This is a genomic window from Oceanimonas pelagia (assembly GCF_030849025.1).
GTDB classification, from domain to species: domain Bacteria; phylum Pseudomonadota; class Gammaproteobacteria; order Enterobacterales; family Aeromonadaceae; genus Oceanimonas; species Oceanimonas pelagia.
The window spans coordinates 1,648,923-1,705,455 of record NZ_CP118224.1 but is presented as its reverse complement, the minus strand read 5'-3'; the positions used below and the strand labels follow the sequence as shown (position 1 = coordinate 1,705,455).

The following is a 56,533-nucleotide window of genomic DNA, read 5'->3' as shown; positions in this document are numbered from 1 at the left end:
TACGACGCCTTGAGCCACGGCTTCTTCGTAGTAGCAGGCGAGGTCGGTAAAGTGCTCTTCACTTACAAAACGTACCGGCAGCCCGGCGGCCAGCCGCCGATTCAGGCCGGCAAGGGACGGCCAGTCGGGCTCATCAAATGCCACCAGACCTGCAAGCTGGCCCAGAATGGCGTTGCGCGTGGTAAAATCGGGATCCCAGTTCATCGGTTGTCCGTCAGCATCAAAGCCGCCAAGCATACTCCCGGCGCCATGCAATGTTCAGCAAAATTTTGTTGTTTGCCCCATTTTCAGGGCTGTTCGGACCCGAGTAGAATGCACGCGACCATGGCTGACGCACGGGGAGTGCCGATGAAACGTGTTTTTAGGGTAATGTTACTGACTTTGGTACTGCTGCCTGCATTTGCTGCCCAGGCGGCCAAAGGGGAAAATGTGAAAATTGATGATAAATGGCTGTTGGGCCGGGTGGAGTGGTTATGGTTGCCGGCGCTGAGCGACAGCGTCAAGGCGCGCATTGATTCAGGGGCCAAGACCTCGTCGATGTCGGCCACCGACATTGAGGAATTTGAACGGGACGGTGAAGCCTGGATCCGGTTTCGCTTTCTTCACGACCGTCATTCATCTCGTCTGGAAGCCCCCCTCAGCCGCTATGTGAAAATTCGTCAGGCCAACAGCAAGAAAGCGGATCGCCGTCCGGTTGTGCTGCTGCCGGTGCAGGTGGGCGATCTGGAAAAGCAGGTGGAGTTTACTCTCAAGGATCGGACCCGCATGCTGTATCCGGTGCTGCTGGGCCGGGAGTTCATGAACGACGATGTGTTGATCGATCCGTCCCGCCGCTTTGTGCAGCCCAGGTTCGCGCCCGCAGCACCGTAAAAAAAGGGGCGGAGTCTTTTCAAAATGACTCCGCCCCTTTTTACTGAGAGGCAGCCCATGGGCTGCCTCCTGCTTTACTGCCTGGCCTTCATGGCCCGGCGAATGCACAGGGCGGCTCCGCCCCAGGTGATGCCGAGTCCTATCAGCATCATGATAATGGCGCCGGTCGTCATGCTTTCACCTCCTGTTTGCTGTTGGCGTTGATGACAATGGCCACCACCAGCATCACCGCAATCATGCCCCAGCCGATAAACAGAATTTCATTATCGCTGTAGCCACCGTAGTTTTCCCTGAAGGCGCCGACGATGTTGTTGAACAGGATCACCGCCAGCATGGCGATGGACACGAACTTGATGCACAGCTGCCACCAGATGCCGATGCTGAATTCCGACAGCGCATTGGCCCGTTGCTGATAATCGGACAGCTTGCACAGCCAGCCCACCAGGAACAGCTCCAGCAGGCAGGAGCCCAGCAGCGCCATGTTGTTGATGAAGTGATCCACCAGATCCAGCAGCAGCAGACCGCCTTCGGTAATGAACAGCAGGCTCACCACAAAGCCGGTGCCACAGAAGAGGGTGGCGGTTTTCTGCCGGCTCCAGCCGGTTTTGCCCATCAGGCCGGTGGTGACCGCCTCGGCAATGGAGATGTGCGAGCTGATGCCGGCAAAGACCAGTGCCAGGAAGAACATGGGGCCCATGATGCCGGGGGCGGGCAGCAGGTTAATGGCGGTGGGCAGGGTGACAAAGGCCAGGCCCACGCCCGAGCTCACCACCTCGGTCAGCGCCTTGTCCTGGATCTCGGCCATGTAACCCAGGGCGCCGAAGATCATGATGCCGGCCAGCATGGAAAAGCCGCAGTTCATCAGCACCGTCATAAAGGCGTTGTTGTTGATGTCGGACTTTTCCGGCAGGTAGCTGGCGTAAGACAGCATGATGGCAAAGCCCACACTGAGGGTGAAGAAGATCTGGCCATAGGCGGCGGACCATACCTTGAGATCCCAGATCTTGCTGAAGTCGGGGGCAAACATCCAGTTGATGCCGTTCAGGGCACCGGGCAGGAACAGAATGCGGCCGATCAGTATCAGCACCAGCAGGAACAGCAGCGGCATCAGCACCTTGTTGATTTTTTCAATACCGCCCTTTACGCCCCGGTAGGTGGCAAAGAAGCTGGCGGCCCAGGCCAGTACCAGTGGCAGTAGCAAGTGGGTCTGAATGCCGCCCAGGCTGGACGGCGAGTTGTCGCCCAGGCCGAGAAACTCGCCAAAGAAGAAGCCGTTGCTGTCTTCGCCCCAGCTCTGATCCAGGGCAAACCAGGCATAGGAAATGGCCCAGGCGATGACCACCACGTAATAAAAGGCGATCACCGCGCAGATCATCACCTGGAACCAGCCCAGCCATTCAAAGCGGGCATTCAGCTGGCGCAGGGTGCCGGGAGCGCCGGCGCGGTACTTCTGACCCAGGGTAAACTCCAGGATCATGAAGGGAATGCCGGCGGTCAGCATGGCAAACAGGTAGGGAATGAAGAAGGCGCCACCGCCGTTCTCGTAAGCCATGTAGGGGAAGCGCCAGATGTTACCCAGGCCGACGGCGGAGCCGACCGCGGCCAGAATAAAGCCGGTGCGAGAACCCCATTGTTCTCGTTTCATAACGAAGCCTCATCAATCAGAAAATATAACTACAGGATAGTTTTGCCGGCGGCAGGGTAGGGGGAGGCGGGGGCAAAATCAACGCGCCGATCTGCTGTCTCGAAGGATTTATGCCTTATATATTCGCGGTTTATGAGTAAGGTTTGGAATGATCAACAACATCGTGTTGTTAATTTGGTGTGATCTTCTTTGTTATTGCCGGTGAGCCAGCGAAATCGTGTTTTTTGCATTTTGATAAAAACCATTAAGCCGCGCACAATCCGGCAGGAGACAAGGCTGTTTGATGATTATGCAGTATTTGTAGGCGCCTTAGCGCATAATCAAAGCATAAATGCACAGTGTTGGCATAAAAATTCACAAAATACCCGTAAGCATTCAATGATCAGTTTTTCTTATGGGTTAAGCTGCGTTGGTGGTGTTAGTCGATTGAAAAGTGATGGTTAAATACGTGTTTTCTGACAGTTTGTGCGTAATCTGCCATTAGTTTTTTTTATTTTACTGCACAAGAAAAGTCAATTGAGCACGGGCAAGGCGGCCCCTATGCTGTGCGCGCATTCATCATTCAGGAGGCGCACCATGACCACGCATTGTTCTTCCCGTCCGGCCACCCTGGCCCGCGGCACCACCCAGCGTTCCACCGGCCTGCTGGCCACCCTTGGCCTCTGGCTGCACCGCAGCCGCTCCCGTCGTGAGCTGGCCGAACTGCCCCCCTATTTGCTGAAGGATATTGGCCTGAACGAAGCCGACCGTTTTCAGGAGGTCAGCAAGCCGTTCTGGCAACAATAATCGCAGGGAATGCGCCTCACAAAAAAGCCGCTGTCAGTCAGCGGCTTTTTTTGATCTCAGCCGGTCAGGCCAAACCAGGCGGTGAGCAGGGCGATGCAGCCCAGGTTGATGACGAAGCCCGCCTTCATCATCTGCCGCTGGGGCACAAACCCCGAGCCGAACACAATGGCGTTGGGCGGGGTGGCTACCGGCAGCATAAAGGCACAGGATGCCGACACCGCGATCAGCGCCGCCACCGCCACCGGTGACAGCCCCAGGCCCTCGGCCACCGCGGTGAACACCGGGATCAGCAGGGCAGCGCTGGCGGTATTGGAGGCCAGCTCGGTGAGAAACACCACGAAGGCGGTAATGGCCAGCAAAATCAGCCAGGGGCCGGCACTGGCCAGGCCTTCCGCCAGGTGGCTGGCCAGAAACAGGCTGGTGCCGGTTTCCTTGAGAATGTGGCTTAACGTGAGACCGCCGCCAAACAGCAGCAGCACGCCCCAGTCGGCCTGATGCTCTATGTCCTTCCAGCCGGCCACCCGGGTCATGCCGATGAGAATAATGGCCAGCAGCGCCACCAGGGTGTCAAAGGCCGGCAGCCGGCCCAGCGCCGCCGAAATGGGGGCCGAGAAGATCCACAGGCACACGGTGAGCAGAAAAATGCCCAGGGTGATCAGGCGGCCGGAGTTCCAGCTCAGGCTGTCGTCGGCGATCTCCACCTGCTCGTTCAGCTGGGGGCGAAACAGCAGCCACAGCACCGCGATGGCCACCGGTAGCAGCAACAGGGCAACGGGCAGGCCAATGGCCATCCAGTCGGTAAAGCCCATGCCGGTTTCGGCGGCGGCAATGGCGTTGGGCGGACTGCCCACCAGGGTGGCGATGCCGCCGATGTTGGCGCTGTAGGCCACGCCCAGCAGCACAAACACATAGGTGGAGGCGTGCCGCTCGGCATCCAGGCAGCGCAGCAGGCCCAGGGCCAGAGGCAGCATCATGGCGGCGGTGGCGGTGTTGCTTATCCACATGGAAAGAAACGCCGAGGTGGCAAACAGCAGCAGCACGGCGGCCAGCAGCCGGCCCCGGGCCAGCTGCAGAATGCGCCCGGCCACCAGCCGGTCCAGCCCCTGACAGCGCATGGCGGCGGCCAGGGCAAAGCCGCCCAGGAACAAAAAGATAATGGGGTTGGCAAAGTTGCCGAGGGCGGCGCCGGTATCGAGCACGCCCAGCAGCACCGCCAGCAGGGGCACCAGCAGGGCAGTAATGGTAATATGCACCGCTTCCGTGAGCCAGAGGGCGGCAATCACCAGCAGCAGTGCCAGCCCCTTATTCACCCCGGGCTCGAACGGCAGGGTAAACATCAGCGCCGGCAGCGCCAGCAAACAAAGCACTAACACGCCCGTACGGGCTCCCGGCAGGGCCGGCTGCGAAACATGGTCGAACATGATTTTCCTGTTATGTTGTTGTTTTGGTTTTGAATTGTCAGAATTCGAGCGAACTATACCACCATGAGGCGAATACAAGAGATGATGGCGCCCGCAAAACCCGATGCCCGTAGTCAAAAACGCCGCTGGCTGTGGTTGCCATTGCTGGCGGCGGCGCTGGCGCTGCTGTTCGGCCATGGCCACGGGCTCTATCGCCAGTATGAGGACGGACGTCAGCTGTTGCGTCATGCCGAGCCCATCGTCGACGAGCTCTACCATATTCACCGCCAGGTGATGATGCCCGACGCCGAAGGGGCGGTGTTGCTGGATGACAAGGTGCGCCGGCTGAGCCTGCTGTTGTCGCGCTTTCAGCAACAGGTCAGCCAGTCGAACATGGCCAGGCTGGCCACCCTCACCGGGGATCAGCACCCCGACGACTACCTTGAAACCCTGCAGCAGTTGCAGGAGGCCGAGCTGCACGCCCGCCACAGCCTGGCGGTGTTTGCCGACGCGGTGGGCCGGGTGCCGGCGGCCGAGGCCGGCCCGGGCCTGCAGCAACTGCTGCAGCACAGCCGGCTGTATCTGTACACCACCAATCCGCTGTTTGTGCGCGGGCTGGAGCGGGAAGCGGGTGCCCTGCGCCAGCGCACGGCTTCCACGCCACGGCTGAAGGAAGCCCTTTACGCCCAGGGCATTTACACCGCCAACCTGCGCCAGCTGATTCGTCTGCGCCACCGTTTTGCCGATACCAATATCGCCGACTTTTATGACTGGATTGCCGGCTGGCGCCAGCATACCGAGCACAGCCGGGATCGCCTGCTGGCACTGGCGCTGATGCTGGTGCTGGGGCTGCTGTGCGCCGGCGGGGGCCTGCTTTACCTCAACAACCGAAAATGGCGCCAGGCCAGCCGCAGCGCCCGTGCCCTGGCCCAGGCCAAGACCGATTTTCTGGCCAACATGAGCCATGAAATCCGCACCCCCATGAACGCCATCATCGGCTTTGTGTCGCTGTTGCAGCAAACCGCCCTCGACGCCCGCCAGAGTGACTATCTGTCCAAGATCCAGCTGTCTTCCGACAACCTGTTGCTGCTGATCAACGACATTCTCGATCTGACCAAGGTGGAAGCCGGCAAGCTGGAGCTGGAAGACATTGCCTTTGATCTGAACGAGCAGCTGGAGCGGCTGGCGGGGCTGTTTGCCGACATGTCGGAGCAGAAACAGCTGGAGGTCATTATCAACAAGGCACCGAACGTGCCCGACCGGCTGCAGGGCGATCCCCTGCGCCTGGGGCAGGTGCTGACCAACCTGGTCAGCAACGCCCTCAAGTTCACCGAGCGGGGCGAGGTGGTGGTCAGCATTTCGGTTACCGACGAGGCCGAGCCCCGGCTGTGTGTTGCCGTGCGCGACACCGGCATCGGCATTGTGCCCGAGCAGCAGGAGCAGCTGTTTCAGTCCTTTACCCAGGTGGATGCCAGCACCACCCGCAAATATGGCGGCAGCGGCCTGGGGCTCAGTATTTGCCGGCACCTGGTGGAGCTGATGGGCGGCAGCATTCAGGTGCACAGCGTGCCGGGGCGGGGCTCCACCTTCCGCGTGACCCTGCCGCTGCGCCCGGCCCGCGACGACAAGCCCGACTTTGCCCCGGTGTTTGAGCCGGGGCTGAAAGTGCTGGTGGTGGAGGACAACCCCCAGGCGCTGGAGGTGATGAGCGGCATGCTCAGGCGCGCCGGTTTTGTGGTGTATACCGCCATGAACATTGAGGCCGCCCGGGGGCTGCTGCAACACCGGGGCAGCGAGCTGGCGGCCGTGCTGATCGACTGTTGCCTGGGGCGGGAAAACGGCCTTGAGCTGGCCCGCTTCATTCGCCAGCAGCCTCACCTTGAAGCCCTGCCCGTGGTGGTGGTCAGCGCCTTTGGCCGGGATCGTCCGGCGGCGCAGATGCGGGCGCTGGGCCTTGAAGAATATGTGTCCAAGCCGGTGACCTGGATCCGGCTGTCGGCCTGTCTGGCGCGCCTGCTTAATCCGGCGCCGGCTCCCGCCACACCGGCCCCGGCCGACACCGATACCGAGCATTACCGCCGGCGGCTGTGCGGCCGCCAGGTGCTGCTGGCGGAAGATAACCGGCTCAACCAGCAACTGATTATCGAATATCTGGCCCGGGTGGGGGTCTCCGTGATCCTGGCCGACAACGGCCGTCAGGCGGTGGAGCTGGTGTCCCGCCAGGCCTTTGACGCCATTCTGATGGACCTGCAGATGCCCATTCTCGATGGCCTTGAAGCCACCCGCCAGATCCGCCGGCTGCAGCGTCATCACGATGTGCCCATCATCGCCCTCACCGCCAGTGCCATGCGCAGCGATCGGGAAAGCAGCTATGGCTCGGGCATGAATGCCTATGTGTCCAAGCCGGTCAACCGCAATGATCTTTACCAGGCGCTGGCGGAGCAATGTGGCCGGCCCGGCACCGCGCTGGCACAGGCCGGCAGCGTGCCGGCGCCAGCGCCCTTGGCACCGCCACAGGCCGCCGGGCTGCCCGCCTGCCGTGATCAGTTGTGGCTGCTGCAGGCGGCCCAGGCCGAGGGCAACTGGGGCGAGGCCGCCGGCCTGCTGGCCGAGCTGGCGCACTGTGCCCGGGCCGACGGGGAAATGGTCCTGGCCGAGCAGGCCGAGCAGGCCCGGCACTGGCCCGAGCGGCAGCAGGCGCTGCCTCATGCCCGGCTGGCGGAGTTGCAGGGCGCCCTCGACAAGGCCCTGGAACGCCATGACGCAGGCTGACTTTTCCGGTTTGTGATGCTCATCACAGCTTGATGTTGATTGGTATTAAATTCTGATTTTTGTTTTTTTATTGAAACTTTATTCTTATGCTTAAACCCGCGGCAGATTAACCTCTAGTCCCTTTCCGTTACTGCCCGTCACCGGCCTTTTTTACAGGCTGGTGACGGGTTTTTCTGTGTTTAATTCATCTGGATTTTTTGAATATTTTGGACGATATTCTCGCCCAAAAGGCATTCTCATAGGTGAGCGTTATGAAAGTTTTGGTTCTGGGTAGTGGTGTTGTCGGCGTGACCAGCGCCTGGTATCTGGCCCAACAGGGGCATGAAGTGGTGGTGCTGGATCGCCAGCCCGATGCGGCGGAAGAAACCAGCTTTGCCAACGCCGGTCAGCTGTCCTTTGGGATGTCGTCGCCCTGGGCCGCCCCCGGTATTCCGGTAAAGGCGATGAAGTGGATGTTTCAGGCCCACGCCCCGCTGAAGGTTCGTCCCGGCACCAATCCGGCGCAGTGGAAGTTTATGCTGTCCATGCTGGCCAACTGTAACGAAAAGTCCTACAGCATCAACAAGTCGCGCATGGTGCGGGTGTCCGAGTACAGCCGTCAGTGCATCAACGCCCTGCAGGACGAGCTGAACCTGCCCTTTGAAGGTCGCCGCAAGGGCCTGTTGCAGGTATTCCGCACCGAGAAGCAGGTGGCCGATGCCGCCAAGGACATCAAGGTGCTGCAGGAGTTTGGCGTGAAGCACACCATGCTCAATGTGGCCGAGTGTATCGCCCGCGAGCCGGCCCTGGCGCGAGTGCAGGACAAGCTGGTGGGCGGACTGCACTTTCCCGATGATCAGACCGGCGACTGCAACCTGTTCACCAAGGCGCTGGCGAGAAAGTGCCAGGAAAAGGGCGTGGTGTTCAAGTTCAACACCGAGATCAAGGCGCTGGTGCGCGACGGCGACGAAATTCGTGGCGTGCAGACCGATCACGGTCTGGAAACCGCCGATCAGGTGCTGGTGTGCATGGGCAGCTATTCGCCCTTCCTGCTGACCCCGCTCGGCATCAGCCTGCCCATTTACCCGGTGAAGGGCTACTCTCTGACCATTGAAGTGAACAAGGACGAAGACGCGCCCCAGTCCACCGTGATGGACGAGACCTACAAGGTGGCCATTACCCGTTTTGAAAACCGTATTCGTGCCGCCGGCACCGCGGAGCTGGCCGATTTCAACAAGGATCTGCCTGCCGCCCGCCGCGAGACCATTGCCCACTCGGTGAGCAGCCTGTTCCCGAAGGGGGGCAAGATGGAAGAGGCCGAGTTCTGGACCGGTTTCCGCCCCATGACCCCGGACGGCACCCCCATCATCGGTGGCACCCGCTACAAGAACCTGTGGCTGAACACCGGCCACGGCACCCTGGGCTGGACCATGGGCGCGGGCTCCGGTGCCCTGATTGCCGACCTGATCTCCGGCAAGCAGCCGGACATCGACAGCGACGGCCTGGCTTTCAGCCGCTACGGTTAAGCAAGATGCCGGGCCAGGCCCGGCATGTTCCGTCTGGACACCGTACGCCAAAAGACGCACTATGCCGTCTTTTGGCGTTTTCGTTTTATGCTGCTTACCCTGCTCAATATCGTGTTGCCGGTGTTTGCCGTGGTGGCGGTCGGTTATGTGTTTGGCCGGCGCCAGCGCAACCCCGACATGGGCTTTGTCAACCTGGCCAATGTGGCGGTGTTCTGCCCGGCGCTGGTGTTCTCCGCCCTGATCCACAACCCCGTTTCCCTGGCCGACAGCTGGCCGCTGATCCTGGCCGGCGCCCTGTGCATTATCCTGCCGGGGCTGCTGCTTGCCCTGTTCCGCTTTCACGGCCTGGAACGGCGCACCCTGGTGCTGGCGGGCATGTTCCGCAACACCGGCAACATCGGTATTCCGCTGATGATGCTGGCTTACGGCGAAGACCAGCTTGGTGCCATCATTGTGCTGTTTGTGTTGTCCAACCTGCTGCACTTTTCCCTGGGACTGTTTATTCTCTCCCGCGAGGCGGGGCGCTGGCAGTGGCTGAAAAATCCCATCGTGTGGGCGGCGGTGGCCGGGGTGCTGCTGGCGGAGCACAAGTCTGTGCTGCCCGACTTTGTCTATACCAGCGCCGATCTGCTGGGACAGATGGCGGTGCCGCTGATGCTGTTTGCCCTGGGCGTGCGGTTGTCGGTGGGCGAGGTGGGCAATCTGGGGCTGGCGTTGCGGGTGAACCTGGCTTATCTGCTGGCGGGGGCGGTGGCCTTTGCCCTGGTGGCGGGGTGGCTGCCGCTCCGGCCCGAATGGCTGCAATTGCTCGCCTTGTCGGTGATGCTGCCGCCGGCGGTGCTCAATTACCTGCTGTGTGAACAATACCGCTGCCAGCCCGACAAAATGGCCAGCATCGTACTGCTTGGCAATGTCATGGCAGTGGTCATTATTCCCGTGGTGGTTTACATTACATTGAGTTTCTTTTGAATCCTTTTCTTGTGTCGATGCGGTGCCCGCCGCGCCGGCTACGTTTGTTTCATTAATGTTAATGACCTGTTAATACCAAAGTCTAAGTTTCAACCGCCCCGCTTCGCGCTACTGTTATTTTCGAACCGTATTCGGCTATTCAAGGAGAGAAAGAATGGCGTTCGAAAGTCAGGAAAAACAAAAGGCGTACTGGAAAGAAAACCTGCGGCTGATGGGCATCTTGCTGGCCATCTGGTTCACGGTTTCCTACCTGTTTGGCATTGTGCTGGTGGATGTGCTCAATGCCTTCACCATTGGTGGCGCCAAGCTGGGTTTCTGGTTTTCCCAGCAAGGATCCATTTATGTGTTTGTGGTGCTCATTTTCGTCTATGTGTGGCGAATGAATGTGCTCGACAAGAAATACAACGTAGACGAAGCGTAAAAGGGGCGGGAAATGGATATTCAAACCTGGACATTTATTCTGGTGGGGCTCAGCTTCGCACTTTATATCGGCATTGCCATCTGGGCTCGGGCCGCCAGCACCGGTGAGTTTTATGTGGCCGGCGGTGGTGTGCATCCGGTGGCCAACGGCATGGCCACGGCGGCCGACTGGATGTCGGCGGCCTCCTTTATTTCCATGGCCGGCATCATCTCGTTTGCCGGCTATGACGGTGGCGTTTACCTGATGGGCTGGACCGGCGGTTATGTGCTGCTGGCACTGTGTCTGGCGCCTTACCTGCGCAAGTTCGGCAAGTTCACCGTGCCCGACTTTATCGGCGATCGCTACTATTCCCAGACCGCCCGCATGGTGGCGGTGTTCTGTGCCATCTTCGTGTCCTTCACCTATGTGGCGGGCCAGATGCGCGGCGTGGGCGTGGTGTTCTCCCGCTTTCTGGAAGTGGACATCAACCTGGGTGTGATCATCGGCATGTGCATCGTGTTCTTCTACGCGGTCATGGGCGGCATGAAGGGCATTACCTACACTCAGGTGGCCCAGTATTGCGTGCTGATCTTCGCCTTCCTGGTGCCGGCCATCTTTGTTTCCCTGCTGGTAACCGGCACCCCTGTGCCCCAGCTGGGCTTTATCGGTGAGACCTCCGACGGCGTTTACCTGCTCGACAAGCTCGACGGCCTGTCCCGGGAGCTGGGCTTTACCGAATATACCTCGGGCAAGAAGTCCGGTATTGACGTGTTCTTCATTACCGCCGCGCTCATGGTGGGTACCGCCGGCCTGCCTCACGTGATCATTCGCTTCTTCACCGTGCCCAAGGTGCGAGACGCCCGCATTTCCGCCGGCTGGGCGCTGCTGTTCATCTCCTTCCTGTATACCACCGCGCCCGCCGTGGCCGCCTTTGCCCGCGCCAACATGATCGACGGCCTTAACGGTGCCGACGGCCAGGGCGTGATCGCCGAACAGGCCCCGGCCTGGGTGGCAAACTGGGAGAAAACCGGCCTGGTACAGTGGGAAGACAAGAACGGTGACGGCCGCATGTTCTATGCCGGTGACGAGCGCAACGAAATGACCATCAGCCCCGACATCATCGTGCTGGCCAGTCCCGAGATCGGTCGTTTGCCCAACTGGGTGGTGGCCCTGCTGGCGGCCGGTGGCCTGGCGGCGGCGCTGTCGACCGCGGCCGGCCTGCTGCTGGTGATCTCCACCTCCATTGCCCATGACCTGCTCAAGAAGGGCCTCAAGCCCGACATGACCGACAAGCAGGAGCTGCTGGCTGCGCGTATCGCCGCCGCGGTGGCGGTATTCGGGGCCGGTTATCTCGGCATCAACCCGCCGGGCTTTGTGGCCCAGGTGGTGGCCTTCGCCTTTGGTCTGGCGGCGGCGTCCTTCTTCCCGGCCATTGTGCTCGGCATTTTCTACAAGAAAATGAACAAGGAAGGCGCTATTGCCGGTATGGTGAGCGGCATTGTGTTTACCGCCGCCTACATCATTTACTTCAAGTTCATTAATCCGGCGGCCAGTGTTCCCGAAAACTGGTGGTTTGGTATTTCGCCGGAAGGCATCGGTACCCTGGGTATGCTGGTAAACCTGGCGGTATCGCTGGTGGTGGCCAAACTGACCACGGAAACCCCGCAGGAAGTGCAGGAGCTGGTGGAAAGCATTCGCTTTCCCAAGGGCGCCGGCGAAGCACACAGCCATTGATCCACATCAATGAAAATAACAGGGACGCATCAGCGTCCCTTTTTTATTTCTGCTTTATGCAAGCCCATGTTCATTAACCGGTTTTAACTGTTTATACTGGCTTTTTCTTTTTTCACCGAAGAAAGGGCCTGAATGTTCAAATGGTTCAAGTCTGCCCGCAGCACCACGGCGGTGGGGGTTTACCTTGCCCAGGGGGCGCTTTACGGGGTGGAGGAACAATACCCGCAGCAGGTGGTGGAGCGCCCCCTGGCCGGCGGTGAGCAGCCGGCCGCCGCCCTGGCCGCCCTGATAGAAGCGCAGCAGTGGCAGGGCCGGCGCTTGCGTCTGGCGCTGGGGCGGCCGTTTTATCGCCAGGTGCAGCTCGACAAGCCGGCCATGCCCGATGACGAGCTGGCCCAGGCCCTGCCCTGGTGCATGCGTGAGCTGGTAGACGAGCCGGTGGAGCAACTGCTGTTTGACTATATCGACTTGCCCGCCGGGCCCCAGGGCACTGAGCGCATTGCCGTGTATTACAGCCGTCGCGCCCAGCTGGCGGAGCTGGTCAGGGCTGTCTCGCCCCTGTGCGAGATCGAGACCATGGGCGTGGACGAGCTGGCCATGTGCAACCTGCTGGCGCCGGAGCAGCGTGGCCTGGTGCTGCACAAGGTGCCCGGTCAGGAGCTGACCATGACCTTTGTTCATCAGCGTCAGTGGCATTTTTCCCGTACCATTCGCGGTTTCCAGGCTCTGGATGACGACACCATGGCGGTGGATCAGTTCGTGTTCGACAACCTGCTGCTGGAGCTGCAGCGCAGCATCGACTACGCCACCGGCCAGCTCAAGCTGAACGCCCCCAATCAGTGGTTTCTGGCCCTGCCGGCCCGGGTTACCCCGGCGGTGCAGACCGCCATCGGCCAGGTGTTTGATATTCAGCCCGACTCCCTCAGCAACGAGCACCTGTCGCCGGTGAGCCTGCCGGCCCTGGGCATGTTGCGGGAGGATAGCCTGTGAAAACCCGTATCGAGTTTTATCAGGCCACCCTCAGGCCGGTGCGGGATCTGCCCACCCTGGGCCACTTTGGCCTGGGGCTGCTGGCGCTGGTGCTGCTGTGGAGCACGGCCTTTGGCTGGCAGAGCTATGTCAACCACCGGCTGAGCACGGCCAACCGCAGCCTGGAGCAGCAACTGACCGCTGCTCGGGGGAATGTGGCGCAACTGCAGCAAAGCCTGGCCCTGCTTAATCAGCGCCAGGACGACGGCGAACGGCAGCGCCTTGAGCGGGACATTCGCACCCGCCGGCAGTTGCTGGGGCTGCTGAGTCAGGACGAGCTGGTGTCTTATGCCGATACCCTGGAAGATCTGGCCCGGGTGCCCTGGAGCAGAGTGTCGTTGACCGGCGTGCAGCTGCAGGGGCGGGCCATGACCCTCACCGGCGAGGCCAGCGATGCCGCCGCCGTGCCGGCCTGGATACTGGGCTTTGACGGGCAGGACAGCCTGGCCCGGCGCGAGTTCGGCAAGCTGAATATTCATCGTCGTGATCCCGGCGGTTTGACCTTCAGCCTGCACAGCGACGGAGTAACCCAATGAAGCAGCGCCTTGCCTTGCTGAACGAGCGTTTTATGGCCCGTCCCAAGCGTGAGCGCTGGCTGCTGGTGGCGGCCGGCTGGGCGCTGGCGGTCTGGCTGGGGCTGACCCTGTTTGAACAGACGGTGCAGGCCAGCGCCACCGCGCTTCAGGCCGAGCAACAGCGGTTGCAACGGGAGCTGGACGGACAAGAGGGACTGGTAGAGGAGATTAACCGGCGCATTGCCGAGCTCAAGGCCAATGATCAGGGCCCGCGCATTGCCCGGCTGAACCGTCAGCTCAGCCGGCTGAATGAGAACGTGGATCAACGCATGCGCACCCTGGTGGGGCCGGAGCAAATGGCCGGTTTGCTGCTGTCGGTGCTGGATCAGGGCAGTGGCCTCACCCTGCAGGGGCTTGTCAATCTGCCCGCCGAGCCCATGGCCCAGGGCCAGGACGGCGACCAGCGACTGTATCGTCACGGCCTGGCGCTGGAGCTGTCCGGCAGTTATCTGCAACTGCTGGATTACGTAAAGCGGCTGGAAAGTCTGCACGGGCGCATTTTCTGGCAAAGCCTGAGTTTTGAACTGGAGCAATATCCCACCGGTCATATTCGGCTGGAGTTTTTTACCATCAGTCAACACAAGGAGCTGATCCGTGGTTAATGCCAGTGCCCTGGTTTTTACCCTGCTGAGTGCCGCCGGCAGTCTGCAGGATCCTACCCGGCCCCTTGCCGGCCTGAGCCAGCCGGCAACCGGCATGGGAGAGCAGCGTATTGAAGCCGCTGCCGGGCCCCGGCTGCAGGCCATTTTCAGCGGCGGCCGGCCCAGCGCCATTCTCGACGGTCGTCGCTACGTGCAGGGCGACACCATCGGCGGCTATCGCCTGGTGCACATCGGCACCGGGCGGGTAGTGCTGGAAGGGCAGGGCAAACGCCTGGAGCTGAGCCTGTTTCCCACTTTTGACAACACGGATATTCAATGAAACGGATGATACGACCCCTTACCCTGGCCTTTATCTGCGCCGGCCTGGCGGCCTGCGTGCATGCCCCCGACGGCACCCTGCCCAAGGACGCCCTCGACGAGGCGCTGCGGGCCCGTCCCGACGTGGTGCCGGCGGCGGTGGAGCAGGAGCTGCTGAGCTCGGGTCGGCCACTTGCGGCCAGCCAGGCCGCGCCGCTGCGTCGTTTCGATATTTCCGCCCGGGACGTGGACGCCCGGGAATTTTTTGCCGCCCTGGGCAGCCAGCACCAGGTGAGCATTGCGGTGCATCCGGAGGTGGCCGGCACCATTACCCTCAACCTGCGCCGGGTGACCCTGCCGGAGATCCTTGACGCCATTTCCGGCCTTTACGGCTACGGCATTGAGCGCCGCGGCGGCGTGTATCAGGTGTTTCCCAACGGCGTGCGCACCCGCACCTTTAACGTCAATTACCTGATGCTGTCCCGTAACGGTCAGTCTCAGACCGCCATCAGTGGCAGCAGCCTGGCCAGCGGCGAAGACGGCGGCGGCCAGACCAGCGCCACCCGCATCAACACCGAGTCGAGCAACGATTTCTGGGCCGATCTGGAAAGCGCCCTCGGCCGGCTGATTGGCGACGAGGAAGGCCGGGTGGTGGTAACCAACCCCCAGGCCGGGCTGGTGACGGTGCGCGCCGCCCCCGACGAGCTGGCGCTGGTGGACGACTTTCTCACTCGGGCCGAGCGTCAGCTCAAGCGTCAGGTGATCCTGGAAGCGCGCATTGTGGAAGTGGAGCTGAACGACGGCTACGAGCAGGGCATTGAGTGGAATAACCTGAGCGCCAACAGCCGCAAGGGGCAACTGGCCACCGGCCAGAGCTACCCCTACGGCGGCTTTTTAAGCCCGCTGTCGGAGTTGCTGGGGGGCGGGGCCGTGTTTACCTACACCGACGGCAACTTCGATGCGGTGATCAACCTGCTGCAGACCCAGGGTGAGGTCAATACCCTGTCCAATCCCAGGGTGACCACCAGCAATAACCAGAAGGCGGTGATCAAGGTGGGCACCGACGAGTATTTTGTTACCGATTTTTCACTGACCACCACCAATACCAGCGGGGTGTCGGAAACCACGCCCGACATTGAGCTGAGCCCGTTTTTTTCCGGTATTTCCCTGGATGTAACGCCCCAGATTGCCGACGACAACCGGGTATTGCTGCATATTCATCCGGCGGTGAGCCAGGTGGAAGACAGCAGCAAAAGCATCGATTTTGGCAGTGGTGAGCTGCGCCTGCCGCTGGCCAGAAGCACGGTGCGGGAATCGGACACCGTAGTGGAAGCCGCGTCTGGCGAGGTGATTATTATCGGTGGCCTGATGCAGGAGAAACAAACCCAGCAGGAAACCGCCGTGCCGCTGATAAGCCAGATCCCGGTGCTGGGTAACCTGTTCAAGAACCGTAACCTGGCCACCCAGAAGAGCGAGCTGGTGATTATGCTGCGCCCGGTGGTGGTGGCGGCCAACACCTGGCAAACCGAGCTGCAACGCTCGCGGGATTTGCTGGAAAAATGGTATCCGCCATCGTCACTCGATGAACTGCACAGCGGAGTCAGATAATGAAAAAGGTCAGTGGCCTGCTATGGCTGGTGTTGCTGGGAGCACCGGCCGTGGCTCAGGAAGAGCAGCCCGACTGGCAGGATCCGGTCTGGGCCGAGATCATGGCCACTCCGCCGGCGGCCAGCGAGCTGGCCATCAGCGAAGTCACGCCCAGCCGGGCCGAGCGGCTGGCGGAAGGCCAGAAGGCGTCCGAGCTGGCCCTGGCCGCCGGCGACTGGGCCGGCGCCGAGCAACGCCTGCTGAGCCTGCTGGCCGAGTACCCCGACGCCCATTCGGTGCGGTTGAAGCTGGCTTCTCTGCAATATGGCCGGGGCGCCCTGGCCCAGGCCAGGGCGCTGCTGCAGCAGGGACTGGCGCTGGCGCCCGCGCAGGCCGAGCTGCGGCTGACTCTGGCACGCATTCTGGCCAGCGAACGCCGCCATGCCGCGGCCTGGAAGGTACTGGACGGCGCCACGCCGTCATTGGCCGAGCATCTGGATTATTACGGTCTCAAGGCCGAAGCCGGCCGGCGCAGCAACCAGTGTGAGGCGGCCATCGCCCTTTATCACCGGCTGCTGGCCGTGCAGGACAGCGGCCCCTGGTGGCTGGGCCTGGGGCTGTGCCAGCGCCGCCTGGGGCAGGACTTTACCGCTGCCTTTGAGCAGGCCCGGGCCAGTGTGGATCTGGGCGTGGCCTCGCTGCAATTTGTAAACCAGCAACTGGAGCAACATGGCACAACGCAAACTCACTAAACGCCTGGGCGAGCTGCTGATTGATCATGGCGTAATCACTGAAGCCCAGCTGGACACAGTGCTGCAGCGCCAGCGCCAGGAAGGGGGCCGCCTGGGCGCCGTGCTGGTGCAGATGGGCATGCTCACCGAGCTGGAGCTGCTGGGCTTTGTGGCCGAGCAGCTGGTGATCCCGCTGCTGGATCTCAACAAGACCGAGATCAAGCCCCAGGCGGTGAAGCTGCTGTCGGAAGTCTATGCCCGGCGTTACCGGGCGCTGGTGATCGACGCTGACGACACCCAGGCCACAGTAGTGCTGGCCGATCCCGCCGATCTTGACACTCAGGATGCCATCAGCAACCTGCTGGCTCCCCGCGAGGTGCACCTGGCGGTGGCCCCCCACAGCCAGATGCTGGCCTTGTATGATCAGCTTTACCGGCGTACCGACGACATTGCCAACCTGGCCGGCCAGCTTTCGGAGGAGCATGCTCCCAGCCGCAGCGTGATAGAAACCGCCGGCCTGGAAGACAGCGATGCCACCGTGGCCCGGCTGCTCAACTCCCTGTTTGAAGACGCCCTGCAGGTGGGCGCCTCGGATATTCATATTGAGCCCGATCACAAGGTGATTCGCCTGCGCATGCGGGTGGACGGCCTGTTGCAGGAAACCGAGCTCAAGGAAGTGGCCATTGCCCCGGCGCTGGTGTCGCGGTTAAAGCTCATGGCCGGGCTGGACATCTCCGAGCGGCGCCTGCCCCAGGACGGCCGCTTTGAACTCACCATCAGGAATAACCCGGTGGACGTGCGCATGGCCACCATGCCGGTGCAATATGGCGAGGCGGTGGTGCTGCGGCTGCTGGATCAGTCCGGCGGCACCCGCACCCTGGCCCAGGCGGGCATGCCCGCGGAGCTGCTGGCGGCGTTCCGGCGCAAACTGGCCAGCCCCAACGGCATTATTCTGGTGACCGGTCCCACCGGCAGCGGTAAAACCACCACCCTTTACGGCGCCCTGTCCGAGCTCAATACCCCCGACCGCAAAATCATTACCGCCGAGGATCCGGTGGAATATCGTCTTCCCCGGGTGAACCAGGTGCAGGTGAACAGCAAGGTGGGGCTGACCTTTGCCCGCATTCTGCGCACCAGCCTGCGTCAGGATCCCGACGTGTTGCTGATCGGTGAAATGCGTGATCAGGAAACCGCCGAAATCGCCATGCGCGGCGCCCTTACCGGCCACCTGGTGCTGTCTACCCTGCATACCAACGACGCGCCCAGCTCGGCGGTACGGCTGATGGACATGGGGGTGCCCGGCTACCTGGTGGCCAGCACCCTGAAAGCCGTGCTGGCTCAGCGGCTGGTGCGCAAAATCTGCGAATACTGCAAGGTGCCCCACCAGCCCGACGAGGGTGAGCGCCAGTTTCTGATGCACCTGAATCCGCAGGCGGAGCATGGCCGTTTTTACCGGGGCGAAGGCTGCGCCAGCTGCAACCACACCGGCTACAAGGGGCGGATTGGTGTGTTTGAATGGCTGGAAGTGAACCAGGCCATGGCCGATGCGTTACGCCGCCAGCAGATTGAAGCCTTTGAGGCCGAGGTGGCACGGCAGCCCGGCTTTGCGACCCTGGCCCAGGCGGCCCTGGAACAGGCGTTGCAGGGCACCATTGCGGTATCGGAAGTGCTGCGTCTGTCCGAGTGGGTGGAGTGATGGCCTTTTATCAGTACAAGGCCCGGGACCGCCAGGGCCAGCTCAGCGAAGGCCGCATGGAGGCGCCGAGCCGGGAAAGCGCGGCTGCCAGCCTGGCCCAGGCCGGGCTTATTCCGGTGGAAATGAAGGAAACCCGCTCCGGCACCAAAACCTGGCTCACGCTGCGTCAGTTTTTAAAGGGTGGCATCAGGCCCGAGGCGCTGCTGATTTTAAGCCGCCAGTTTGCCTCGCTTACCCGGGCGGGCATTCCCATTCTGCGCATTGTGGAAGGGCTGCGGGACACCACGGACGTGCGGGTGCTGAAGGAAGCCCTCGACGAGGTGGCTCAGTCCCTGAATCAGGGCCAGACCCTGGCCAACGCCCTGGCGGCTCACCCGCATTTGTTCAACAGCCTGTTTGTGTCGCTGGTGGAAGTGGGCGAAAGCACCGGCCAGCTGGAACAGGCCTTTTTACAGCTGGCTCATTACTACCAGCTGGAGCTGGATACCCGCCGGCGCATCAAGGCTGCCATTCGCTATCCCATGTTTGTGACCATCGCCATGGTGGCGGCCATGACCATTATCAATCTCTATGTGATCCCGGCCTTCAGCGGCATTTTTGCCAAACTGGGCGCAGACTTGCCGTTAACCACCCGTTTTCTGATTGGCAGCTCCTACTTTTTCACCCATTACTTCGGCCTGGTGGTGGCCGGGGTGCTGGCCCTTGCCGGCGGCTTTATGTGGTATGTGCGCACGCCAACGGGCCGGCTGCGCTGGCACCATGCCCTGCTGCGCATTCCCATTGTGGGGCCGCTTATCAAGCGCATTCTGCTGGCGCGTTTTTGCCGCAGCTTCGCCATGATGCTTTCCGCCGGCGTGCCCATCACCCGGGTACTGCGTCTGGCCGGCAGCGCCACCGACAACGCCTTCCTCACCAGGGCCATTCACCGTATGGAGGAAGGACTCACCTCCGGCGACAGCCTGTCGGCGGTGGCCGAGCACATCGGTGTGTTTACCCCTTTGATTTTGCAGATGTTCCGGGTAGGCGAAGAAACCGGCCGGGTGGATGAAATGGTGATGGAAGCGGGCCGCTTTTACGAAGAAGAAGTGGACTACGACATTGCCAACCTGTCTTCCCGCATCGAGCCCATACTGATCACCGCCATCGCCGCCATGGTGCTGGTGCTGGCGCTGGGCATTTTCACTCCCATGTGGGACATGGTAAACATTGTAAAAGGCGGTTAATGTGCATTCCGGCATGCATGACCGGTTTTTATACAAAAAGGGCTGGAATGAAACCTGCCGGAACGGTAAGATTTGACCCGGTAGTTTATTGAATTTGTTGAGTAAAATGCTCAACTTTTCACAACAGGCTGGTAACGTAAAAAACAAGGGATCAAGATGAAAAGAGCAGCGGGTTTTACCCTGATCGAACTGGTTATTGTAATTGTTATTCTCGGCATTCTGGGCGCCGTGGCTGCGCCGCGTTTTTTGAACCTGCAGGGTGATGCGTATAGCGCAAACTTGAAAGCCTTAAAGAGCTCCATGGAGACAGCTTCGACACTGGCAAACTCTAAAGCGATAATACAAGGGTTGGATAATCAAGGTCGAGACGCAGATGCTGATGATGCACCTGTGGAATTAAAATATAACGATGCAGGTGAAGAGGTAACAGTAAGCATTGTGTACGGTTACCCTACAGCAGAAGAAGATACTGGTATAAAGTCACTTTTGGACTTTGATGCTACTTACAATACGAATGTTACTGATGACGGTGTTTTCGAAATTTATCCAGCTAACCGTGCTGAAAATTGTAAAGTTACTTACACTGAGCCTGATAGTTTCGGTAAGCGGCCCACTATCGCTATAGTAGATGATAAGTGTTAAGAGACCAAAGGCGGCTTCGGCCGCCTTTTTTAACGCCTTAATCTTATGAAGCGGCATAACGGCTTTACTCTGATTGAACTGGTCGCCGTGCTGGTGCTGGTGGGTATTCTCGCCGCCGTGGCCATTCCTCGCCTGCCGGTGGGCAGCGACTTTGACGGTTCGTTGCAGGCCCGCAACCTGGCGGGCTTGTTGCGGCTGGCCCAGCTCAGGGCGATGAACGATCCACAGGCGCTGCAAGGCGGCACCGGCACAGACCGCTGTGGCGTCATTGCGGTGACCCCCGAAGGTGTGACCATTTCCAGTGATTGCCGCAGTACGAGCCTGCTGGCAGATATGAACAGCCCGGATCCCAACCTCTGGCTGGGAGTCAACCAGCCGGTGTCTTCAAATCAAACCCTGCCTTTTACCCTGCAGTTTGGCGAAGCGGCCGGCGACCCTGATTATCTCAGTGAGTCCAGCCGTTTGGGGCGTCCTTTCGTGAACAGTGGTGCGGGGGAGCAGCCACTGGACAATACCCTGCAAATTACCCTTGGCGGGCAAACCGTATTGATAGAACCCGAGGGCTATATTCATGTTGCGCCGTAACGCTGGGCTCAGCCTGCTGGAATACGTGGTGGGGCTGGCGATACTGGCCATCGTGCTGGTGGGGGCGGGCTTGTTCTTTTTGAGTCAGCCGCGCCAGCTGGATCCGGTATTTCAGTTTCGCGCCGTGGCGCTGGCGGAAGCCCTGGCCGAACAGGTGCTGGCGGTAAAATACGATGCTGCCAATAATCCACGGTTACAAATTCGTTGTGATATTGATGAGGATACCGGTTGTGTAAATAGCGCGACAGCAGAGGAACACAGTGGTCTTAATTCCTTTAAACATGTCGATGATTTCAACCTCTGGTGTGATGAAAATGCTATTGATGGTGATGAGCTGGCCAATGAAGAAAATCTGAAACTGGCCAGCCCTCAGCTCTATCGTCGCTATCGGGTGGCAACCTGCGTTACATCCGAAGACGATAGTGCCGGCACATCCTTTAAAAAGGTTGTGATCACCATAGCAGATCAAAACGGCTCCGATCTTTCCTTTACCCTGCACAGGTACAACATTCGATGAAGGCGCGTGGTTTTACCCTGCTGGAGCTGGTGATCGTCATGGTGCTGATTGGCATCAGCGCCGTATTCGGCACCCGCTTTGTGGCGCAAATGGCCGAGAGCTATATGGGCAGCGCCGAACGTGCCCAGGCCCTCGCCGGCGCCCGCTTTGCCATGGAGCGCCTGCGCCGTGAACTGGCCGTTGCCTATGGCCCCAGCGTGTATATAAAGGATGGTTGTCTTGCCTTTGTACCGGCCCTGGCCGCCGGCACTTATCTGGGGCTCCCGGATTCGGTAAAAACCGGCACGGCGACGTTTGTCATACCGCTTAGTTTGCAGGGAGAGAAGATAGAGAACGCCTTTATGGCCATTCGACCGGACAGCGGCAGCATTTGGAGTGAATACCCCGACGAGCAGCCTGAGGACGTTTACCCTTTTACCGATCAGGATCCTGCACCCACCAGCATCGGCTTTCACGATGCCTTGGGTTCAGTTCATTTCAGTCGTGCCGGCTATGGTCAGCGCTATACCCTGCTCAAGGGTGAGCAGGTGCGTTACTGTCAGCGTAATAATGACCTTTACCGTGAAGTAAAAAGTCCCGGCGAAGAGTGGGGAAAAGCCAGTCTGATGTTGACGGAGATCACAGGAGACACGGTATTTCTGGGCTACGATGAGTCCGATCAATTGATTCGAATGGAGCTTACAGTGACCACGCGAGACGGCGACCTGGTGTTACCCGGCCAGTTGCAGGTGACTTATGCGCCTTAGCCCTTTACAGACCGGCAGCATGTTGCTGAGTGTTATTTTTATTATGCTGATCCTCTCCGGCCTGATGGCCGCCACGGTCACTCTCTCGGGCCAGAGCAGCCGGCAGCTGGTGTATGAAGTCCAGGCCCTGAAGGCCCGGCTGGCCGCTGAAGCCGTGCTGGAGCGCAAGGTATACGACCTGCTCGGCTCCTTCGGCAACTCTGCCGCCGTTTCCACCACCATTGCCGGCTGTGAAGGAAAAGCAAGCGGTTCGGTGCCCACAATCAATGACGGTGTTACACAGGTTCGCGTCATTGCGACCGGCACCTGTACCGGCAGCGGTCTGACCGTGGTCCGCAATATTGGAGTTGAGGTGATTGAATGATTAACCGTAATTGGATTTTTCTGATAGCTCTGATTCCCCTTTTATCATATGCAGGAAAGAAAGGAGAGGTGGATCATTATCGTCTTGATTATAATCCTGATGAAGAGGTGATGACTTTACTTTCCTGTGAGGATGAAAGTTGTACTAATTTATATAAAAGTAATAAAACTAAAGTGAAGATAACAAAAGATAATAATAATGAAGGGAATGAAATCTACTTCAAAAACGTGAGTAATGGTAAAGATAGTGAAGCTTACAATGCTAATGAGGGAACATGTTATCCGTTAAGGCTTAGTTTAAAAGGTAAAAGCACTACGCCTCAACCTAGTAGAGAGCCTGGCCTTAAGTGTTATATCAAGGGTGTGTTAAATCCAAGTTGTAAGTTCTGCTCTGATGGTGATTCTGAAGATGATGATAGGCCAGAAGATATTTCTGTAGACATGGATTTGGTTGGTTATGTTGGTTTTAGCTCTGAAGAAGCGGGTATTCGCATAGATAATGAAGAAATAAATGGACTCTCTCTGATAATAGAGAACGTTAAAGGGGAGGATGATAATAAAAATGTCGAGCTGCGAGATCAGTCTGGTAAGCTGTTGAAAAAAGGTGATAAGTTCACCTTTCCCAATACGCTTTACTATAATCGTGTAGGCGAAATAGAGTTTGATCTGAAAGAGATTGATGGTGAGGGGCAAAAGGTTCATATCAAGCTTGACCTAATATATGTGCCTTATAAATTGGCATGGGTAACAGAGCCTGCTGAAGTATTTTGTTACGATGCTAACGGTTTTGAATATAATATTCATGAAAATACATGCCCTGTCATCGGTAAAGCAGGTGAAAAGTTATCACTCAAGCTACAGGCTTATGATGCCGATGGTATAGCAATAAAAAATCAGAATGTTGATGATCTTGAGATTGAGATTGACTGTAAAGAAGATGATGAGCCGGGCTGTATAAAAATACGTGAGTTGAATGCAGGTTTAAATCTGATTAGAGAGTTTGAACAAACGGAAATTAAATTTGATGACCAAGGTGTTGTTGTTTTTAAAACCGATAGTGAAGATGAGGGTGAAGGATATATAAAGAATGTGGCTTTGATTGAGGCTTATGTATCCCCAACCTGTGCTGATGATCCAGATGATGATTGCGCATTGTTGATTAATGGTGATACCGCCATTCTGGGCCGCACCGTACCTGCCTCTCTTGAAGTAATTGAAACCCATAGCGGTGATATAGATGGTGATGTAGTTTACGCAGGCAAGCCCGGTGTAGAGTTCCTGACCAAACCATCTTTTACCCTGGTGGGGCTGGATGTTAATGGTAAAGAACTGCCCAGTTACAGCGGTGAGTTTGCCGGTGGCCTGAAAGGCAACACTTCGCTTGAATTGAGTGACGATCTTGATGTGGGCGTAGTGGTCCCGACTTTTGCCGAGAATGAAGCCGGCAAGCATGTTATCAGCTTTGATACCAGCAAGATCAAGTTCAACAAGATCACGCCGTTCCCGGAAACGGATCTCGATCTGCCAGTTAATCTCACCATCACCAATCACGATGAAACTCGGGGTACAGCGGCACAAACCACGCTGGGTAACACGCAGGATCCCGAAGACAAGGACACCCTGCGCTTTGGCTTTATCACCCTGATGGACACCGAGATAAAAGTGGGAGAGGCGGGCACCATGGCCAGCACGCTGCACTACTATGGCGATGATCTGAACTCCCTGAAGGAAGACGGTGATACTGACTACAGTTTGTCGGACGGCGACCTTCCGAAGGGGAGTTTGCCAGACGGCACCAGTTTCCCGGGCTTGTCTGTGAAGTCTGGTAATAAAAAGGTGATTGATGTTGCTCCTTATAGCAGCGAACAAAAAAACATCGAAGTGACTATTGAGAACTTGCCCGCCTGGCTGAAGCCCGCCGATCAGGAGAAGGCTGGTGAGCTGACCAACCCGTCCGCCATGCTGGACATACTCAGCAACCCCAGGTTGCGGGCCAGCGATCGTACCTTTAACCGGCGCGAGGTCACACGTTAACGATAAGGTTTGCAACTTCACGGGTGTGAGGGTGCAAAATTGTGACAATAATGTTTCAGTTTTTGTTTACAAAAAATTATCATACAACGACATAAACAATAACAATCAAACGGTAAGGATACCCACAGTGCGCGAAGAACAGTCTACGTCAGTGGTGGTGCCAGGCATGGATGCCTTTACGCTGGAGCACAACCTCAAGTTCAAGCGGCAGTTGTTGCAGCATGTGTTCGACAACGCCCTGGAATCCATCATCGTTACCAATGCCAACGGCATCATCGAGCGGGTCAACCCGGCCTTTACTCAAATCACCGGCTACAGCGCCGAGGAGGTACTGGGCAAAACTCCGCGGTTAATGCAGTCGGCCCGGCACGATCCCGACTTTTACCGGCAAATGTGGCAGCAATTGCTGCAACATGGCAGCTGGAGCGGTCAGGTATGGAATCGTCGTAAATCCGGTGAGGTGTACCTGCAGTGGCTCAGCATCAACAGCCTTACCAATGCACGGGGCGAAGTCACCCACAGGGTGGCCATTGGCCACGATCTCAGCGGCCAGCGCAGCCTTGAGCAGGACCGCACACCCTTTACCTTCAAGGATCCGCTCACCCAGCTGGGCAATCGCCAGTTGCTGGCTACCCGGCTCGAGCAGGCCCTGGCCGAGGCTCAGCGTAACAAGATTCGCGTGGGCCTGATGGTGCTTGATATCGGCCGTCTCAAGCCGGTTAACGAACAGCTTGGCATGACCTGGGGCGACGATGTGCTGCGCCAGCAGGCGCGCACGTTGCAGGCGGCGGTGGACGAGGCCGACACCCTGGTGCGGCTGCAGGGGGATGTCTTCGCGGTGCTGCGCCACAGCAAGGCGGAAGACGCCACCATGGCGCAACTGGCCGACAAGCTGCTGAATTTGCTGGCCCAGCCCATGGTGCTGGCGGATAAAAACATCGTTTGCCTGCAACCCAGCATCGGCATTGCCGTGTATCCGCGGGATGCACGAGAGCCCGAAAATCTGCTGCAGGCGGCGGAATATGCTCACGCCATGGCCAAGCGGGAAGGGCGCAACCGCTTTCAGTTTGTGGATCAGCGCCAGCACGAGCTGCACCATCGCGAGCTGATTATTGAGCACAGCCTCAGCCACATGCTCAGCACCGGTGAGGCCCAGGGCATCAGCCTGCATTATCAGCCCCAGGTGTGCTCCAGTGACGAAACCATTGTGGGGCTGGAGGCCCTGCTGCGCTGGACCCATCCCCGTCTGGGGAGACTGTCGCCGGTGGAGTTTATTCCGGTGGCCGAGCAAAGTGGCCTGTCGGTGCGGCTGGATCGCTGGGTCATTGAGCAGGTGTGTGCCCAGGTGTCTGCCTGGCAAAGACGGGGGCTGGCGCCGCCGGTGGTCTCGGTGAATCTGGGAGCGCAGCAGTTCAGTCAGCCCGACTTCGGTGACTGGCTGATGAGCACCGTCAGCGCCTACGGTCTGCGCCCCCGGCAACTGCGGCTGGAAGTGACCGAGTCCACCATGATGGAGCAGATAGAGGCCGGTGTGAACATGCTGCAACAGCTGCGGGAGTGCGGTTTTGCGCTGTCGCTGGACGATTTTGGCACCGGTTATTCGGCTTTGTCGTGCCTGCATCGCTTTCCGCTGGACGAGCTCAAGATCGACCGCAGTTTCATGGTGGAAGCCTGTGAGCATGAACGGGCGCAGATCCTGCTGTGCACCATCATGGCGCTGGCCCGGCAGCTGTCTCTCAGCCTGGTGGTGGAAGGGGTGGAGCAGGCGGAGCAGCTGGCTTTGCTGAAAGACTTTGGTCCGCTCAGGGTGCAGGGCTATTACTACTACAAACCCATGCCGGTAGATGAGATCTGGCCCCTGCTGGATCTGGCCGCCGGCAGACCGGAAGGCGAAGTGCTGAATTAATAGGCTGGCGGCGGTTACCCTGCTTCTGTGCCGGCGAGGGGAAGGAGCGTTGTGCCCCGGCCCCCCGTCTTTAGCGGGGGACACGGCTCACGTTCAACGTCGTCGCCATATATTCCTTCACTTGCTGCCGCTGCTCGGGGGTGAGCCGCAGCCCCAGTTTGCTGCGCCGCCACAGCACGTCGTCGGCACTGCGGGCCCATTCTTCCTGCATCAGATATTCGAGCTCGGCAGCATAAAGGCCGGCGCCCAGGTGTTCACCCATGTTTTCGAGCGTGCCGGCTTCCTGCAAAAAGCGCCGGCAGCGGGTGCCATAGCTGCGCACATAACGGCGAGCAAGGGGCTCGGGCAACCAGGGATATTCCTCAGCGAGCTCGGCCGCCAGCCCGGCCTGGGTACCGAAATCGCCGCCGGGCAGCACCAGCTGCCGGGTCCAGGGGCCGCTGGCGTGGGGCAGGTACCTGGTCAGGCGGTTCACGGCGTCTTCCGCCAGGGCACGAAAGGTGGTGATCTTGCCGCCAAATACCGACAACAGCGGTGCCTGGCCGGTGGAGGTGTTCAGCCATAGCCGGTAGTCGCGGGAGGCGCGCTGGGCCCGGCCATGGCCTTCGGCCATCAGCGGGCGTACTCCGGCATAACGGTAAACCACCTCGGCCGGGCTGATCTGCCGGCGAAAATGGGCGTTAACCACGGCACACAGATAATCCACTTCCTCGGCGCTGGCGCCGGCCTTTGCGGGCTCGCCGTGATAATCCACATCCGTGGTGCCAATCAGGGAATAATCCTGCTCATAGGGCAGCACGAACACGATGCGGCCATCCCGGTGTTGCAGAATATAGGCTTCGTTTCCGCCGTGCAGTCGCGGCACCACCACATGGCTGCCCTTGACCAGCCGCAGGCTGGCCGGTGCCGCTGCCGGCAGCACGGTGTCAAACAATGAACTGGCCCAGGGACCGGTGGCGTTCACCAGTGTTCGGGCCCAGCGGGTTTGAATGCCGCCGTCTTTGTGTTCCAGTTGTACCTTCCACAGGCCCCGCTCGCGGCTTGCCCGCGTGCAACGGAAGCGGGGCAGAATAACGGCGCCGCGCTCTTTGGCCGCCAGGGCACACAGCACCACTAGGCGGGCGTCATCCACCCAGGCATCGGAATACTCAAAGGCCCGAGTAAAGCGGCTTTGCAGCGGGCCGTGGTCGTTCAGCCGCAGGCTTTCTGAGCCTGGCAGCCGGTCCCGGCGGGCCAGGTGATCATACAGCCACAGTCCCAGCCGGATCATCCAGGCGGGACGCAGCTGTGGCTGGTGGGGCAGGCGAAAGCGCAGTGGCCAGATGATGTGCGGCGCGGCCTGCAGCAGAATCTCCCGCTCGGCCAGGGCTTCGTGCACCAGCCGGAATTCCAGCTGCTCCAGGTAGCGCAGGCCGCCGTGAATGAGCTTGCTGCTGGCCGACGAGGTGGCCGAGGCCAGATCGTGCATGTCGCACAGCGTAACCGACAGCCCACGTCCGGCGGCGTCGAGGGCGATGCCGGTGCCGTTGATGCCGCCGCCGATCACCAGCACATCCACCGGCTCGGTCATGAGGGCTCCACCCAGTGCCGGGCACGGGCCACCGCTTTTTGCCAGCCCCGGTAATGCTGCTCGCGCTCCCGGTTGTTCATGTGCGGGGTGAACTCCCGGTCTGTCATCACGCAGCGGGCCAGCTCGTCGGTGTTCTGCCACAGCCCGGTGGCCAGCCCCGCCAGAAAGGCCGCCCCCAGGGCGGTGGTTTCAAGCAGCGCCGGCCGTATCACCCGGCCGTGGCTAATGTCGGCCTGAAACTGCATTAAAAAGTCGTTGGCGGCGGCGCCGCCGTCCACCTTGAGTGCCGCCAGTCTGAGGCCCGCATCCTGCTGCATGGCGTCGAGCAGATCCCGGCTCTGAAAGGCAATGGCCTCCAGCGCCGCGCGCACGATGTGGTTTTTATTGGTCCCCCTTGTCAGCCCCACCAGGGTGCCCCGGGCGTAGGGATCCCAGTAGGGGGCGCCCAGGCCGGTAAAGGCGGGCACCAGATAGACGCCGTGGGTATCTCTAACCTGGCGGGCGCAGGCTTCGCTGTCGGCGGCGCGGGCAATCAGCCCCAGCTCGTCTCTGAGCCACTGAATAACGGCACCGCCCATGAACACGGATCCTTCCAGCGCATAGTTCACGCCGCCATCGGCGCCCACCGCCAGGGTGGTGAGCAGGCCATGGCTCGACTCCACCTTCTGCCGGCCGGTGTTCATCAACATAAAGCAGCCGGTGCCATAGGTGTTTTTCACCATGCCCTTGTGAAAGCACAGCTGGCCGAACAGCGCCGCCTGCTGGTCCCCGGCCATGCCGGCAATGGGCACCGGCACTCCCAGGTTGGTATGGCCATACCGGGCGCAGGACGGCTTCACCTCGGGCAGCATGGCGGCGGGAATATCGAGTTCTTTCAGCAGCAGTGAATCCCACTCCAGGCTGTTGATGTTGAACAACAGGGTGCGCGAGGCATTGGTGTAATCGGTTACATGCACCCGGCCCTCGGTCAGTTTCCACACCAGCCAGGTGTCCATGGTGCCAAACAGCAGCTCCCCGGCCTCGGCCTGCGCCCTGGCGCCGGGCACGTTGTCCAGCAGCCAGCGCAGTTTGGTGCCCGAGAAATAGGCGTCGGGCACCAGGCCGGTGCGGGAGCGGATTTCTGCTTCCAGGCCCTGGGTTTTCAGCTGCTCGCACAGGGGGGCGGTGCGCCGGCACTGCCACACAATGGCGTGATGAATGGGCAGACCGGTGTGTTTGTTCCACACCACTGTGGTTTCCCGCTGGTTGGTAATGCCAATGCCGCTGATCTGTTCGGGGCGCACGCCGCTTTTGGCCAGCACCTCGGTGAGGGTGGCGCGCTGGGTGGCCCAGATTTCGGTGGCGTCGTGCTCCACCCAGCCGGGCTGGGGGTAATGCTGGGTTAATTCCCGCTGGGCCATGGCCACCACTTGCGCCTGGCGGTCGAACAAAATGCTGCGCGACGAGGTAGTGCCTTGATCCAGCGCCAGCACATAGGGTTTGGAGGTGTTCATCAATCCGGCTCCTCATGATTGAGCAACGCCCGGCAGGCGGCGGGCAGCAGCGGCCGCCACGGCGTGCGCGGGCCGGGGGCAAGGGCGCCGCTTTTATCGTTAATCCAGCTGGCCAGCTCCCGGCCGCAGCCGGTGCCGGGCGCAACCGCCTGCTGCGGCTCACAGCGGGCGTGCTCCGGGGGGCAGTGCAGGCGCACATGAAAATGCCCGGAATGGCCAAACCAGGGCCGCAACCGGCCCAGCCAGGGGGCGTGGCCATAGGTGCGGCACATGGCCTGTTTGATCAGAGGGTGCACAAAAATGCGGCTCACGCGTTCGTCCTGGGCCGCCAGGGCAATGAGCTGGCGCTGGTCGTCGCCAAAATGACGATTAAGGATATAGAGCCGGTGATCCACCATATCCAGCTCTTCGTCCGGCGTGCCGTCCCGGCCCGGGCGCAGCCAGATATCGGCATCGAGTCCGGTCTGGTGACTGCGGTGGCCATGGGCAAAGGGGCCGCCGTGGCGTCTGGCCATGTCGGCCACCAGCATGGGCGGCAGGCCGGCCTGTCGGGCTCTTTGCCCGAGGTGTTGTAAATAGTCGACCAGCTCGGGCTGGCCGTAATGGCGCCGGCGCTCCGGGCGCACCACCCGGTAGCCGGGCCCGGACAAGGGCAGGGCCTGCGCCCCGGTCTGGCAGCCGGCGGCGTAACCGCCAACGGCTTCACCACGTGCGGCAAGGGGTAAGGCCGCGGCCAGCACAACCAGCATGAAAACGGGATTGACCATGAGAGACGCCTGTTTATAGCCCATATGGCACCATTATTTATGCCCAGACGGTTTTTTGCTAGGGTAGCGGTTTTTGACATGCCCGGAACACCATAATGACCATGCAGCGCCTGACCGTGCCACAGCTTTTGCAGCAGCCCCTTGAGTATGTGCTGCAACCGCCCGCCTTTCGTTTTTATGCCACGCAGGGGGCGGTGCTGCTGGCCAGCCTCACGGCGGTGATCTGGTCGCTGCTCGATGGTCGCCAGGGTTTTGAGCTGATGCACTATGTGGGGCTGGTGTTTGGCGGTGTGCTGCTGCTGGTCAGCCTGTGGCCGGCCAGCTGGAGCCGGCAGCGCTTGATCAACCTGGCGTTCGACGCCGACCGGCTGTATCTGGTGAACGGTCACAGCAGGCAGGCGGTGAGCCTGCCGCGGGAGCGGGTAAAGGCGGTGAACAAGGGCAAGCTGCCGGGCCACGACGGTGCCATTATCGCCTTTACCCTGGATCTTGAGCTGAGTGAGCAGGAGCTGGCCCAGGTACACCAGACCCTGGCAACCCAGGCCGAGGAGCGCTTTGCCCTGGGCGAAAACCGCTACCGCTTCGGCTTTGTGGCCAACTGGCAGCCCCGGCGCAAGCTGCTGGCGGCCGTTGGGGTGCTGGCGCCGGCGGTGGCGCCGGTGGTGCTCACGGACGAAGGGGAAGACGACGACCGGGACGACTGAGCCTATACTTCGAGGGCTGTTTTGCATCCAGGAGCCCCGATCATGTCCAGGCCGAATTCTCCCCGCATTCCTTCCGCCGCCTTTGGTCTGTACGACCGTTACGCCCACGGCCAGATAGACAGGCGCCAGTTCATGAGCGGGCTGGCCCGGCTGGCGGTGGGCGGTCTGACCGCCACCGCCCTGTTTGAGGCCCTGATGCCCGATTATGCCCAGGCCCAGCAGGTGTCCTTTACCGATCCGGCCATTCGCGCCCGTTATCTCGTTTTTGACTCCCCCGACGGCCACGGCCAGGGGCGCGGTTACCGGGTTGAGCCCACCGGCGAGGTGCTGGGTCGGGTGCTGGTGGTGCACGAAAACCGCGGCCTGAACCCCTATATCGAGGACGTGGCCCGGCGCCTGGCCAAGGCCGGCTTCGTGGCCTTTGCCCCCGACGCCCTGGCATCGCTGGGCGGTTACCCGGGCAACGACGACGATGGCCGGGCCCTGCAGCAGCAACTGGAGACCGACAACATCCTGGCCGATTTCACCGCCGCCGCCCGCCTGCTGGATCAGCCGGGGCAGGGCATTGGGGTGATTGGCTTTTGCTTCGGCGGCTTTGTTGCCAATACCCTGGCCGCCCGCCTGCCGGAGTCGGTGCGTGCCGCCGTGCCCTTCTACGGCCTGCCGCCGGATCTGTCCCGGGTGTCCGATATCAAGGGGGCGCTGCTCATTCAGCTGGCGGAGCAGGATGAACGGGTCAACAGCGCCTGGCCCGCTTACCGGGAGGCGTTGCAGGCCGGCGGCATCGAGTTTGAAATGCACCAGTATGCCGGCACGCAGCACGGCTTTCACAATGACTCCACCCCCCGTTACCACCCCGAGGCGGCGGAGCTGGCCTGGTCGCGTACCCTGGCGTTCCTGCGCACCCGGCTGACCGCCTGACCGAAAAACGGTGCTGCACTGGTGTGCCCTTCAGACCGCTGACCCAGCTTCGCTTTTCTGTGGTCACGAAGGCGGGGAGGAGAGCCGGTGCGGTATGTATCTTGCTCCGCCTGTGCTGGGGGGCTCAGGTACGAAACACCGCCACCACCCGTTGCAGGTTTTGCGCCTGCTCGGCAATGTCCTGGCTGGCGCGGGAATTTTCGCGCACCGACTGCACCGTGCTGTCGGTAATGTCCCGAATCACCACCACGTTGCGGCCAATTTCGTTGGCCACGCTGCTCTGTTGTTCGATGGCGGCGGCGATCTGGGTGGCCATGTCCGAGATTTCGGTCACTTCCCGCGTAATCTCGTTCAGCACGGTTTCCGCCTGCTGGGCCTGCTGACTGCTTTCCAGCCCTTCTTCCCGGCTTTGGTAGATGATCTGCACCATGGCGTCGGTCTTGCCCTGCAGCGAGCCGATGATGGTGGCAATTTCCTGGGTGGCTTCCTGAGTACGGGCGGCCAGGGCCCGCACCTCATCGGCCACCACGGCAAACCCCCGGCCCTGCTCGCCGGCCCGGGCCGCCTCGATGGCAGCATTGAGCGCCAGCAGGTTGGTCTGATCGGCAATATCCCGAATCACCTGCAGGACGTTGCCAATGGTTTCGCTCTGACGCGACAGCTCTTCAATGCTGCCTACCGAGTCTTCAAGCTGGCCGGCCAGGCGGCGAATGCGGCTGATGGTGCCCTGCACCTGCTGCTGGCCCTCGGCGGCACTGCTGTTGGCCTGGCCCGCCTTGAGGGCGGTGTTGTCGGTATTGCGGGCAATGTCGTCTATGGTGCTGACCATTTCGGTGACGGCGGTGGCGACCTGCTCGGTCTCCTGGTGCTGGCGTTCTATGTCGGTGGTGGTGGCGGCCGCGTTGGCCGACAGCAGCGAGGTGGTCTGGTTCATGGTGTGTACCGCCAGATTAACCTGCTGGATCACCTCGCGAAACCCGCTGAGCAGGGTGTTGAGGGCGGTGGCCACGTCGGCCAGTTCATCCCGGCTGCCGGTGTCGAGGCGCAGCCCCAGATCCCGGCTGTGATGAATGCGCAGTACCGCGTCGCGGATCTGTTCGATAGGACGAAAAATGGAACGGCCAATCAGCACGGCCACGGTGGTGCTGGTGAGCAGCATCAGTAGAAACACCAGCAGTGCGGTATGCCGGGCCCGCTCAATATAGGCCTGCAACTGCTGTTCGATGTCGGCCAGGGTGCTGTCCAGCAGGCTTTCGGTACCCTGAATGGTCTGGCGCATGGCCAGCTGCAGCCCCTGCTCGTTGTTCAGGCCCAACCGTTGCAGGCCCTCGGCATAGGCCAGAAAGCGCTGCCGGTAGCTGGCCGCCTCGGTGTGCGGCAGGCCCAGGACATCAAGCTGGGTCAGCAGTTGCTGGTGCAGAGCGTTGAACTTGTCCACGTAACGGGCGTCGTGGCGCAGCATAAAGTCCTTTTCGGCCCGGCGCAGCTGCAGCAGGGTTACCAGGATGGGGTCGGCACCGTACCGATTGAGTTCGGCTTCTACCTGATGCACCGCCCGGCGCAGCTCGCCTTCCAGCCCCGACTCGTGGTCCAGCCCCAGGGTCCGGTAGGCGGCGACCAGGGCTTCAAAATCCTGGCCGTACTGGCCAAAGCGCTGATCCAGCAGGGCAAGGGCGTCGAGGGGCAGTTGCTGCTGTGCAAGCAGGGTGCGCAGCTCGGACAGGTGATCACGGGTTTGCGCCAGTTGCTGCTGAAACTGGCTCAGGTAGGTGAGATCCTTTCGCGCCATAAAGTCTTTTTCTTCCCTGCGCAGGCTGAGCATGTCGTTGCCGAGGGTCATGGCCAGCACCTTGCCATGGTTCAGGGTTTTGATGGTGTTCAGGGTATGGATAAACAGGGTGAACAGAATGCCCATGGCGACCATCACCACCAGGGTGTTGAGCGCGAGTTTGTGTTTTATTTTCATCCGTTTGTTTTTCTCGTTATCGGAACAGCGAAAAGGGGGAGAGGAACACGCCCGCGCACGGGTGCCGGGGATTAACGCAAGAACGGGTTATGCAGGCGCTCAAAACCAAAGGTGCTTTCCGGGCCGTGGCCGGGTACAAAGGTGATGTCGTCGCCCAGCGGCAGCAGGGTGTGCTTGATGCTGTGGATCAGCTGCTCATGGTTGCCGCCGGGAAAATCGGTGCGGCCGATGCTGCCCTGAAACAGCACGTCGCCCACAAAGGCCAGCCGCTGGCCTTCATGCACCAGCACCATATGGCCCGGGGTATGGCCGGGGCAGTGGAAGACTTTCAGCCGCTCTTCACCCACGGCGACGGTGTCGCCGGCGCTCAGCCAGCGATCCGGGGTAAAGCCCGGCACCGGATCAAAGCCAAACATCTGCGCCTGCCGGGGCAGGCCGTCTATCCAGTAGGCATCTTCCTCGCCGGGGCCGTCCACCGGCACCCCGGTGCGGGCCATCAGCTCACCGGTGGCGCCCACATGATCGAGATGGCCGTGGGTGAGAATAATGCGCTCAAGGGTGAGCTGGCGCTCGGCAATGGCCGCCAGCAGGCGTTCGGTTTCCCCGCCGGGATCAATCAGCGCCGCCTTGTGGGTGGCAGAGCACCACACCAGGCTGCAGTTCTGCATAAAGGGCGTCACCGGCAGGGTGATACGGTTCAGCATGAGGTTTCCTTTAACATAATCATTCGGGTTATGAAATCTGTGCTTCGGGCTGCCGGGCCAGCCACTCGGCCAGCTCTTCGGCCTCGCCCCGCTTGACGATACGGTCTTCCTTGGCGGCCTGGTGGCGGGCGTAAATGGGGTCGTAATAGCTGCCCAGCAGGGTGGCGATCCACTCTTCGTGGGCACCGCAGCCAAACCCGGCCTGTTGCTGGCGCACGGCGTCGCTTACCACTTCCGACAGCCGGCGCCATTCCCGGTCGCCCAAACGCTTGTACAGTCGTTTGAGGCTGTCCTGCAGGTAGTGCTCCAGCCGGTCAAAATCGTCGTTAAAGTGGCGCTGCATGGTCTCCACGTAATCGTGACGAATTTGCCGCACCCGCTGCTCAAAGGGCACCTCCAGCAACAACAACGGCACTTGCTGCATGCGCTCATACAGGGGCAGGGGCACCGGGCAACGGCCGATCATGGCGCTTTCGTCTTCCACCAGCCAGCCGTGAATGCCGGCCTGGCGCTGTTTGAGCCGGGCAATGGCCAGCCGGTTTTCAAAGTTGATGGGAGTGGGCTGGGGCTCGCCCCAGTGGCCAAAGCTGGAGCCGCGATGGTGGGCATAGCCTTCCAGATCCAGCGACAGCGGGCTGCGCGCCAGCCAGTCGGTCTTGCCGCTGCCGGTGAGGCCGGTGAGCACAAAGCCGGGGCAGGCAAAGCCCCGTTCAATCTCCTCAAGCAACCGGCGGCGCAGCGCCTTGTAGCCGCCCTTGACTCTGGCCACCGGGCGGCCGGCATCCTGCAGCCATTGCTGCACCGTCTGGCTGCGCAGGCCGCCGCGAAAACAGTAAATTACGCCGTTCGAGTGTTCGTCGAGCCAGTTCAGCCAGCCCTGCATGCGCGCCTCGCGCACGTCACCGGCCACCAGCCGGTGACCCAGCTCAATGGCCGCCTGCTGGCCCTGCTGCTTGTAGCAGGTGCCAACCTGCGCCCGTTCGTCATCGGTCATCAGCGGCAGGTTGGTGGCGGCGGGAAAGGCGCCCTGAATAAACTCCACCGGTGCGCGCAGGTCCAGCATGGGCACGTCTTCTGCCAGCAGCCGGTCGAGATCGGTTTCCAGCTCAGGCATCCACAACCTCAATGCGGTGCTCGCCGGCGGGCACCAGCTCGCCAATGGGGGAGAGGCTCAGATCATGGCGCGCAGCCACGGTCAGGAAATCATCGATGGCCTCGGGGCGCACCGCCACCAGCAGGCCGCCGCTGGTTTGCGGATCGCACAGAATGTGCTGCTGGCGCCGAGTGAGCGGCGCCAGCTTGTGGCCGTAGGCGTCGAAGTTGCGCAGGGTGCCGCCGGGTACGGCGCCGGCCTGCAGGTAGTGGTCCAGGTTGGGCAACAGGGGAATATCCGCCATGTTGAGGCGGGCGCTCACATCGGCGCCTTCGCATACCTCCAGCAGGTGGCCGAGCAGGCCAAAGCCGGTGACGTCGGTCATGGCGCTCACGCCTTCCAGTGTGGCAAAGTCCTGACCGGGCTTGTTCAGCCGGCACATCACCTCGGGTGCCAGCTGGCTGTCTTCTTCCCGCAGCACACCCTTTTTCTGGGCGGTGGAGAGCACGCCAATGCCCAGCGGTTTGGTCAGGAACAGTACATCGCCGGCGGCGGCGGTGTCGTTGCGCTTGACCTGGTCGAGCGGGATCTGGCCGGTGACCGCCAGGCCGAAGATGGGCTCGGGCGCATCGATGCTGTGGCCGCCCGCGAGGGAGATGCCGGCGTCATGGCAGGCCTGGCGGCCGCCGTCGATCACTCGCTGCGCCACTTCCGGCGCCAGGGTGTTCACCGGCCAGCCGAGAATGGCAATGGCCACCACAGGGGTGCCGCCCATGGCGTAGATGTCGCTGATGGCGTTGGTGGCGGCAATGCGGCCAAAGGTGAAAGGATCGTCGACGATGGGCATGAAGAAGTCGGTGGTGGAGATAATGCCCATGCCGTTGCCAATGTCGACCACGGCGGCATCATCGCGGCTGGCGTTGCCCACCACCAGACGGGGGTCGTGAAAACCGGGCAGCTGGCTGTGCAGTATGGTGTCGAGGATCTTGGGGGAAATCTTGCAGCCGCAGCCGGCGCCGTGGCTGTATTGGGTCAGGCGAATGGGTTCCACTCGAGCTTCCTTGGTGACTAACGGAAAGCGCCCATTCTACTCTTTCTGGTCGCTTTCCGCATCCGCTTCACCGGGTGTGCCTTACCAGGCCCGCACCACCAGGCCCTTGAGGTAGTGGCCCTCCGGATAGGCGGTGCCGATGGGATGATCGGCGGCCTGGTTCAGGCGCTCCAGGATCTGGGCGTTGCGGCCGGCATCGAGGGCGGCGTCGGCCACGATTTTCTGGAACAGATCCGAGGTCATCAGCCCGGAGCAGGAGAAGGTGAGCAGCACACCGCCCGGATTGAGCAGCTGAAACGCCAGCATGTTGATGTCCTTGTAGCCGCGGCAGGCACCGTTGAGCTGGGCCTTGCTTTCGGCGAACTTGGGCGGATCCAGCACTATCACGTCAAAGCTTTCGCCCTGCTCCCGGTATTCCCGCAGCAGTTTGAACACGTCGGCCTGCTCAAAGCGGGCCCGGCTCAGATCCAGCCGGTTCAGCTCGGCGTTTTGCTTGGCCAGCGCCAGCGCCGACTCGGACACATCGGCGTTCACCACCTCGCTGGCGCCGCCCCTGAGGGCATACACGCCAAAGGTGCCGGTGTAGCTGAAGCAGTTCAGCACCCGCTTGCCCCGGCAGTAACGGCCGGCAATACGGCGGTTGTCGCGCTGATCCAGGTAAAAGCCGGTTTTATGGCCGGTTTCCACGTCCACCAGAATGCGCACACCGTTGTTTTCCTCGATCACTACCGGTTGTGCGGGCAGGGTGCCGGCCAGCAGGCCCTTGCGCTCCTTCAGGCCTTCCTTCTTGCGCACCGCCACGTCGGAGCGCTCATAGATGCAGGCGTCCGGATACAGTTGCGTGAGGGCGGCCACAATGGCCTTGCGCCAGCGTTCGGCGCCGGTGCTGAGCAGCTGGCACACCACCACATTGGCGTACACGTCGATGGTGACCCCGGGCAGGCCGTCGGACTCGGCGGCGCACAGCCGGTAACCGGTGAGCCCCTGCTCATTGATCATGTCTTCGCGGCCGGCCCTGGCGCGCTCCAGGCGACGCAGAAAGAAGGCATCGTCGATCATTTCATGGCGGTCAAAGGTCCACACCCGGGCGCGGATCTGGGACTGGGGCGAGTAAAAGCCCCGGCCCAGCCACTGGCCGTTGTGGCTCAGAATATCGACGGTGTCGCCGGCATTGGGCTGACCCTGCACCTTGTCGACGGCACGGGAAAACACCCAGGGATGGCGGCGCAGAAGGGATTTTTCCCGTCCGGCAACTAGGGTTATAGAGGAGGTCATAGGCTGGGCCGATTGCTTGAAAAAAGGGGCATAATTCTAGAAGTGACGAGCATAAAACACAAAGGGGAGGCGAGAAAAAATGACCATGATTGCCAAAAAAATCTGGGTCAGCGGCCGGGTGCAGGGGGTGAGCTTTCGCTATTATACCCAGTGCGAGGCCGAACGGCTGGGGGTGCACGGCTACGCCCGTAACCTGCCCGATGGCCGGGTAGAGGTGTTGGCGGAAGGCGACAGCGCGGCGGTGCGGCAATTGCTGGCCTGGTTGCGAACCGGGCCGGATACCGCCCATGTGACCGGCTTGCAGGAAGAAGAAATTGCGCCCAGAGGGGGGCACGGGTTTGAGACCGGCTGACAATCCGGGGGAGGGGCCGGACCGACACCGGGCCAGATTTTCAGATACGCTCGCGGGTACGGGGGAGCGAGGTGTAAAGAAAATGCCGGCTCGGGGCCGGCATCTGCATCAGCTTTAGCCCTTAAGGGTGGCGTCCAGCTCTTCGATTCTGGCTTTCCAGATGGCGGGGCCGGCTTCGTGGGCGTTGTTGCCCTCGCTGTCTACGGCCACGGTCACCGGCATGTCTTCCACCTCGAATTCGTAGATGGCTTCCATCCCCAGGTCTTCAAAGGCCAGCACCCGGGCCTTCTTCACCGCCTTGGCCACCAGGTAGGCGGCGCCGCCCACCGCCATCAGATACACCGCCTTGTGATCGCGAATGGAGCTCACGGTGGCCGGGCCGCGCTCGGCCTTGCCCACCATGCCCATCAGGCCGGTCTGCTCCAGCATCATGTCGGTGAACTTGTCCATGCGGGTGGAGGTGGTGGGACCGGCGGGGCCTACGGCTTCGTCGCCAATGGCGTCTACCGGACCCACGTAGTAGATAAAGCGGTCCTTGAAGTCCACCGGCAGTTTTTCGCCTTTATTCAGCATGTCCTGAATGCGCTTGTGGGCCGCATCCCGGCCGGTAAGCAGCTTGCCGGAGAGCAGCAGGGTCTCGCCCATTTTCCACTCGGCAATGTCGTCGCGGGTGACGGTGTCCAGGTTGACCCGGCGCACGTTTTCGCCCACTTCCCAGGTCACTTGCGGCCAGTCTTCCAGTTTCGGCGGCGTCAGCTCGGCGGGGCCGGAGCCGTCCAGGTGGAAGTGCACATGGCGGGTGGCGGCGCAGTTGGGGATCATCACCACCGGCTTGGACGCGGCATGGGTGGGGGCGGTCTTGATCTTGACGTCCACCACGGTTGTCAGGCCGCCCAGGCCCTGAGCGCCAATGCCCAGCTTGTTGGCCTTTTCAAAGATTTCCAGGCGCAGTTTATCTTCGGTGGTTTCGGCGCCACGCTCGATCAGCTCGTGAATGTCCACCGGATCCATCAGGGACTCCTTGGCCAGCACCGCGGCCTTTTCGGCGGTGCCACCGATGCCGATACCCAGCATGCCCGGCGGACACCAGCCGGCCCCCATGGTGGGCAGGGTTTTCAGCACCCACTCCACCACGTCGTCGGACGGATTGAGCATCACCATCTTGGACTTGTTCTCGGAGCCGCCGCCCTTGGCGGCGATGGCCACTTCCACATGATCGCCGGGCACCATGTCGATATGCACCACGGCGGGGGCATTGTCCTTGGTGTTTTTACGGGCACCGGCAGGGTCGGCGACGATGCTGGCGCGCAGCGGATTGTCGGGGTTGGAGTAGGCGCGGCGCACGCCTTCATCCACCATTTCCTGCACCGTCATGTCGGAATCCCACTGCACCTGCATGCCGATTTTCACAAAACAGGTCACAATGCCGGTGTCCTGGCACAGGGGGCGGTGGCCTTCGGCGGACATGCGCGAGTTGATCAGAATTTGTGCGATGGCGTCCTTGGCGGCCTGGCTCTGCTCTTTTTCGTAGGCCTTTTCCAGCGCTTTCACGAAATCCAGCGGGTGGTAGTAGGAGATATATTGAAGGGCGTCAGCAACGGAGTCGATAAAGTCCTGCTTTTTGATAATGCTCATGGCTTCCTCATGGGTTATCGGCTGGCTCTGTATTGTTATAATCGGCGCCATGATACGCTTTGCCGCCCCCGGCTGACCAGTCTGGCCCGGGGCGGAATGCCAAAACTGTCGAGTGGATTACATAAATGGGACTGCCTTTGCACATACACAGCGAGCCCTTTTCCGGCCCGGTGCGCGACTTCTTTTCCCCCCTGGCCAGCACCCCCTGGGCGGTGTTGCTGGAGTCGGCCTCGCCGCTGGCCGGCGACAGCCGTTATCACATACTCAGCGCCCACCCTGTCGGTACGCTGGTCACCAGAGGCGAGAAGACCACCATTACCCATCCCGATGGCACTGAGCACAGCGGTGAGTGCCCCTTTGCCCTGCTCAAAACCTGGCAGCAGCGGTTGCTGGGAGAGGTGAGTCTGCCCGAAGAGCATGCCCATCTGCCCTTTGCCGGCGGTGCCCTGGGCCTGTTTGGTTACGATCTGGGCCGCCGGCTGGAGCGCATGCCCGAGCGTGCCATCAACGAACTGTCCACCCCCGACATGGCGGTAGGTATTTACGACTGGGCCTGGGTGATTGACCGTGAACGTGAGCAGGCCCATCTGCTGGTGCTGGGTGACGAGCAGGCGCTGCGGCAAAGGCTGGCCTGGTGGCGCGGGCTTGCCGCCGCGCCCGGTGCACCGTTTCATCTCACCGGGCCCTGGCAGGCCAACCAGAGCCGCGAGCAGTACGGTGCCAACTTTAACCGGGTGCAGGAGTACCTGGCCGCCGGCGACTGTTATCAAATTAATTTGACGGTGCGCTTTAATGCCCCCTTTGAGGGCGATGCCTGGGCCGCTTATTGCCGGCTGAGCGAGCACAACCGCGCCCCCTTTTCCGCCTTTATGCCATTGCCCGACAGCACCGTGCTCAGCCTGTCGCCGGAACGTTTTATCGCCCTCGACGGTCGCCGGGTGGAAACCAAGCCCATTAAGGGCACCCGGCCCCGAGGCAGCAACGAGCGGGAAGACCGGCAACTGGCCGAAGAGCTGGCCGCGGCGCCCAAGGACAGATCCGAGAACCTGATGATAGTGGACCTGCTGCGCAACGACATCGGCCGGGTGTGTGTGCCGGGCACGGTGAAGGTGCCGTCGCTGTTTGCCGTCGAGTCGTTTCCGGCGGTGCATCATCTGGTGTCCACCATTACCGGCGAGCTGAAGAGTGGCCTGGACGGCACCGATCTGCTGGCGGCCACCTTTCCCGGCGGCTCCATTACCGGGGCGCCCAAGGTGCGGGCCATGGAAATCATCGAGGAGCTGGAGCCCCACCGTCGCCACGGCTACTGCGGCAGCATGGGTTACCTCAGCGTTCACGGTCGCATGGACACCAGCATCACCATTCGCACCCTGCTGGCAGAGCAGGGCCGGCTGTATTGCTGGGCCGGCGGAGGGGTGGTGGCCGACTCCGGGCAGGATGCCGAATATCAGGAGCTGTTCGACAAGCTGGGCCGCATTTTGCCGGTGCTGGAGAAGCTGTGACCCTGGACGAGCTGATCACCCGCCTTAACCTGCTGCCGCCCCGGCCCGATGATGGCTGGCCGGCCCATGCCCGGCCGGCGGCGGTGCTGATGCCGGTGCTGGAAGGGGAGCAGGGCCTGGAGCTGGTACTCACCCGGCGCAGCCGGCATCTGCGCCAGCATCCGGGGCAGGTAAGCTTTCCCGGTGGCCGGGTGGACAAAGGCGATGCCAGCCTGTGGCACACCGCCCTGCGCGAAAGCGAGGAAGAAATCGGCCTGCCGCCGGAACGCTGCCGGCTGCTGGCGCGGCTCAGGGCCCAATACACCATTTCCGGCTTTGCGCTCACGCCCTTTGTGGGACTGGTGGAAGGCCAGCCCGAGTTTGTACTGAATCCCGATGAGGTGGATGAACTTTACCGGGTGCCGCTCGATTACCTGCTGGATCTGCGCCATCACCATGTATTGAGCCAGCACCGGCGGGGCAAATTGCACCGGGTGGTGTTTATTCGCTGGCGCGGCCTGTGGGTGTGGGGCATTACCGCCGCCGTGATCCACCAGTTTGCTCACCAGGTGGCACGCTGAGCGGCGATCGCCATCACAGTTCCTGCGTTACATTTTTTTAACGTGTTAAATTGTTGTTGGGTTAAAACTCAAATAAACCTACAATCGTTCAATAATAGTTGAGCGACAGCCTGTGCGCGTCGCGGTTCCTAAGCGAGTAGTGTTTGGAGTTTGCCATGATCAGCGTGTTTGACATGTTCAGTATCGGTATCGGCCCTTCTTCTTCCCATACCGTTGGCCCCATGCGGGCAGCTCATGCCTTTGTTCAGGCCATGGCCGAGCAGGGCACGCTCGAGCGCACCACCCGCGTGGAAGTCGAGTTGTTTGGCTCCCTCGGCCAGACCGGAATCGGCCACGGCACCGGCAAGGCGGTGATCCTCGGTCTGGGTGGCTTTGATCCCGAGTCGGTGGATGTGGACATGATTCCGGGCTTTCTGGAAAAAGTGGACACCAGCCAGGAAATTGTGCTCAACCAGACCCACCCGGCGGCCTTCCCGCGCAGCGGCGCCATCGTGTTTCACCGTCGCAAGACCCTGCCCCTGCACAGCAACGGTATGACCTGCCGTGCCTTTGCAGGCGATGCCGTGCTCGCCGAGCAGTCCTACTACTCCATTGGTGGCGGCTTTATCGTCAAGGCCGAGGAGTTTGCCGACACCAAGGCCGCCGCGGTGGCGGAGTCCAGCGCCCGCCCGGTACCTTATCCGTTCAAGAGCGGTAACGAGCTGCTGCGCCTGTGCCGGGAGCACGGCATGTCCATCAGCGGGCTGATGATGGCCAACGAGAAGGTCAACCGCAGCGAGGAAGAGATCATTGCCGGTTTACGGGAGATCTGGGAGGTGATGAAGGCCTGTGTCAAGCGCGGCTGCAAGACCGAGGGCATTCTGCCCGGCGGCCTCAAGGTCAAGCGCCGGGCTCCGTCGCTGTATCGCCGGCTGGTGAGCGAATCCCAGTACAACAAGGATCCCCTGAGCGTGATGGAATGGGTGGACCTGTTTGCCCTGGCGGTGAACGAGGAAAACGCCGCCGGCGGCCGGGTGGTGACCGCGCCCACCAACGGCGCCGCCGGCATCATTCCCGCCGTGCTGCATTACTACGACAAGTTTGTGCAGCCGGTGGATGACGACGCCCTGGTGCAGTATTTCCTTACCGCCGCCGCCATCGGCATTCTGTACAAGGAAAATGCTTCCATCTCCGGTGCCGAGGTAGGCTGCCAGGGCGAGGTGGGCGTGGCCTGCTCCATGGCCGCCGGCGCGCTCACCGCCGTGGTGGGGGGCACCATAGATCACGTGGAAAATGCCGCCGAAATCGGCATGGAGCACAACCTGGGTCTCACCTGCGATCCGGTGGGCGGCCTGGTGCAGGTGCCCTGCATCGAGCGCAACGCCATGGGCGCGGTCAAGGCCATTAATGCCAGCCGCCTTGCCCTGCGTGGCACCGGTGAGCACAAGGTGTCGCTGGACAAGGTGATCAAGACCATGCGCGACACCGGCATGGACATGAAAACCAAGTACAAGGAAACCGCCCGCGGCGGCCTGGCGGTGAACATTATCGAATGTTGATGCCAGCCCGCGAGGGGTAAGGCGTGAAGCGTAAAGAGAAGCCCGGCGATTGCCGGGCTTTTTGTATTTGGAGTGTAGGCCCCGTTTTAACGGGGCAACAATGCCGCATATTGGAATGTTTGCCCGAATAAATTCGGGCCTACAAATTTATTTAATCCGCATGCCCGGCTGGGCGCCGTCGTGAGGCTCCAGGATCCACAGATCCTTGCCACCGGGGCCGGCGGCCAGCACCATGCCTTCGCTCATGCCAAAGCGCATTTTGCGCGGCGCCAGGTTGGCCACCATCACGGTGAGCTTGCCTTCCAGATCTTCCGGGTTGTAGGCAGACTTGATGCCGGCGAACACCTGACGGGTTTCACCGCCCAGATCCAGTTGCAGGCGCAGCAGCTTGTCGGCCTGGGGCACGGCTTCCGCCTTCTTGATCAGCGCCACCCGCAGGTCCACCCTGGCGAAGTCGTCAAAGGAGATGGTGTCGCCGATGGGATCGTCCGCCAGCGGGCCGGTGACCACTTTGGCCTGCTCTGCGGCCAGGTCTTCCTTGGAGGCTTCCACCATGGCGGCAACCTTGTCGGCCTCGATGCGGCTGAACAGGGCCTTGAACTTGTTGACGGTATGATTGGTCAGTGGGGTGGCCACGGCGTTCCAGGCCAGCTCGGTGTTGAGGAAAGCCTCGGCGCGTTCGGCCAGTTGCGGCATCACCGGCTTGAGGTAGGTCATCAGCACCCGGAACAGGTTTAGCCCCAAGGAGCAGATGGCCTGCAGCTCGGCGTCCTTGCCTTCTTCCCTGGCGATAACCCAGGGGGCCTTGTCGTCCACATAGCGGTTGGCCTTGTCGGCCAGGGCCATGATCTCGCGAATGGCGCGGCCGAATTCCCGCTGCTCGTAAAACTCGCCGATGCGTTCGGCGGCGCCGGCAAATTCGGCGTAGAGCGCGGGCTCGGCGCACTCGGCGGCAAGCTGGCCGTCAAAGCGTTTGGCGATGAAGCCGGCGTTGCGCGACGCCAGGTTGACCAGCTTGTTGACCACGTCGGCATTCACCCGGGCGACAAAGTCGTCCAGATTCAGGTCGAGATCGTCGATGCGGCTGGACAGCTTGGCGGCGTAGTAGTAGCGCAGGCACTCGGGATCCAGGTGGTTGAGGTAGGTGTCGGCCTTGATGAAGGTGCCCTTGGACTTGGACATCTTGGCGCCGTTGACGGTGACATAGCCGTGCACAAAAATGTTGCTGGGTTTGCGGAACTCGCTGCCGTCCAGCATGGCCGGCCAGAACAGGCTGTGGAAGTAGACGATGTCCTTGCCGATAAAGTGATACAGCTCGGCGGTGCTGTCCTGGCTCCAGTATTCGTCAAAGCTGAGATCGCCGCGCTTGTCGCAGTAGTTCTTGAACGAGCCCATGTAGCCGATGGGGGCGTCGAGCCAGACGTAGAAATACTTGCCCGGGGCATCGGGAATTTCAAAACCGAAATAGGGTGCGTCGCGGGTGATATCCCATTGTTGCAGGCCGGATTCGAACCATTCCTCCAGCTTGTTGGCCATTTCTTCCTGCAGCGCGCCGGAGCGGGTCCAGGCCTTGAGCATGCCGTCGAACTGGGGCAGATCGAAGAAAAAGTGCTCGGTGTCCTTCATCACCGGGGTGGCGCCGGATACGGCGGACTTGGGATTGATCAGCTCCGCCGGGGTATAGGTGGCGCCACAGGACTCGCAGTTGTCGCCGTACTGATCTTCCGCCTTGCAGCTCGGGCAGGTGCCCTTTACAAAGCGGTCCGGCAGGAACATGTTCTGCTCGGGATCGTACAGCTGGGAAATGGTGCGGCTCTGAATAAAGCCGTTCTGCTTGAGCCGGCCGTAGATCAAGGTGGCCAGCTCCCGGTTCTCGTTGCTGTGGGTGCTGTGGTAGTTGTCGAAACCGATGTTGAAGCGCGCGAAATCGTGCTGGTGCTCTTTCTGCACCTCGGCAATCATTTGCTCGGCACTGATGCCCAGCTGCTGGGCCTTGAGCATGATGGGGGTGCCGTGGGCGTCGTCGGCGCAGATAAAATGGACCTGATGGCCACGCATTCGCTGGTAGCGAACCCAGATGTCGGCCTGAATGTGCTCCAGCATATGACCAAGGTGAATTGAACCGTTGGCATAGGGCAGGGCGCAGGTAACGAGAATCTTACGTGGATCGGTAGCCATAATTTCCATTATTTGTTGAGTCGGGTTGACGGGACCCTGCATGTTACCCGAGTTTTTTCTCATATACACTCTTCAACGGCGTTTTCCCCTCCTTGCGCTTTTGCTAAAGTGCAGGCATTCCCTCACGTGGACGCAAGTGAATGAATATTGAACCAATTCGGCAGCGTCTGGGCCGTTTTTCGCCCAGACACTGGCCCCATGATCTGGTGTCTGCCGGTGTGGTGCGCAACATTGAACGGCGCGGCGATGCGCTGCATGTTTCGCTGATGCTGCCCTTTGCGCAAGGCACTCTCACCGACGAACTTCAGACCCTGAATGCCGAGCTGTGTGCCCTGGCCGGCGTACAGAGCGTGAACTGGCAATTGCACACCGAGGTGGCCACCCTGGCCCATGCCAACAACGCGCCGGCGGTGGCCGGCGTACGCAACATTATTGCGGTGTCGTCGGGCAAGGGCGGGGTGGGCAAGTCCACCACGGCGGTGAACCTGGCGCTGGCGCTGAACCATTTGGGGGCCCGGGTGGGCCTGCTCGACGCCGATGTGTACGGCCCTTCCATTCCGCTGATGCTGGGGGTGGCCGGCGAGCGCCCGGCCAGCGACGACGGCAAGACCATGCTTCCGGTTGAGGCCCATGGTATCAAGGCCAACAGCATTGGTTTTCTGGTCGGCGCCGATGACGCCACCGTGTGGCGCGGCCCCATGGCCAGCAAGGCGTTGTCGCAGATATTGCGGGAAACCCGCTGGGGCGAGCTCGACTACCTGGTGGTGGACCTGCCGCCGGGTACCGGCGACATTCAGCTCACCATTGCCCAGCAGGTGCCCACCACGGCGGCGGTGGTGGTGACCACGCCCCAGAACGTGGCCCTGGCCGATGCGGTGAAGGGCATCAATATGTTTGGCAAGGTTAATATTCCGGTGCTGGGGGTGATTGAAAACATGAGTTACCACCAGTGCGGCCAGTGTGGCCACAGGGAAAGCCTGTTTGGCGAAGGGGGCGGTGAGCACCTGTGCAGCGAGCACGGTGTGCCCCTGCTGGGGCAAATGCCCCTGAGTGCGACTTTGTGCCGGCAAATGGATGCCGGCACCCCGGTGGTGGCGGCCGAGCCCGAAGGGGAAATGGCCGGTCTTTACCTGGCCATGGCCGCCCGTCTGGCCGCCGGGTTGTATTTTTCCGGCAAGGCGGTACCCACCACCCTTTATACCCGACAGGTATAATGACCAATGGTTTTCTTGCGGCGCGGGCCAGGCCGGCGCCGTGTCTTCTTCTGGGCTTCGGGACGTCCTGTACGACGGAGCCTGTTCGGTTTAAGGAGTTTTCATGCGTCTTTGCGATCGGGACATCAAGCAGTATCTGGCCGATGGCCGCATTCAAATCGTGCCCGAGCCGCCGGCGGAGCGGATCAGTGGTGTGACCGTGGATGTGCTGCTCGGCAACGAGTTTCGTGTGTTTCAGGATCATACCGCGCCCTATATCGATCTGAGCGGCCCCAAGGGCCAGGTGCAGGAGCAGATCAACCGGGTGATGAGCGACGAAATCGTGATCGAAGACGGCGAGGCCTTTTTTCTGCACCCGGGTGAGCTGGCCTTGGCTGTTACGCACGAGTCCGTTACCCTGCCTGACGACATTGTTGGCTGGCTCGATGGCCGTTCTTCCCTGGCCCGGCTGGGGCTGATGGTGCATGTCACCGCCCACCGCATTGATCCGGGCTGGAGTGGCCGCATCGTGCTGGAGTTTTACAACAGCGGCAAATTGCCCCTCGCGCTGCGGCCCAAAATGGTGATCGGTGCGCTTAATTTCGAGACCATGTCCGGCCCGGCCGAGCGGCCCTACATGAGCCGCGCCAGTGCCAAATACAAGGCCCAGAAGGGCGCGGATGCCAGCCGCATCAATCAGGACTGAGCCCTCTTCGGTGAAGGCCTTCAAGCCCTGTCACTCCCGTGCAGAAACGTCATTCGCCGCGAAGACGGAACGGGAGTCCAGGGCAGGTTGCGCGGTGGCCCGCGGAATGGATTCCGGCTCACCGGCCGGAATGACAAGGGAACTGTCATTTATTGGTTTTACACGCACAGAACGGGACAAAAATAATGAAGAAATGGCTTTACGGGGTGGCGGCGCTGGTGTTGCTGGTATTGCTCGGGGCCTTTACCCTGACCCGGCTGATAGACACCGACAGGGTAAAGCGGCTGCTGGTGGAGCAGACCCGGGAAAAAACCGGTCGCACCCTGGTGATCGACGGCGACCTGAGCTGGCGCTTTTTCCCTTCGCTGGGCTTTACCCTGGGCAAGACCGCCCTGCTGAACCCGGCCGGCTTTGAAGAGGGCGCCACCCTGTCGGTGGGCGAGGTGAGCCTGGATGTGGCGCTGAAGCCGTTGCTCGATAACCGGCTGGAAGTGGGCGAGGCAGTACTGAGCAACGCGCGTCTGCACCTGATCACGCACAAGGACGGCACGACCAACCTGGACGATTTACGCAACCTGGGCAAAAACAGGGCTTCGGCCGAAACAACAGCTGGCGAAGCCGGCGGTAGCGGGACAAGCGACACCGCCCCCGGGCAGGCACGCGAGCTGGAGTTTGTCAGCCTGGCCGGGGTACGGGTGGTGGATGCCGAGGTACTGCTGCAGGATGAGCGTAACGACAGCCTGACCCGTCTCAACCGGGTCAATCTTCGCCTGGACCGTTTTGCTCCGGGTGAACAGGTGCCACTCAGCCTTTCCGGCAACCTGTTCTCCGACGAGGTACAGGCCAACCTGCAGGCCGATGGCCGGTTGTGGCTGGCGCCTGAATTTGATCGCCTGCGCCTGGACGGTCTCGCACTCAAGGCCGGCGCCACCGGTCGCGCCGTGCCCGGCAACAAGGAGCTGACCCTGAGTGGCGATCTGGCCTACAGTCTGGCGCAACAGCAGGCCGAGTTCAGTAACCTGGCGCTGACGGTGGGCGCACTCACTCTGGACGGCAAGCTTAGCGTGAACCATGCCCCCGAGGTGCCGCAAATCCGCTTTGACCTGCACACGCCGCTGCTGGACCTGGAGCAGTTAAGCGCCGAGTGGAGCAGCGAACAGGGCGGTGCCGCCAGTGGTGCCAGTGCAACCGACAACGCCGGCGCGCCGGCAAAGCGCGCCAAGCTGCCGCCCTCGGTAGCCTCCGGCGAGCCGGATTTGTCCGTACTTAAAAGCCTTGATGTGCAAGGGCGTCTGGCCGCCGATAGGCTCAAGGTCCAGGGCATGGAAATGGACGAACTCAGGCTTGATATTCGCGTTCACCAGGGCAAGGCCTCGGCCGAGCAGGTCAGCGCCCGCCTGTATGACGGCTCCCTGAACGGCCAGGCCAGCCTCAATGCCAATCCGTCGCCGGCCCGCTTTGCGCTGCAAACCGAACTGACCGGTGTGGACGGCTATCGATTGCTGAATGCCGCCGCCGGCATGGACTCGCTTGAAGGCCGCGCCACCGTGCAGCTTGATGTAACCGGCCGGGGCCTGTCTGGCCAGGCCATCAAGGAAAGCCTGGCCGGCACCAGCCGGGTGGAATTTGCCGACGGCGCCCTGCGTGGTGTGAACATTGCCGCCATGATCCGCCGGGGCTACGCCCAGGTAAAGGGCCAGCCACTGCCGGATGACAATGAGCCCCAGAAAACCGACTTCAGTGCCCTGACCGCCGATTTCGCCATCGAGAAGGGCAAGGTCAGCACCGACAACCTGCGGCTGGCCTCGCCGCTGCTGCGGGTGCGGGGCGAGGGAGAAACCAGCCTGCTGAATGAGTCCCTCGATGTGCTGCTGAATACCGCCATCGTCGGTACCCTCAAGGGCCAGGACGGTGAAACCCTGGATGAACTCAAGAACATCACGGTGCCGGTGCGCATCAGCGGCAGTTACAAGGAGCCCCGTTACAGCCTGGACATGCAAAGGGTGTTTGACCTGTACCTGAAGGAAAAAGCCGACAAGGAAGCCGAGCGGGTCAAGCGTAAGCTCAATGAAAAACTGAACGGCGAGCTGGGTGACAAGATCAACGAAAAACTGCCCGGCCTGCTGGACAAGCTGGGGCTGTAACCCCGCCGTCATCATGCCGGATTACAACACAACGGGGTGGCGTAAGCCGCCCTTTTGATTGTCCTTTGGCGCTATTCTGTTGAAGCCGTGCCCGTTTCACCCACTGCGCCACCTGCAGTAACCCCGCCCGCGTGCTTCCCAGAGCGAGTCAGTGCCCTTGCCTCATCACCGACTGCGCGGTTTCGCGCATGCAGTTGGCCAGGGGCGTGCGAAAGCTGCTTTCCAGGGTGGAGGCATACACCAGGTTCATGCTGAACACATGATGCCGGGGCAGGCCGTCAACGCCCTGCAGGGAGGCATTGCAGGCCACCAGGCTGGACTCGGGCAACAGGGCGGCCGCCAGGCCGCTGTTCACCGCCGCGCAGATGTTTTCCAGATCGGTGCTGTTCATCACGGGATCATGACTTACTCCTGCCTGTTTCAGATCGTTCAGGCTAAGTTCCCGCAAAATGCAGTCACCGGTAAACAGCGCCACCGGCAGCGGCGAGCCCGGCTCGGGGGCCAGGCCGGCGGCGATTACCCACTGCAGCCGTTCCGTCCACAGCACTTCTTCCTGCGGAAAGCGGGGCTCGCCGGTCACGATGGCTATATCCAGCTCCGAGCGCTTCACCATGTCCCGCAGGGCACGGCTGCGGGCACAGGTTACTCTGGGCTGAAGCTCGGGAAACGACTCCCGCAGCCGGGGAATAAAATGCTGCAAAAACGCCTGGGCGTAATCGGTGGGCACGCCAAAATGCACCCGTCCCCGCAACGGGCTGTCACTCAGCGCGCTCAGGGCCTCGTTGTTCAGTCGCTGGAACTGTTCGGCATAGCGCAGCAGGGTGCTGCCCGCCGTCGTGAGGGAAATGCCCTGGTTGCTTCGTTGCAGCAGACAGGCGCCGGCCTGCTCTTCAAGGCGTTTTATCTGCATGCTCACCGCCGCCTGGGAGCGAAACAGCCTGGCGGCGGCGTCCTTGAATCCCCCCTCGGCCACGACCACCGTGAAGGTGTTGAGTAACTCAAGATCCAGCAGGGGTTTCATTAGGGGCTCCTTTTTGTTAAGGGTGATTCACTTTTTATTAATTACTGAATTGTATCTATTCGTTTGACTGAACTATAGCCGGTTTTTTACGCTGACAGTCACATCATCACTGGTGATGGATCTTTTCAACCCTGTGTGGAGGCGATAGGCATGACGGTATTTGACATTCCAGAGACCATGGCGGGCGTGGTGCTCACGGGACACGGCGGGCCGGACAAGCTGGTATACCGGGATGATCTTCCCGTTCCCCGGCCCGGCGCCGGCGAGGTACTGATTCGAGTGGGCGCCACGGCGATCAACAACACCGACATCAATACCCGTATCGGCTGGTACTCCAAGGGGGTGACCACAGGCACCGGTGCCGCCATCAGCAGCGGCCTGGCACCGGCCCGGCATGAAGACGCCGGCTGGTCGGGCAGCCCCATTGCGTTTCCCCGCATTCAGGGAGCGGACTGCTGCGGCACCATAGTGGCAGTGGGGCAGGATGTGGACGAGGGGCGCATTGGCGAGCGGGTGCTGGTGCGCCCCATGCACGCGCCGTCGACCACCTCCGGGCCTTACGAGCTGGTGACCTTTGGCTCCGAATGTGACGGCGGCTATGCGCAGTATGCCACGGCCCCGGCGCACGAAACCTTTGCCGTAGAGAGTTCGCTCAGCGATGCCGAGCTGGCGTCGTTTCCCTGCGCCTGGTCCACAGCGGAAGGCATGCTGGAGCGGGCGGATCTCAAGGCGGGTGAACGGGTGCTGATCACCGGCGCTTCCGGTGGGGTTGGCTCGGCGGCGGTGCAGCTTGCCAAGCGCCGGGGCGCGGAGGTGATTGCGGTATGCGCAGAGCATAAGTTTGATGCCGTGCGCGCCCTGGAGGCCGATCGGCTGGTGTCCCGGGGCGCCTCGCTGCTTGAGGAAATGGGGGCAGACAGCGTGCAGGTGGTGGTGGATCTGGTGGCCGGACCGCAATGGCCCGAGCTGCCGGAGCTGTTGCGCCGGGGCGGGCGTTATGTTGCCTCCGGCGCCATTGCCGGGCCCTTGGTGGAGCTGGACGTGCGCACGCTCTACCTGAAAGATCTGAGCCTGCTGGGCTCAACCTGGCAGCCCAGGCATGTGTTCGAGAACCTGATTAGCTACATAGAGCGAGGAGAAGTTCAGCCCCTGGTGGCTAGAACCTATGCACTGTCGGACATACACCAGGCCCAGCAGGATTTTATGACCAAGCAGCTGGCCGGCAAGCTGGTGCTGACGGCAGCGGAGCAATAACGGCAAGGCCGGTGCCTCAAGGGCCCCGGCCGTCATTATGTGGTTGAAGGAGAAAACTGGAGTCGGTAAAGGGTAAGGCGGCAATCAGTTACGGCTCAAACCCTTCAAGCACCAGCTTGCCGACGGCGCGGCCCGACTCCAGCTCGGCATGGGCGGCCCTGAGATTGGCGGCGTTAATGGTGCCCAGCCGCTTGCCCAGGGTAGTGCGAATATGCCCCTGATCGATCAGTTGCGCCACCTGCTGCAGCAATTCATGCTGGGCGTCCATGTCGCGAGCCTGGTGCATGGAGCGGGCAAACATGAACTCAATGTGCAGCGACAGGCTCTTGGGCTTGAGTTTCATCACATCCAGGGTGTCGGGATCGTCAATCATGCCAATGCGGCCAAAGGGCGCCAGCAGGTCGACATAGGTCTCGAAATAGTCTTCGGTGGCGTTCAGGCTGGCAATATGGGTGACCGGCCCCAGGTTGTGCTGTGCTATCAGGGAATCAATCTGGGGCTTCAGCGGCTGCCGGTGATCCACCACATAATCGGCTCCCAGCTCGATCACCCAGTTGCGCGATGCCTCGCGAGAAGCCGTGGCGATAATGGTGGCGCCGGTCAGTACCCTGGCCAGTTGCAGCAAAATGGAGCCCACACCACCGGCGGCGCCCACCACCAGCAGTACTTCATTTGACGTTTGGCCGCCGTTGGGCTTGGTACGGGCCAGCTGCAGGTGTTCAAACAGCAGCTCCCAGGCGGTAATGCTGGTCAGCGGCAGCGCGGCCGCCTCGGCATCGGACAGGCTGCTGGGCTTGTGGCCCACCAGGCGTTCGTCCACCAGCTGATATTCGGCATTGCTGCCCGGACGGGTCAGATCGCCGGCGTAATACACGCGGTCTCCCGGCTGGAACAGGCTAACCTCTGCACCGGTGGCCACCACTTCGCCCACGGCATCCCAGCCCAGCACCTTGTACTGACCGGGCTCGGCCGCCGCGCGCTGGCGCACCTTGTAATCCACCGGGTTCACGGCAATGGCGTGCACCTTCACCAGCAGATCACGGCCGGTGGCCACCGGTTGCGGCAGTTCAATATCCACCAGGGCATCGGCTTCGCTGATGGGGGCGGGATGTTGGTATCCAATGGCTTTCATAACAGACTCCTTTAAGCGTCAAAGCGTGATTTGATATCGGCTTGATCATCATTGTGTGCATTGCAGATTTCAGGAAAAACAGTATAATCAGATAAACATATTCAAAAACTATTTGAAAATATGCAGCTTGAAGACTTGCAGGTGATCCTCAAGGTGGCCCAGTTTCGCAGCATCACGGCGGCGGCGGCCAGCCTGGACATGCGTACCGCCACCGCCAGCGCCGCGGTAAAACGGGTGGAAAGCGCCTTGGGCGCCGAGCTGTTTGTGCGCACCACCCGCCAATTGCGGCTGTCGAGCGCCGGAGAACGCTATCTGCCCCAGTGTGAGCAGGCGCTGCAGCTGCTGGAGCAGGCGCGCGCCAATATTCGCCATGACAGCGAACAGCTGGCGGGTGAACTGCGGCTGGCGGTGTCGTCGGATCTGGGGCGCAACCTGGTGCTGCCCTGGCTGGATGAATTCATGGCCAAGCACCCCGATATTCGGCTGCGGATCAATGTCAGCGACAGCAATATCGACTTTTACCGGGACGAGGTCGACATGGCGCTGCGCTATGGCTCGCCCAAAGAGACCAACCTGTACGGCTTTAAAATCTGCGATGTGCAGGGCATTCTGTGCGCGGCCGAGTCCTATCTGCAACAACACGGCAGCCCGGCGCATCCACAGGAGCTGGCCACCCATAACGGCCTGTTTTATCAGTTGCACGATATTTTGCACGATGTCTGGACCTTCACTCGGGACGGCCAGAGCCACCGGGTCAAAATGACCGGCAACCGGGCCTCCAACGACGGCGATCTGGTGCGGCGCTGGTGTGTGGCGGGCCGGGGGGTGGCGGTCAAGTCCTGCCTCGACATGGCCGAGGATCTGCTGGCAGGGCGCGTGCAGCCGCTGATGCCGGGCTACCGGGCGCGGATGTCGGAGCTGTGGCTGGTGTGCCCCAGCCGTCATTCCATTACCCCGGCCATGCGGTTGTTGCGAGACTTTCTGCAGGAAAAATGCGGCGCCCTGCTAAGCCGGCTCAATGAGCACGGCCTGTTGTAAGGAGGATCCATGCCAAATCAGTTGTCGCTTCGCTCCTACACGCGCCAGCGCCGCAGCCATGCCCACGACTTCCATCAGCTGGTGCTGCCCCTGCGCGGCGTGATCCAGCTTGAAATGGCAGGGTTTTGCGGCAAGGTGGCGCCGGGAGAATGCGCGGTGATAAGGCAGGGGGAGCAGCATCATTTTACCGCCGACACCCAGGCCCGGTTTGTGGTAGCGGATCTGGATGCGTTGCCACCCAACCTGGTCGGCGGCGAGCGGCTGGTATTTGCCGTCAGCCCGCCCCTGAGCCGTTACCTGGAGTTTATCGAGGCGCAGCTGGAGCATCAGGTTAATGCCGACATCGAGCGTGCCATGGTGGCTACCTTTGCGGTATTGGTGGCCGAGCAACGGCTGAGCCCGCGCCTGGATGCGCGTATTCGGCAGGTGCTCTCGCATATTGAACGCCACCTGACGGAGAAAATGACCCTGCAGCGGCTGGCCGGGGTGGCCTGCCTCAGTGAGACCCAGCTAAAAAAATTGTTTCGCCAGCAAGTGGGGCTCACGGTGATGCAGTATGTCACGCAAAAGCGCATGGACAAGGCCAGGGCGCTGATTCAGCACACCGACTATTCCATTCAGCTGGTTGCCGAGCTGGTGGGATATACCGACCTGTCGGCCTTCAGCCGGCGGTTTTCCCGGCATTTTGGCATGACGCCCACTCGTTTCTCGCAGTAACTTTCCGTCTTTGCGGCATGGCAAAGCGTCCTTTCGGCACAAACAAACCTTGTTTGCTGACATACCATGACAGCCATTGTTTGATGAGGGAGCGGATTGTCATGGCACAGTCTCGGGAAGTAATGATGGGCATACTGACCATAGTGGTGGCCAGTGTGCTGTGGGGAACCACGGGCACCGTGGCCAGTTTTGCCGAAAATGTCAGTGCACTGGCCACCGGGGCCTTTGCCATGGGAGTGGGAGGCATATTGCTGGCGCTGAGTGCCGGCAAGGCGCTGCGAAAAGACCGGGCGAAACTGTGGGCCAGCCCGGGCGCACTGGCCCTGGGGGGACTGTCGGTGGCGGCGTATCCGCTGGCGTTTTACAGCGCCATGCAACTGGCCGGGGTTGCCATTGGCACCGTGATCTCCATTGCCAGTGCCCCCCTGTTTGCGGTGATCATGGAGTGCCTGATTGGCAGGAAAAAGCCATCCGCCCAATGGTGCCTCAGCTTTGTCTTTGGCATGGTGGGGGTGCTGCTGCTGGCCCTGGGCAAGCAGCAGGAAGTGATGCCGTCCGGCGGCGAGCTGGCCCGGTATGCGGGCATGGCCCTGGGGCTGCTGGCTGGGTTGACCTATGCCACTTATTCCTGGGTGGCCAGGGGCATGATCGCCAGGGGCGTGCACTCCAGCTCGGCCATGGCGGGCATGTTCGGGGTGGCCGCCCTGGTGTTGTTGCCGTCACTGGCCTTTACCGGCAGTAATCTGTTTGCCACCGCCACCAATACCGGCGTGGCCTTGTACATGGCGGTGGTGCCGATGTTCCTCGGTTATCTCTGTTTCAGCTATGGGCTCAGGCATGTGGATGTGAGCCAGGCAACCCTGCTGACCCTGCTGGAGCCGGTGGTGGCCATGTTGCTGGCGGTCGTGGTGGTGGGGGAGCGGTTTTTGCTGCCGGGCTGGTTCGGCATGGGGCTGATTATTGTCTCCATGCTGGTGCAGACGGGCCGGGGGCCTTTCCGCCTGCCCGGGCGCCGGGCCGTTCAGCCCGGTTAAATGGCCTACAGTTCGTGCACGATGGCGTCCAGATCGGCCGTTCGCTCATCGTGCACATGCTCCATCATATGATCGATAAACAAGCGGGTTTTCGCCGGCAGGTAGTTGCGGGACGAATAGTAAATTTTCACCTGAATGGGATCGGCCTCGTATTCACGCAACACACGGCGAAAGCAGCCCTGCTCGATACAGGTCTGGGCGTGGCCTATGCCCACGGCCGCAATACCCACCCCCATTTCCACCGCCTTGATGGCGGCCGACAGGCTGTTGACGGTCAGGTTGCCCTGAGGCTCCCGGTGAATTACCTCGCCATTGACGCGAAAATCCCAGGTCTTTTTACGGCCGGTGGTGGAAGATCGATAGGCAATGCA

52 protein-coding genes (2 of these 52 only partly in view) are annotated in these 56,533 nt (G+C 61.2%); 35 read left to right on the top strand and 17 right to left on the bottom strand.

The features are described 5' to 3' along the window. A protein-coding gene (locus PU634_RS08110) for a DUF3025 domain-containing protein (RefSeq protein WP_306763548.1) crosses the window boundary here: on the bottom strand, positions 1-204 show its beginning. It extends 576 nt beyond the left edge of the window; 204 of the gene's 780 nt are visible here — the first part of the coding sequence; the start codon lies at positions 202-204; its stop codon lies off the left edge, out of view. A gap of 225 nt (positions 205-429) precedes the next feature. Here PU634_RS08110 and PU634_RS08105 point away from each other — a divergent pair, with 225 nt between their 5' ends. After that, positions 430-870 (top strand): ATP-dependent zinc protease family protein, encoded by a 441-nt coding sequence (locus PU634_RS08105; protein ID WP_306763547.1) that lies wholly within the window; start codon positions 430-432, stop codon positions 868-870. Positions 871-944: 74 nt separating this feature from the next. Here the strand turns inward: PU634_RS08105 and PU634_RS08100 are convergent, their stop codons facing one another. Together PU634_RS08100 and PU634_RS08095 are read right to left on the bottom strand one after the other, a co-directional pair. Continuing rightward, entirely contained in the window at positions 945-1,043 is a 99-nt protein-coding gene (locus PU634_RS08100; protein WP_094199457.1) for a MetS family NSS transporter small subunit, read from the bottom strand. After that, a complete protein-coding gene (locus PU634_RS08095) occupies positions 1,040-2,515 on the bottom strand; it encodes a sodium-dependent transporter (protein WP_306763546.1) in 1,476 nt (491 codons plus the stop codon). Before PU634_RS08095 ends, PU634_RS08100 begins: the two co-directional genes overlap by 4 nt. A 576-nt stretch (positions 2,516-3,091) precedes the next feature. On the opposite strand from PU634_RS08095, the gene PU634_RS08090 reads away from it, so the two are divergent. After that, on the top strand, positions 3,092-3,301 hold the full coding sequence (locus PU634_RS08090; protein ID WP_306763545.1) for a DUF1127 domain-containing protein: 210 nt from the start codon (positions 3,092-3,094) through the stop codon (positions 3,299-3,301). 56 nt (positions 3,302-3,357) lie between these two features. Here the strand turns inward: PU634_RS08090 and PU634_RS08085 are convergent, their stop codons facing one another. Beyond that, positions 3,358-4,722 carry an SLC13 family permease gene (locus PU634_RS08085; protein ID WP_306763544.1) on the bottom strand — a complete coding sequence of 455 codons (1,365 nt, stop codon included), beginning with the start codon at positions 4,720-4,722 and terminating at the stop codon, positions 3,358-3,360. 63 nt (positions 4,723-4,785) lie between these two features. Between PU634_RS08085 and PU634_RS08080 the strand changes: the two genes are divergently transcribed. From PU634_RS08080 to PU634_RS07985, 20 genes are all read left to right on the top strand, one after another. Continuing rightward, positions 4,786-7,473 (top strand): response regulator, encoded by a 2,688-nt coding sequence (locus PU634_RS08080; RefSeq protein WP_306763543.1) that lies wholly within the window; start codon positions 4,786-4,788, stop codon positions 7,471-7,473. A gap of 251 nt (positions 7,474-7,724) precedes the next feature. After that, the gene (locus tag PU634_RS08075) at positions 7,725-8,978 is read left to right on the top strand and encodes a D-amino acid dehydrogenase (protein WP_306763542.1); all 1,254 of its coding nucleotides are present in this window, start codon (positions 7,725-7,727) and stop codon (positions 8,976-8,978) included. Between the two features lie 87 nt (positions 8,979-9,065). After that, positions 9,066-9,947: an AEC family transporter gene (locus PU634_RS08070; RefSeq protein WP_306763541.1), complete on the top strand. Its 882-nt coding sequence runs from the start codon at positions 9,066-9,068 to the stop codon at positions 9,945-9,947. Positions 9,948-10,101: 154 nt separating this feature from the next. After that, entirely contained in the window at positions 10,102-10,368 is a 267-nt protein-coding gene (locus PU634_RS08065) for a DUF4212 domain-containing protein (RefSeq protein WP_306763540.1), read from the top strand. Positions 10,369-10,380: 12 nt separating this feature from the next. Then, positions 10,381-12,081 (top strand): sodium:solute symporter family protein, encoded by a 1,701-nt coding sequence (locus PU634_RS08060; RefSeq protein WP_306763539.1) that lies wholly within the window; start codon positions 10,381-10,383, stop codon positions 12,079-12,081. A 132-nt stretch (positions 12,082-12,213) separates the two neighbouring features. After that, positions 12,214-13,071 carry an MSHA biogenesis protein MshI gene (locus tag PU634_RS08055; RefSeq protein WP_306763538.1) on the top strand — a complete coding sequence of 286 codons (858 nt, stop codon included), beginning with the start codon at positions 12,214-12,216 and terminating at the stop codon, positions 13,069-13,071. After that, positions 13,068-13,646 (top strand): PilN family protein, encoded by a 579-nt coding sequence (locus tag PU634_RS08050; RefSeq protein WP_306763537.1) that lies wholly within the window; start codon positions 13,068-13,070, stop codon positions 13,644-13,646. The genes PU634_RS08055 and PU634_RS08050 overlap by 4 nt, the downstream gene beginning before the upstream one ends. Continuing rightward, on the top strand, positions 13,643-14,287 hold the full coding sequence (locus tag PU634_RS08045; protein ID WP_306763536.1) for a type II secretion system protein M: 645 nt from the start codon (positions 13,643-13,645) through the stop codon (positions 14,285-14,287). The genes PU634_RS08050 and PU634_RS08045 overlap by 4 nt, the downstream gene beginning before the upstream one ends. Further along, a complete protein-coding gene (locus PU634_RS08040; RefSeq protein ID WP_306763535.1) occupies positions 14,280-14,606 on the top strand; it encodes a SctD/MshK family protein in 327 nt (108 codons plus the stop codon). The genes PU634_RS08045 and PU634_RS08040 overlap by 8 nt, the downstream gene beginning before the upstream one ends. 5 nt (positions 14,607-14,611) lie before the next feature. Then, positions 14,612-16,192, top strand: a complete 1,581-nt coding sequence (gene mshL / locus PU634_RS08035) for a pilus (MSHA type) biogenesis protein MshL (protein ID WP_306763534.1) — start codon at positions 14,612-14,614, stop codon at positions 16,190-16,192. Then, positions 16,192-16,923: a tetratricopeptide repeat protein gene (locus PU634_RS08030; RefSeq protein WP_306763533.1), complete on the top strand. Its 732-nt coding sequence runs from the start codon at positions 16,192-16,194 to the stop codon at positions 16,921-16,923. The genes mshL and PU634_RS08030 overlap by 1 nt, the downstream gene beginning before the upstream one ends. Next, a complete protein-coding gene (locus tag PU634_RS08025; RefSeq protein WP_306763532.1) occupies positions 16,901-18,598 on the top strand; it encodes a GspE/PulE family protein in 1,698 nt (565 codons plus the stop codon). Before PU634_RS08030 ends, PU634_RS08025 begins: the two co-directional genes overlap by 23 nt. Next, positions 18,598-19,821, top strand: coding sequence for a type II secretion system F family protein (locus tag PU634_RS08020; RefSeq protein WP_306763531.1), 1,224 nt, complete (start codon positions 18,598-18,600; stop codon positions 19,819-19,821). The genes PU634_RS08025 and PU634_RS08020 overlap by 1 nt, the downstream gene beginning before the upstream one ends. Positions 19,822-19,977: 156 nt before the next feature. After that, positions 19,978-20,463 (top strand): type II secretion system protein, encoded by a 486-nt coding sequence (locus PU634_RS08015; protein ID WP_306763530.1) that lies wholly within the window; start codon positions 19,978-19,980, stop codon positions 20,461-20,463. Between the two features lie 45 nt (positions 20,464-20,508). Continuing rightward, positions 20,509-21,048, top strand: coding sequence for a pilus assembly FimT family protein (locus PU634_RS08010; RefSeq protein WP_306763529.1), 540 nt, complete (start codon positions 20,509-20,511; stop codon positions 21,046-21,048). Then, a complete protein-coding gene (locus PU634_RS08005) occupies positions 21,035-21,565 on the top strand; it encodes a prepilin-type N-terminal cleavage/methylation domain-containing protein (RefSeq protein ID WP_306763528.1) in 531 nt (176 codons plus the stop codon). The genes PU634_RS08010 and PU634_RS08005 overlap by 14 nt, the downstream gene beginning before the upstream one ends. Continuing rightward, positions 21,562-22,311, top strand: a complete 750-nt coding sequence (locus PU634_RS08000; protein WP_306763527.1) for a PulJ/GspJ family protein — start codon at positions 21,562-21,564, stop codon at positions 22,309-22,311. Before PU634_RS08005 ends, PU634_RS08000 begins: the two co-directional genes overlap by 4 nt. 19 nt (positions 22,312-22,330) lie before the next feature. Then, positions 22,331-22,675, top strand: a complete 345-nt coding sequence (locus PU634_RS07995) for a hypothetical protein (RefSeq protein WP_306763526.1) — start codon at positions 22,331-22,333, stop codon at positions 22,673-22,675. Beyond that, complete coding sequence (locus PU634_RS07990) at positions 22,672-24,708, top strand: DUF6701 domain-containing protein (RefSeq protein ID WP_306763525.1); 2,037 nt, start codon at positions 22,672-22,674, stop codon at positions 24,706-24,708. Before PU634_RS07995 ends, PU634_RS07990 begins: the two co-directional genes overlap by 4 nt. 127 nt (positions 24,709-24,835) lie before the next feature. After that, the gene (locus tag PU634_RS07985) at positions 24,836-26,614 is read left to right on the top strand and encodes a putative bifunctional diguanylate cyclase/phosphodiesterase (protein ID WP_306763524.1); all 1,779 of its coding nucleotides are present in this window, start codon (positions 24,836-24,838) and stop codon (positions 26,612-26,614) included. Positions 26,615-26,684: 70 nt separating this feature from the next. On the opposite strand, the gene glpD is transcribed toward PU634_RS07985, so the two are convergent. The 3 genes from glpD to PU634_RS07970 are packed head-to-tail and all read right to left on the bottom strand — an operon-like array spanning position 26,685 to position 30,444. Continuing rightward, complete coding sequence (gene glpD, locus PU634_RS07980; RefSeq protein WP_306763523.1) at positions 26,685-28,184, bottom strand: glycerol-3-phosphate dehydrogenase; 1,500 nt, start codon at positions 28,182-28,184, stop codon at positions 26,685-26,687. Beyond that, a complete protein-coding gene (gene glpK / locus PU634_RS07975) occupies positions 28,181-29,677 on the bottom strand; it encodes a glycerol kinase GlpK (protein ID WP_306763522.1) in 1,497 nt (498 codons plus the stop codon). Before glpK ends, glpD begins: the two co-directional genes overlap by 4 nt. Further along, on the bottom strand, positions 29,677-30,444 hold the full coding sequence (locus PU634_RS07970) for a penicillin-insensitive murein endopeptidase (RefSeq protein WP_306763521.1): 768 nt from the start codon (positions 30,442-30,444) through the stop codon (positions 29,677-29,679). Before PU634_RS07970 ends, glpK begins: the two co-directional genes overlap by 1 nt. Positions 30,445-30,539: 95 nt before the next feature. On the opposite strand from PU634_RS07970, the gene PU634_RS07965 reads away from it, so the two are divergent. After that, positions 30,540-31,148 carry a hypothetical protein gene (locus PU634_RS07965; protein ID WP_306763520.1) on the top strand — a complete coding sequence of 203 codons (609 nt, stop codon included), beginning with the start codon at positions 30,540-30,542 and terminating at the stop codon, positions 31,146-31,148. Between the two features lie 42 nt (positions 31,149-31,190). Beyond that, on the top strand, positions 31,191-32,069 hold the full coding sequence (locus PU634_RS07960) for a dienelactone hydrolase family protein (protein WP_306763519.1): 879 nt from the start codon (positions 31,191-31,193) through the stop codon (positions 32,067-32,069). 124 nt (positions 32,070-32,193) lie between these two features. On the opposite strand, the gene PU634_RS07955 is transcribed toward PU634_RS07960, so the two are convergent. The 5 genes from PU634_RS07955 to PU634_RS07935 all read right to left on the bottom strand — a co-directional run bounded on the left by PU634_RS07955 (position 32,194) and on the right by PU634_RS07935 (position 38,158). Next, the gene (locus tag PU634_RS07955; RefSeq protein WP_306763518.1) at positions 32,194-34,035 is read right to left on the bottom strand and encodes a methyl-accepting chemotaxis protein; all 1,842 of its coding nucleotides are present in this window, start codon (positions 34,033-34,035) and stop codon (positions 32,194-32,196) included. Between the two features lie 71 nt (positions 34,036-34,106). Further along, complete coding sequence (locus tag PU634_RS07950) at positions 34,107-34,739, bottom strand: MBL fold metallo-hydrolase (RefSeq protein WP_306763517.1); 633 nt, start codon at positions 34,737-34,739, stop codon at positions 34,107-34,109. 28 nt (positions 34,740-34,767) lie between these two features. Then, positions 34,768-35,853, bottom strand: a complete 1,086-nt coding sequence (gene mnmH, locus PU634_RS07945) for a tRNA 2-selenouridine(34) synthase MnmH (RefSeq protein ID WP_306763516.1) — start codon at positions 35,851-35,853, stop codon at positions 34,768-34,770. Further along, complete coding sequence (gene selD / locus PU634_RS07940) at positions 35,846-36,883, bottom strand: selenide, water dikinase SelD (protein ID WP_306763515.1); 1,038 nt, start codon at positions 36,881-36,883, stop codon at positions 35,846-35,848. Before selD ends, mnmH begins: the two co-directional genes overlap by 8 nt. Positions 36,884-36,964: 81 nt before the next feature. After that, the gene (locus tag PU634_RS07935; protein ID WP_306763514.1) at positions 36,965-38,158 is read right to left on the bottom strand and encodes a class I SAM-dependent methyltransferase; all 1,194 of its coding nucleotides are present in this window, start codon (positions 38,156-38,158) and stop codon (positions 36,965-36,967) included. Between the two features lie 79 nt (positions 38,159-38,237). Between PU634_RS07935 and yccX the strand changes: the two genes are divergently transcribed. Beyond that, on the top strand, positions 38,238-38,510 hold the full coding sequence (gene yccX, locus PU634_RS07930; protein ID WP_306763513.1) for an acylphosphatase: 273 nt from the start codon (positions 38,238-38,240) through the stop codon (positions 38,508-38,510). A 114-nt stretch (positions 38,511-38,624) separates the two neighbouring features. Here the strand turns inward: yccX and PU634_RS07925 are convergent, their stop codons facing one another. Then, on the bottom strand, positions 38,625-40,145 hold the full coding sequence (locus tag PU634_RS07925; protein WP_306763512.1) for a fumarate hydratase: 1,521 nt from the start codon (positions 40,143-40,145) through the stop codon (positions 38,625-38,627). Positions 40,146-40,270: 125 nt separating this feature from the next. On the opposite strand from PU634_RS07925, the gene pabB reads away from it, so the two are divergent. The 3 genes from pabB to PU634_RS07910 all read left to right on the top strand — a co-directional run bounded on the left by pabB (position 40,271) and on the right by PU634_RS07910 (position 43,745). Next, complete coding sequence (gene pabB / locus PU634_RS07920; RefSeq protein ID WP_306763511.1) at positions 40,271-41,647, top strand: aminodeoxychorismate synthase component I; 1,377 nt, start codon at positions 40,271-40,273, stop codon at positions 41,645-41,647. Then, entirely contained in the window at positions 41,644-42,207 is a 564-nt protein-coding gene (locus PU634_RS07915) for a CoA pyrophosphatase (protein ID WP_306763510.1), read from the top strand. The genes pabB and PU634_RS07915 overlap by 4 nt, the downstream gene beginning before the upstream one ends. A 155-nt stretch (positions 42,208-42,362) precedes the next feature. Then, the gene (locus PU634_RS07910) at positions 42,363-43,745 is read left to right on the top strand and encodes an L-serine ammonia-lyase (protein WP_306763509.1); all 1,383 of its coding nucleotides are present in this window, start codon (positions 42,363-42,365) and stop codon (positions 43,743-43,745) included. Between the two features lie 147 nt (positions 43,746-43,892). Here the strand turns inward: PU634_RS07910 and metG are convergent, their stop codons facing one another. Continuing rightward, entirely contained in the window at positions 43,893-45,923 is a 2,031-nt protein-coding gene (gene metG, locus PU634_RS07905) for a methionine--tRNA ligase (protein WP_306763508.1), read from the bottom strand. A gap of 140 nt (positions 45,924-46,063) precedes the next feature. Between metG and apbC the strand changes: the two genes are divergently transcribed. The 3 genes from apbC to PU634_RS07890 all read left to right on the top strand — a co-directional run bounded on the left by apbC (position 46,064) and on the right by PU634_RS07890 (position 49,966). Next, positions 46,064-47,137: an iron-sulfur cluster carrier protein ApbC gene (gene apbC / locus PU634_RS07900; RefSeq protein WP_306763507.1), complete on the top strand. Its 1,074-nt coding sequence runs from the start codon at positions 46,064-46,066 to the stop codon at positions 47,135-47,137. A 103-nt stretch (positions 47,138-47,240) separates the two neighbouring features. Further along, positions 47,241-47,822 (top strand): dCTP deaminase, encoded by a 582-nt coding sequence (gene dcd / locus PU634_RS07895; RefSeq protein WP_306763506.1) that lies wholly within the window; start codon positions 47,241-47,243, stop codon positions 47,820-47,822. 185 nt (positions 47,823-48,007) lie between these two features. Then, a complete protein-coding gene (locus PU634_RS07890; protein WP_306763505.1) occupies positions 48,008-49,966 on the top strand; it encodes an AsmA family protein in 1,959 nt (652 codons plus the stop codon). A gap of 148 nt (positions 49,967-50,114) precedes the next feature. Here PU634_RS07890 and PU634_RS07885 read toward each other — a convergent pair whose 3' ends face one another. Next, positions 50,115-50,987 (bottom strand): LysR family transcriptional regulator, encoded by an 873-nt coding sequence (locus PU634_RS07885; RefSeq protein WP_306763504.1) that lies wholly within the window; start codon positions 50,985-50,987, stop codon positions 50,115-50,117. Between the two features lie 150 nt (positions 50,988-51,137). Between PU634_RS07885 and PU634_RS07880 the strand changes: the two genes are divergently transcribed. Continuing rightward, positions 51,138-52,241, top strand: a complete 1,104-nt coding sequence (locus tag PU634_RS07880; RefSeq protein WP_306763503.1) for an alcohol dehydrogenase family protein — start codon at positions 51,138-51,140, stop codon at positions 52,239-52,241. Between the two features lie 88 nt (positions 52,242-52,329). Here the strand turns inward: PU634_RS07880 and PU634_RS07875 are convergent, their stop codons facing one another. Next, on the bottom strand, positions 52,330-53,373 hold the full coding sequence (locus tag PU634_RS07875) for a zinc-binding alcohol dehydrogenase family protein (RefSeq protein ID WP_306763502.1): 1,044 nt from the start codon (positions 53,371-53,373) through the stop codon (positions 52,330-52,332). Between the two features lie 120 nt (positions 53,374-53,493). On the opposite strand from PU634_RS07875, the gene PU634_RS07870 reads away from it, so the two are divergent. The 3 genes from PU634_RS07870 to PU634_RS07860 all read left to right on the top strand — a co-directional run bounded on the left by PU634_RS07870 (position 53,494) and on the right by PU634_RS07860 (position 56,162). Then, positions 53,494-54,411: a LysR family transcriptional regulator gene (locus tag PU634_RS07870; protein ID WP_306763501.1), complete on the top strand. Its 918-nt coding sequence runs from the start codon at positions 53,494-53,496 to the stop codon at positions 54,409-54,411. A 9-nt stretch (positions 54,412-54,420) separates the two neighbouring features. Beyond that, entirely contained in the window at positions 54,421-55,128 is a 708-nt protein-coding gene (locus tag PU634_RS07865; RefSeq protein WP_306763500.1) for a helix-turn-helix domain-containing protein, read from the top strand. A 101-nt stretch (positions 55,129-55,229) separates the two neighbouring features. Continuing rightward, on the top strand, positions 55,230-56,162 hold the full coding sequence (locus PU634_RS07860) for a DMT family transporter (protein ID WP_306763499.1): 933 nt from the start codon (positions 55,230-55,232) through the stop codon (positions 56,160-56,162). Positions 56,163-56,167: 5 nt separating this feature from the next. Here PU634_RS07860 and PU634_RS07855 read toward each other — a convergent pair whose 3' ends face one another. Beyond that, on the bottom strand, positions 56,168-56,533 hold the 3' end of the coding sequence (locus PU634_RS07855; RefSeq protein ID WP_306763498.1) for a LysR family transcriptional regulator. 561 nt of this gene lie beyond the right edge of the window; only the last 366 of its 927 coding nucleotides appear in the window; the start codon falls outside the window, past its right edge — the gene reads right to left on this strand; the stop codon is at positions 56,168-56,170.

Bases quoted from the DNA above. Each gene is read 5' to 3' on its own strand.
- PU634_RS07880 (WP_306763503.1), top strand. From the start codon at position 51,138: ATGACGGTATTTGACATTCCAGAGACCATGGCGGGCGTGGTGCTCACG.
- PU634_RS07960 (WP_306763519.1), top strand. From the start codon at position 31,191: ATGTCCAGGCCGAATTCTCCCCGCATTCCTTCCGCCGCCTTTGGTCTG.
- glpD (WP_306763523.1), bottom strand. From the start codon at position 28,184: ATGACCGAGCCGGTGGATGTGCTGGTGATCGGCGGCGGCATCAACGGC.
- PU634_RS07990 (WP_306763525.1), top strand. From the start codon at position 22,672: ATGATTAACCGTAATTGGATTTTTCTGATAGCTCTGATTCCCCTTTTA.
- PU634_RS08080 (WP_306763543.1), top strand. From the start codon at position 4,786: ATGAGGCGAATACAAGAGATGATGGCGCCCGCAAAACCCGATGCCCGT.
- PU634_RS08010 (WP_306763529.1), top strand. From the start codon at position 20,509: ATGAAGCGGCATAACGGCTTTACTCTGATTGAACTGGTCGCCGTGCTG.
- glpK (WP_306763522.1), bottom strand. From the start codon at position 29,677: ATGAACACCTCCAAACCCTATGTGCTGGCGCTGGATCAAGGCACTACC.
- PU634_RS07955 (WP_306763518.1), bottom strand. From the start codon at position 34,035: ATGAAAATAAAACACAAACTCGCGCTCAACACCCTGGTGGTGATGGTC.
- PU634_RS07870 (WP_306763501.1), top strand. From the start codon at position 53,494: ATGCAGCTTGAAGACTTGCAGGTGATCCTCAAGGTGGCCCAGTTTCGC.
- PU634_RS07935 (WP_306763514.1), bottom strand. From the start codon at position 38,158: ATGACCTCCTCTATAACCCTAGTTGCCGGACGGGAAAAATCCCTTCTG.
- PU634_RS08015 (WP_306763530.1), top strand. From the start codon at position 19,978: ATGAAAAGAGCAGCGGGTTTTACCCTGATCGAACTGGTTATTGTAATT.
- dcd (WP_306763506.1), top strand. From the start codon at position 47,241: ATGCGTCTTTGCGATCGGGACATCAAGCAGTATCTGGCCGATGGCCGC.
- PU634_RS07865 (WP_306763500.1), top strand. From the start codon at position 54,421: ATGCCAAATCAGTTGTCGCTTCGCTCCTACACGCGCCAGCGCCGCAGC.
- PU634_RS08000 (WP_306763527.1), top strand. From the start codon at position 21,562: ATGAAGGCGCGTGGTTTTACCCTGCTGGAGCTGGTGATCGTCATGGTG.
- PU634_RS07950 (WP_306763517.1), bottom strand. From the start codon at position 34,739: ATGCTGAACCGTATCACCCTGCCGGTGACGCCCTTTATGCAGAACTGC.
- PU634_RS07910 (WP_306763509.1), top strand. From the start codon at position 42,363: ATGATCAGCGTGTTTGACATGTTCAGTATCGGTATCGGCCCTTCTTCT.
- PU634_RS07885 (WP_306763504.1), bottom strand. From the start codon at position 50,987: ATGAAACCCCTGCTGGATCTTGAGTTACTCAACACCTTCACGGTGGTC.
- PU634_RS08090 (WP_306763545.1), top strand. From the start codon at position 3,092: ATGACCACGCATTGTTCTTCCCGTCCGGCCACCCTGGCCCGCGGCACC.
- PU634_RS08075 (WP_306763542.1), top strand. From the start codon at position 7,725: ATGAAAGTTTTGGTTCTGGGTAGTGGTGTTGTCGGCGTGACCAGCGCC.
- mnmH (WP_306763516.1), bottom strand. From the start codon at position 35,853: ATGCCTGAGCTGGAAACCGATCTCGACCGGCTGCTGGCAGAAGACGTG.
- PU634_RS07965 (WP_306763520.1), top strand. From the start codon at position 30,540: ATGACCATGCAGCGCCTGACCGTGCCACAGCTTTTGCAGCAGCCCCTT.
- PU634_RS08100 (WP_094199457.1), bottom strand. From the start codon at position 1,043: ATGACGACCGGCGCCATTATCATGATGCTGATAGGACTCGGCATCACC.
- PU634_RS08005 (WP_306763528.1), top strand. From the start codon at position 21,035: ATGTTGCGCCGTAACGCTGGGCTCAGCCTGCTGGAATACGTGGTGGGG.
- PU634_RS07860 (WP_306763499.1), top strand. From the start codon at position 55,230: ATGGCACAGTCTCGGGAAGTAATGATGGGCATACTGACCATAGTGGTG.
- PU634_RS07890 (WP_306763505.1), top strand. From the start codon at position 48,008: ATGAAGAAATGGCTTTACGGGGTGGCGGCGCTGGTGTTGCTGGTATTG.
- pabB (WP_306763511.1), top strand. From the start codon at position 40,271: ATGGGACTGCCTTTGCACATACACAGCGAGCCCTTTTCCGGCCCGGTG.
- PU634_RS08025 (WP_306763532.1), top strand. From the start codon at position 16,901: ATGGCACAACGCAAACTCACTAAACGCCTGGGCGAGCTGCTGATTGAT.
- PU634_RS08095 (WP_306763546.1), bottom strand. From the start codon at position 2,515: ATGAAACGAGAACAATGGGGTTCTCGCACCGGCTTTATTCTGGCCGCG.
- PU634_RS08045 (WP_306763536.1), top strand. From the start codon at position 13,643: ATGAAGCAGCGCCTTGCCTTGCTGAACGAGCGTTTTATGGCCCGTCCC.
- PU634_RS08085 (WP_306763544.1), bottom strand. From the start codon at position 4,722: ATGTTCGACCATGTTTCGCAGCCGGCCCTGCCGGGAGCCCGTACGGGC.
- PU634_RS08070 (WP_306763541.1), top strand. From the start codon at position 9,066: ATGCTGCTTACCCTGCTCAATATCGTGTTGCCGGTGTTTGCCGTGGTG.
- PU634_RS08020 (WP_306763531.1), top strand. From the start codon at position 18,598: ATGGCCTTTTATCAGTACAAGGCCCGGGACCGCCAGGGCCAGCTCAGC.
- apbC (WP_306763507.1), top strand. From the start codon at position 46,064: ATGAATATTGAACCAATTCGGCAGCGTCTGGGCCGTTTTTCGCCCAGA.
- PU634_RS07970 (WP_306763521.1), bottom strand. From the start codon at position 30,444: ATGGTCAATCCCGTTTTCATGCTGGTTGTGCTGGCCGCGGCCTTACCC.
- PU634_RS07995 (WP_306763526.1), top strand. From the start codon at position 22,331: ATGTTGCTGAGTGTTATTTTTATTATGCTGATCCTCTCCGGCCTGATG.
- metG (WP_306763508.1), bottom strand. From the start codon at position 45,923: ATGGCTACCGATCCACGTAAGATTCTCGTTACCTGCGCCCTGCCCTAT.
- PU634_RS08055 (WP_306763538.1), top strand. From the start codon at position 12,214: ATGTTCAAATGGTTCAAGTCTGCCCGCAGCACCACGGCGGTGGGGGTT.
- yccX (WP_306763513.1), top strand. From the start codon at position 38,238: ATGACCATGATTGCCAAAAAAATCTGGGTCAGCGGCCGGGTGCAGGGG.
- PU634_RS07925 (WP_306763512.1), bottom strand. From the start codon at position 40,145: ATGAGCATTATCAAAAAGCAGGACTTTATCGACTCCGTTGCTGACGCC.
- PU634_RS08065 (WP_306763540.1), top strand. From the start codon at position 10,102: ATGGCGTTCGAAAGTCAGGAAAAACAAAAGGCGTACTGGAAAGAAAAC.
- mshL (WP_306763534.1), top strand. From the start codon at position 14,612: ATGATACGACCCCTTACCCTGGCCTTTATCTGCGCCGGCCTGGCGGCC.
- PU634_RS07875 (WP_306763502.1), bottom strand. From the start codon at position 53,373: ATGAAAGCCATTGGATACCAACATCCCGCCCCCATCAGCGAAGCCGAT.
- PU634_RS08030 (WP_306763533.1), top strand. From the start codon at position 16,192: ATGAAAAAGGTCAGTGGCCTGCTATGGCTGGTGTTGCTGGGAGCACCG.
- PU634_RS08060 (WP_306763539.1), top strand. From the start codon at position 10,381: ATGGATATTCAAACCTGGACATTTATTCTGGTGGGGCTCAGCTTCGCA.